Origin of the sequence: Streptomyces sp. NBC_00212, from assembly GCF_045206365.1 — a bacterium.
Lineage (GTDB): Bacteria > Actinomycetota > Actinomycetes > Streptomycetales > Streptomycetaceae > Streptomyces.
Genome location: NZ_CP108115.1, coordinates 6,996,663 through 7,051,989 on the forward strand (window position 1 = coordinate 6,996,663; position 55,327 = coordinate 7,051,989).

A 55,327-nucleotide genomic window follows, 5' to 3' on the forward strand; every position below is an offset into this window, starting at 1 on the left:
GTGGGCAGCAACACCAAGGCGACGGCCTGGGCGCGCTACTACGACCAGCAGCGCGACCTGATCCGTACGCTGAAGAAGTCGGGCTTCGACGTCTGGATCACCTCGGCCTCGCCCGAGCCCGTCGTGGATGTGTGGGCACGTGGCGCGGGCGTCGACCCCGACCACGCCATCGGCATCCGCTCGACCACCGACCACGGCCGCATTACTTCGCATCTCAAGGGCTGCGGTTCGGCCAAGGACGGCGACGACTCGGTGATCACCTACATCGACGGCAAGCGCTGCTGGATCAACCAGGAGATCTTCGGCGTGCGGGGCGCGGCGGCCGAGAAGGTACAGCCCGCCGCCAGGCGCCAGGTGTTCGCGGCCGGCGACTCCGACACCGACGTGTCGTTCCTGCGGGACGCGACCGGCCTGCGGCTCGTCCTGAACCGCAACAAGAACGAGCTGATGTGCCGGGCGTACGACGACAGCGACGGCCGCTGGATCGTGAACCCGATGTTCATCGAGCCCAAGGGGCAGAAGACGGCGGCCTACCCCTGCGCGACCACCGGCTACACCGACCACGACGGCACCCCGGCTCCCGTGCGACGTGCGGACGGCTCCGTGGTGCCGGATCAGCGGGACTCGGTGTACGGCGGCTGAGCCCCGGTTCTAGGGTGTGTGCATGACCATGACGACGCCGCCCGGCTGGTACCCGGATCCGGGCGTGCCCGGCACCGAGCGCTGGTGGGACGGCGCCGCCTGGACCGACCACACCAGAGCGCCGGGCGGGCAGGCGTTCGCGCCGCCCGAGCCCGTCACCGTGGTGGCCGCGCCCGCCGTCCGGCGGCGCGGCCCGCTGGTGGCCGTCGGCGCGACCGCCGTGGTGCTGGTGGCCGCGATCGCCGTCGGGGTCGCCGTCCTCGGCAAGGGGGACGACACCCCCCACACGACGAGCGCGAGCAAGAGCGCCACGGCTCCGGTGGCGGTCAACTCCCCTTCCAGCAAGCCGAGTTCGGGGGCATCGGGCGACCCGCACGCCCTCGTCGACCAGCTCAACGGCATCACGCTGCCGATCCCGGACGGCTGGGAGAAGACGGACGACGCGGTGACCGGTCTCGTCACGATGGCGACCAAGGACACCTACAACTGCCCCGGCGACTCCGGGTTCTGCCACCACGGCAAAGTCACCACCTCGACGGCCACCATGACCGACCTCAAGACCGCCGAGGCCGTCGCCAAGAACGACATCACCGACGCCGCCAACGACGCCTACGACCACGACCCGGTCGGCGCCCGCCTCTACAACGGCATCACCTCGCACCGGGAAGTGAAATCCGGCTCCGTGGTGGTCGACGGCCGCACCGGATACCTGGTGCGCTGGGAGGTCAAGACCGGTGCGGGGCCCGGCGGTTACGTCGAGTCGCTCGCCTTCCCCTCGACGGTGGGCAGCGAGGCGATGGTCATCGCGCGGTTCGCCTTCGACGCGGGCAAGGACGGCCCGCCGCTCGCCCTCATGGACACCATCACGCGGGGCATCGCGCCCATCGGCGGCAGCCAGAACGGCGGGGTCGGCAGCAGCCTGCCCCCGCCATCGCTGTGAGCCGCCCGTGAGCTAGGGCCTGTCCGGCGGATCTTGTCGGCACACGGGGGCCCTAGAGGAACGTGCAGCCCTCGCCCCGGTACGTCGGCACGGCCGCCGTCACCCGGTCGCCCTCGACGAGCTGCAACTCCTCGAAGCGCTCGCACAGTTCGCCCGCCTTGGCGTGCCGGAACCACACCTTGTCGCCGATCAAGAGATCGTCCGCGGCGGAGCCGAGCAGCGGCGTCTGCACCTCTCCCGCGCCTTCCTGCGGGTCGTAGCGCAGCCCCTCCGGCAGATACGGCACCGGCAGCCGGTCCGGTCCGGCCGCGCCCGAGGCCGGGTACCCGCCGCCGAGCACCGTGACGACGCCGACGCCCGGCCGGCGCACCACCGGCTGGGCGAACAGCGCCGCCGGACGGCCGCTGAACGACGTGTAGTTGTCGAAGAGCCGCGGCACATAGAGCCCCGAGCCCGCCGCGATCTCGGTCACCGCCGCCTCGGCCGCCGTGTGCTGCACACTGCCGGTGCCGCCGCCGTTGACGAACTCAAGATCCGGCACGACCGCGCGCACCGCGCGCACCACCTCGGCCCGCCGCGCGGCCAGCTCCTTGCGGGCCGCGGCCTGCATCAGCCGGATCGCGCGCGAGCGCAGCGGACTGCCCGCCACCGCGTCCCCGACCCCGGCCACATGACCCTCGTACGCCATGAGCCCGACAAGACGGAACCCGGGCCGCCGGGCCACCGACCGGGCGAGCTCCGCGAGTTGGGCGGGGGAGCGCAGCGGGGAGCGGCGGGCGCCGACGCGGACCCGGCCGCCGAACAACTGGAGCGAGGTGTCGAGCTCCAGACAGACCCGCACCTCCAGGCCGTCGCGCTCGCGAGCCCGGTCCACGAGGTCGAGCTGCGCCGGGTCGTCGACCATCACGGTGATCGCCCCGGCCAGCTTGGGATCCGAGGTCAGCTCGGCGAACCCCGCCCGGTCCGCGGACGGATAGGCGAGCAGAACGTCCTCGAACCCGGCCCGCGCGAGCCACACCGACTCCGCGAGCGTGAACGACATCAGACCGGCGAACCCCGGCCGGGCGAGCACCCGCTCAAGCAGAGCGCGGCACCGCAGCGACTTGCTGGCGACCCGGATCGGCTTGCCGGCCGCCCGGCGGACCAGATCGTCCGCGTTGGCGTCGAACGCCTCCAGATCGACGATCGCGACGGGCGCATCGAGATGAGCGGTCGCCCGGTCGTACCGGGCGCGGTCAGCGGCGCGGGGAGTCATGGCGGAAGCCTGCCAGAACCGGTTACCACAAGGTAGGGGAGGACCGGTGCGGATGTGGAAGCCGGACGGCCGGTCTGCGGCCGCACAGGATCAGCCCGTAGAGTGACGCCCGAGCGGCAACGGGCTGAGCTGGACGGCAAGAGGGGTTAGAGGGGGGCGGATGACCACCGACGCGCGACCCCCGGGCGCCCCTCAACTGCCGCCGCCCGCACCGCAATCCGAGCCGTCCGAGGCTTTTGCGCCGACCCCGGCCCCGCTGCCGCCCGCGCCCGAACCCGCGAGCCGGCTCCGCTCGGCGCTCGACCTGATCGATCCGGGACCAGTCCTGCCGAACACCCCCATACCGCCCAGGTTTTCGACGCCGCCGCCCCCCGAGATACCCCCGCTGCCGGCCGCCCCGCCGAAGCCGCTGCTCCCCCCGGAACCGCTGTCCGACGAGCCGGGCCCGCTGCGGCCGGTGCCGGCCCGCAGGCCCGGGCGCGTGGCGGCCGCCGCCGTCTGTGTGGTTCTGGGCGTCGGACTGATCGGCGGAGCCGCCGCGGGCACCTGGCTCGACGACGACTCCGACGGGCCCGCGGCCCGCAGCAACTACACCGCCGCCCGCGACCTGTGGCACAGCGTGCCCGTCGACACCCTCTTCCCGCGCACCATCCGGGGCACCGGCGCGGGCCCCGGCGGCGCCGACCGCGAATGGACCCGCATCGGGGTCGCCCCGGACGGCGACTGTGCGGGCGCGCTCGACCCGCTGCTCCTCAAGGTCCTTCAACCGGTCGGCTGCGCCCGCATGGTGCGCGCCACCTATGCGGACGCGACCGCCACCAGCGTGACCACCGTCGGCCTGGTCTTCACCCAGGCCGAGCCCGCCGCTATGACCGCCCTGGCGCACCGGTTCTCCACCGAGAAGCTGGGGGACCGCCCCGATCTGATGCCGCGCACCTACCCCGTCAAGGGCGGCGTGGCCGCGGCGTTCGGCGACAAGCAGCGCGCGAGCTGGACGGTGCGGGTCCTCACCGACGCCCCCGTGGTCGTCACCGCCGTCTCCGGCTTCGCCGACGGCCGCGCCGTCACCACCCCCCAGTCCGCCGAACAGGCCACGGCCGACGGCGCGAGCGGCCCCGCGGCCGAGGCGGGCCTGGGCCACGACGCCCAGAGCATCGCCGACAACGTCGAACGCGGCCTGCGCAAGAAGGCCGCCGCAAGCCCGGAGCCCGCACCGTGACCAAGCCATCCGTGACCGGGCCGTCCCGCCGGCCGCGCCGCACCGGCGCCCTCGCCTCGGCCGCCGCGCTCACCCTGCTGCTCAGCGCGGCCCCGGCCCACGCCGACGGCATCCGCGACCGCCAGTGGGAGCTCACCGCCATGCACACGCAGCAGGCGTGGCGTACGACCAAGGGCAAGGGCATGACGGTCGCCGTGCTCGACACCGGCGTCGACGGCAGCCACCCCGACCTCGCCGGGCAGGTGCTTCCCGGCAACGACCTCATCGGCTTCGGGGCGGGCCAGGGCAGCCGCGACTGGGCCCGGCACGGCACCGCCATGGCCGGCATCATCGCGGGCCACGGCCACGGCGCGGGCAACCAGTCCGGAGTGCTCGGCATCGCGCCCGAAGCCAAGATCCTGCCGGTCCGGGTCATCCTGGAATCCACCGACCCGGCCCGCAAACAGGCCCGCGAGACCAAGGGCGGCGCGCTCGCCGACGGCATCCGCTGGGCCGCCGACAACGGCGCCGACGTCATCAACCTCTCGCTCGGCGACGACAGCGCCTCCGCCCACCCCGAACCCGCCGAGGACGCCGCGATCCAGTACGCGCTCGGCAAGGGCGCCGTCGTCGTGGCATCGGCGGGCAACGGCGGAGACCAGGGCGACCACATCTCCTACCCGGCCGCCTACCCCGGCGTCATAGCGGTGGCCGCCGTCGACAAGAACGGCACCCACGCCTCCTTCTCCACCCGCCGCTGGTACGCCACCGTCAGCGCCCCCGGCGTGGACGTCGTCATAGCCGACCCGGACCGCAAGTACTACGAGGGCTGGGGCACCAGCGCCGCCTCCGCGTTCGTCTCCGGCGCGGTCGCCCTCATACGCTCCGCGTACCCCGGCCTCAGCCCGGCGCAGATCAAGAAGCTCCTTGAGGACACCGCCCGCAACGCCCCCGAGGGCGGCCGCGACGACGCCCGGGGCTACGGCATGATCGACCCGGCCGCGGCGCTGACCGCCGCCGCCAAGCTGAAGCCCGCCGGCCTGCGCTCCGAGTCCGCGGCGTACGGCACGACGTACTTCGGCGGCGGCCCCGACGCGCCCGTCGCCTCCGACGACCCGGCGAACTGGCTGGCCCCGGTCTCCGCGGGCGGCGGCCTCCTGCTGCTCGCGACCGGCGTGGTCCTGTGGCGCTCGACCCGGGTCAGGACCCCCCGCGAGTGGCTCTGAGCCGGGCCGTGGGCGGGCGCGCGAGAAGCCCCGGCTAGGCTCGTGACGTGGCGCTCAAGAACATCCCGGATTCCGGCTTCTCCGACGACGACGGCACTGCCGCCCCCGAACTGACCGAAGCGCTGGCCGCCTGGGCCAAGGACAGGGCGGCCGAACCACGCGTGCTCGGGGCCCTGCGCACGGCACGCCTGCTCGTCCCCGTCGTCGCGATGCTCGGCGAGAGCGAGATCGACGAAAACGGCCTCAAGCGCGAGAAGACCAGCGACATGGCCGTCCCCACCCTGAAGGCCGGCGACCGCACGGCGCTGCCCGCGTTCACCTCCATCGAGGCGCTGGCCCTGTGGGACCCCGAGGCCCGGCCGGTCGCCGTCCCGCTGCACCAGGCGCTCGCGGCAGCCGTGCACGAGAAGGCGGACACCGTGGTCATCGACCTCGCGGGCCCGGTCGCCTACGAGCTGAAGGGCGCGGCTCTGCTCGCCCTCGCGGAGGGCCGCAGCAGCGCGGACCCGCTCCAGGACCCGTCGGTGATCGAAGCGGTGCGCTCGGCGGTGGCCGCCGTTCCCGCGGTCCTTCGGGCCCACCTCGGCCCCGGCAGCGCGGACGGCACGATCGCCCTGGTCCTCGCCGACGGCGCGGCGCCCGCCGACACGGCCCGCCGAGTGGCCGAACTGATCGCTGCGGACGAGACCCTGCGGGCCCGGCTCGTACGCGGCCTCGACCTCGCGCTGCTGCCGACGGGGGCCCCACAGCCGAACGAGCCGCTCTTCACCCGCTGAGGGGGAGGAGCGGCCCGGTTCCGTTCGTAAAAGAAAAAGAAGAGGCTCAGCCGAAGACGGCGCCCGTGTACTTCTCGCCCGGACCCTGGCCCGGCGCGTCCGGCACGATCGACGCCTCGCGGAACGCGAGCTGCAGCGACTTGAGGCCGTCGCGCAGCGGGGCGGCGTGGAACGACGAGATCTCGGTGGCCCCTGCGTCAAGCAGACCGGCCAGGGCGTGCACCAGCTTGCGGGCCTCGTCGAGGTCCTTGTACTGGTCGCCCTCCTCGGTCAGACCGAGCTTCACGGCGGCGGCGCTCATCAGGTTCACGGCGACCGTCACGATCACCTCGACCGCCGGGACCTCCGCGATGTCGCGGGCCATGGTGTCGAAGTCTGCGGGCTCATTGGGGGGCGTCTCACTCATGCCCACACGATATGCGGTGCGCGCCGCTCCTCTTCCCGCGCACTCGATTAGCCCCTCTGTCCGGATCCTGCTAACCTTGTGTAACGACCGGCCAGGCACGTGTGCCCGGCCCACAAGTGGAGGCTCCGATCTCCCACCCGACCACCCTCAGGGGCGGCGGGTCATCCGGTCAGGTGGCCACCATCGTTCCGTACGGACGATGGAGCCGCCCGATGTGCGCCCCGCGGTAGACCGCGGCGGTGTTCCGGTTTTCTTGGAGCCCCGCCTGTGTCCGTCCGGGGCATTTTTTGTGCCTCGTGGCGGTTGGTCACGTCAATACAGACGTACGCGGCTGTCTGCCAGACAGTCGTGTGGTGCTACCGAGGAGGATCCATCAGCGCCGAGCCCCGCATCAACGACCGGATTCGCGTTCCCGAGGTGCGACTTGTCGGCCCCAGCGGCGAGCAGGTCGGAATTGTTCCGCTTGCCAAGGCCCTGGAGCTCGCCCAGGAGTATGACCTCGACCTGGTCGAGGTCGCGGCGACCGCCCGTCCGCCCGTGTGCAAGCTCATGGACTACGGGAAGTTCAAGTACGAGTCGGCCATGAAGGCCCGTGAGGCGCGCAAGAACCAGGCGCACACGGTCATCAAGGAGATGAAGCTCCGGCCGAAGATCGACCCGCACGACTACGACACCAAAAAGGGTCACGTCGTCCGGTTCCTCAAGCAGGGCGACAAGGTCAAGATCACGATCATGTTCCGTGGTCGCGAGCAGTCCCGGCCGGAACTCGGCTACCGACTGCTCCAGCGCCTCGCTTCGGACGTGGAGGACCTCGGCTTCGTCGAGTCCAGCCCGAAGCAGGACGGCCGAAACATGATCATGGTTCTCGGTCCGCACAAGAAGAAGACCGAGGCGATGGCCGAAGCCCGCGAGGCCCAGGCGGCCCGCAAGGCGGAGCGCCAGGGTCTGGCCCACCCGGAGGAGTCCGTCGAGGACGAGACCGTCGCCGAGGCGCCTGCCGCCGAGGCCGTGGCCGAGGAACACCCCGCCGAGGCCTGATTCCGGGACAGCCCGTTCCGGATATCAACCGATACATATGACGCTCCCGAGCGCCGGTCCCCGGACCGGCTGGGAGCGCCACTGACGAGGAGATAACGGCGCTATGCCGAAGAACAAGTCGCACAGCGGTGCCAGCAAGCGCTTCAAGATCACCGGCTCCGGCAAGGTGCTCCGTGAGCGCGCCGGCAAGCGCCACCTGCTCGAGCACAAGTCGTCCAAGAAGACCCGCTCGCTGACGGGCACGGTCGTCCTGGCTCCGGCCGACGCCAAGAAGGTCAAGAAGCTTCTCGGCAAGTGACGTTCCCCCGCCTCCGGATTTCCGGAGGCGGAACGTCGAGACCGGGACCTATTCGATTTCGGGTCGTGTGAGTCCAACCACGGCCCCGCTACAAGGAGTTAACAAGTGGCACGCGTCAAGCGGGCAGTAAACGCCCACAAGAAGCGCCGGGCAATCCTCGAGGCGGCCTCCGGCTACCGCGGTCAGCGTTCGCGCCTGTACCGCAAGGCCAAGGAGCAGGTCACCCACTCGCTGGTCTACAACTACAACGACCGCAAGAAGCGCAAGGGCGACTTCCGTCAGCTGTGGATCCAGCGCATCAACGCCGCTGCCCGCCAGAACGGCATGACGTACAACCGCCTCATCCAGGGTCTGAAGGCCGCCAACATCGAGGTGGACCGCAAGATCCTGGCCGAGCTCGCGGTCAACGACGCCAACGCGTTCGCCGCGCTCGTCGAGGTGGCCCAGAAGGCCCTCCCGAGCGACGTCAACGCCCCGAAGGCCGCGTAAGCGCCTGACGGCTTGTTGAGCCGGACCGGACCCGCAGGCCGCTGGCCTGCGGGTCCGGGTGCGTTGCGGGGGTCTTCCGGGGGCGAGGCCCTCGGCCCCCGCCCCCGGGCCCCACTTCCTTCGTAGAGAGACCGCGTGTACATGCCCACCCCCGAGCTGATCTCCCCGCGTTCCCCGCGCGTCGCCGCCGCCCGCCGGCTCGCCCGGCGCAACTTCCGGGGCAAGGAACGCCGGTTCATCGCCGAGGGGCCGCAGGCCGTGCGCGAGGCCGTCGAGCACCGCAGCGACGGCGAGCCCACCCTCATCGAGCTGTTCACCACCGTCGAGGCCGCCGAGCGGTACGCCGACATCGTGACCGCCGCCCTGGAAGCGGGCGCCCGCGTCCACTACGCCGACGACGAGGTGCTCGCCGAGGTCTCCCAGACCGTCACCCCGCAGGGCCTGGTCGGCGTCTGCCGGTTCCTGGACTCCCCGTTCGAGGAGATCCTCAGGGCCAGGCCGAAGCTGGTCGCCGTGCTCGCGCACGTCCGCGACCCCGGCAACGCCGGCACCGTACTGCGCTGCGCGGACGCCGCGGGCGCCGACGCGGTCGTCCTCACCGACGCCTCCGTCGACCTCTACAACCCCAAGTCCGTGCGCGCGTCGGTCGGTTCGCTCTTCCACCTGCCGGTCGCCGTGGGCGTCCCCGTCGAACAGGCCGTCCAGGGCCTGCGGGACGCGGGTGTACGGATCCTGGCGGCCGACGGCGCGGGCGAGGACGACCTCGATGCCGAGCTGGACGCCGGGACCATGGGCGGGCCCACCGCGTGGATCTTCGGCAACGAGGCCTGGGGCCTGCCCGAGGAGACCCGCGCACTCGCGGACGCCGTGGTGCGCGTGCCCATCCACGGCAAGGCCGAAAGCCTCAACCTCGCCACCGCCGCCGCCGTGTGCCTCTACGCCTCCGCTCGTGCGCAGCGTGCTGCCGGAGGGTGCCGCTCCGTCACCTCGTACTAGTAGTGTTGCGGGCTCCGGGGCCCACTCAGCGCTTCGGAGAGGTGGGATAGGGGGATGGCTGTCGGCATGAGCAGCATCGGCAACAGCACCGCGCTGTGCCCGTCCGGCCGTCCTGACGTCCTCGGCTTCGACCCCGACGACCTGCCCGACGGCATCGTGGTCGCCGACGACAAGGGGCAGGTGATCTGCTTCAACGCCGCCGCCGTCAGGATCACGGCGGTGGCGAAGCACGAGGCGCTCGGCTTCCCCCTTGAGCACGCGCTGCCCCTGGAGGACCTCAAGGGCCGCCGCTGGTGGCAGCTCACCGATCCCTACGGAGGCCTCGCCATCCGGGTCGGCCAGCCCGAACGCAATCTGCTGCTGCCCGGCGGCCGCGAAGTGCTGGTCTCCGCGCGCTACGTACGCGAGCACCCGACCGGGCCCGTGCGCCGGGTCGTGGTCAGCCTGCGCTCCACCGAGGCCCGGCGGCGCACCGAACGCTCGCACGCCGAGCTGATCGCCACCGTCGCCCACGAACTGCGCTCGCCGCTGACCTCCGTGAAGGGCTTCACCGCGACGCTGCTCGCCAAGTGGGAGCGCTTCACCGACGACCAGAAGCGGCTCATGCTGGAGACCGTCGACGCCGACGCCAACCGCGTCACCCGGCTCATCGCCGAGCTCCTCGACATCTCGCGCATCGACTCGGGCCGCCTCGAAGTGCGCCGCCAGCCGGTCGACATCCCGGCCGCCGTCGGCCGCCACCTCCAGGCCCACGTGGCCTCCGGACAGTCCCCGGACCGTTTCCTGGTCCGCATCCAGCGGCCGCTGCCCGATCTGTGGGCGGATCCGGACAAGATCGACCAGGTGCTCGGCAATCTGCTGGAAAACGCGGTGCGCCACGGCGAGGGAACCGTCACCATTGAGGTGGCACCAGCGCCCGTCCGTATCGACGAGCACGACGAGAAGGGAACGGCCGTCACCGTGAGCGACGAAGGCCCCGGCATCCCCGAGGAGTCGATGGGCCGTGTCTTCACCCGCTTCTGGCGGGGGAGCAAGCGTGGCGGGACCGGGCTCGGCCTGTACATCGTCAAGGGCATCGTCGAGGCGCACGGCGGCACCATCACGGTGGGCCGCGGCCCCGGCGGCGGCGCCCAGTTCCGATTTATCCTGCCCGTCGCGGCTCCGGCGTATCTCCAGTAGACCGCTCCCGAGCCGCCCACGGGCGCAACCGCATTCCCGCACCCCGTTAGACTCGACCTTTGGCGCGTTTGTGTCCGCGCGCTATCGCGGTATCGCTGTCGCGGTCGCGGGGACCCCCAGCCAAGCCAATCGGAAGCACGGGAAGAGATGTCGGCACCCAATAAGTCGTACGACCCTGTCGAGGTCGAGGCACTGAAACCGGAAGAGATCGAGCGCATGCGGGACGAGGCGCTCGCCGCCTTCGCGGCCGCCGGCGACCTCGACGCGCTCGCCCAGGCGAAGACCGCGCACGCCGGTGGCACCTCGCCCCTTTCGCTCGCCAACCGCGAGATCGGCGCGCTGCCGCCGCAGGCCAAGGCCGCGGCCGGCAAGCTCGTGGGCATGGCCCGCGGCGCCGTGAACAAGGCCCTGGCCGCGCGCCAGGCCGAGCTGGAGGCCGAGCGGGATGCCCGGGTCCTGGTCGAGGAGGCCGTGGACGTCACGCTGCCCCACGACCGCGTACCGGCCGGCGCCCGCCACCCGCTGACCACGCTCTGCGAGCGCATCGAGGACGTCTTCGTGGCCATGGGCTACGAGGTCGCCGAGGGCCCCCAGGCCGAGGCCGAGTGGTTCACCTTCGACGCGCTCAACATCGGCCCGGACCACCCGGCCCGCACCGAGCACGACACGTTCTTCGTGCAGGGCCCGGACGGCTCGGCCAACTCCGGTGTCGTGCTGCGCACCCACACCTCGCCCGTGCAGATCCGCTCGATGCTCGACCGCGAGCCTCCGGTGTACGTGATCTGCCCCGGCCGGGTGTACCGCACGGACGAGCTGGACGCCACGCACAGCCCGGTCTTCCACCAGGTCGAGCTGCTCGCCGTGGACGAGGGCCTCACCATGGCCGACCTCAAGGGCACCCTCGACCACATGGTCAAGGCGCTGTTCGGCGAGGACATGAAGACGCGGCTTCGGCCGAACTTCTTCCCGTTCACCGAGCCGTCCGCCGAGATGGACATGGTCTGCTACGTCTGCCGCGGCGAGTCCGTCGGCAACCCGGACCGGCCCTGCCGCACCTGCTCCAGCGAGGGCTGGATCGAGCTCGGCGGCTGCGGCATGGTCAACCCGAAGGTGCTCACCGCCTGCGGTGTGGACCCCGAGAAGTACAGCGGATTCGCCTTCGGCTTCGGCATCGAACGGATGCTGATGTTCCGCCACAACGTCGAAGACATGCGAGACATGGTCGAGGGTGACGTCCGGTTCACCCGGCCGTTCGGGATGGAGATCTGATGCGGGTCCCGCTTTCCTGGCTGCGGGAGTACGTCGACCTCCCCGCCACCGAGACCGGCCGCGATGTGCAGGCCAAGCTCGTCGACGGCGGCCTGGAGGTCGAGACCGTCGAGCAGCTCGGCGCCGGGCTCAAGGGCCCGCTCGTCGTCGGCAAGGTCCTCACCATCGAGGAGCTGGAGGGCTTCAAGAAGCCCATCCGCTTCTGCACCGTCGACGTCGGCCTGGCCAACGGCACCGGTGAGCCCCAGGAGATCGTCTGCGGCGCCCGCAACTTCGCGGTCGGCGACAAGGTCGTCGTGGTGCTGCCCGGCGCCGTGCTGCCCGGCGACTTCGCGATCGCCGCGCGCAAGACGTACGGCCGGACCTCGCACGGCATGATCTGCTCCAGCGACGAGCTCGGCATGGGCCCGGACACCGCGGGCGGCATCATCGTGCTGCCGCCGGAGCACGAGGTCGGCACCGACGCCATCGCGCTGCTCGAACTCGTCGACGAGGTCCTCGACATCGCGGTCACCGCCAACCGCGGCGACTGCCTGTCGATGCGCGGCGTCGCCCGCGAGACCGCCATCGCCTACGGCCTGCCGCTGCGCGACCCGGCGCTGCTCGACGTGCCCGCGCCCAACTCGTACGGCTACCAGGTGAAGGTCGCCGACCCGATCGGCTGCGACCGCTTCACCGCGCGCACCGTCACCGGCCTGGACCCCGAGGCCCGCTCCCCGATCTGGCTGCAGCGCAGGCTGCAGAAGGCCGGGATGCGCCCGATCTCGCTCGCCGTCGACATCACCAACTACGTGATGATCGAGCTCGGCCAGCCGCTGCACGCCTACGACCGCACCCTGGTCGACGGCCCCATCGGCGTGCGCCGCGCCGAGCCGGGCGAGCTCCTCACCACCCTCGACGGCACCAAGCGCAAGCTGGACGCCGCCGACCTCGTCATCACCGACAACCGGGGCCCCATCGGCCTCGCCGGGGTGATGGGCGGAGCCAACACCGAGATCGCCGACTCCGTCACGGACCCCGAGACCGGCGAGGTCAGGGGCACCACCGAGGTCGTCATCGAGGCCGCGCACTTCGACGCGGTCGCCATCGCCCGCACCGCGCGCCGCCACAGGCTGACCTCCGAGGCGTCCAAGCGCTTCGAGCGCGGCGTCGACCCGCAGGCGGCGTCCGCCGCCGCCCAGCGGACCGTCGACCTGCTGGTGCTGCTCGCGGGCGGCACGGCCGAGGCCGGCGTCACCGAGATCGTCTCGCCGTCCGCGCCGCGCACCATCTCCATGCGCGCGGACCACCCGGACCGCGTCGCGGGCATCGAGTACGGCCGCGAGACCGTCGTGCGCCGCCTCCAGGAGGTCGGCTGCGACGCGTACGGGCAGGACGAGCTCGTCGTCACCGTGCCGTCCTGGCGCCCCGACCTCACCGAGCCGAACGACCTGGCCGAAGAGGTCATCCGCCTGGAGGGCTACGCCAACCTGCCCTCCACGCTGCCCAAGCCGCCCGCCGGACGGGGTCTGACGGAGCGTCAGCGCCTGCACCGCAGGGTCGGCCGCGCCCTCGCCGGGGCCGGGTTCACCGAGGCGCCGAGCTACCCGTTCGTCGCCGAGTCGGTCTTCGACCAGCTGGGCCTCGACAAGGACGACGCGAACCGCGCCGTCGTCAAGCTGGTCAACCCGCTCAGCGACGAGGAGCCGGCGCTGCGCACCACGCTGCTCCCGGGCCTCCTCGCCACCCTGCGCCGCAACGACGGCCGGGGCAGCCACGACCTGGCGCTGTTCGAGACGGGCCTGGTCTTCCACCCGTCGGCGAACCCGGGCGTCGCCACCCGGCTGCCCGTCGACCGCCGTCCCACCGACGAGGAGATCGCCGCCCTCAACGCCGTGCTGCCCGTGCAGCCGCGCCACGTCGGCGCCGTCATCGCCGGTGCGCGCGAGCAGGCCGGCTGGTGGGGCAAGGGCCGCCCGGCCGACTGGGCCGACGCGATCGAGGCCGCCCGGACCGTGGCCCGCGAGGCAGGGCTCGAACTCGCCGTGGACCAGGGCCAGTACGGCCCCTGGCACCCGGGCCGCTGCGCCGAGCTGTACGTGTTCCCCGAGGGTGTGAAGACCCTCGTCGGGTACGCCGGTGAGCTGCACCCGCGCGTCGTCAAGGCGTTCGGTCTGCCCGCCCGCAGCTGCGCGATGGAGCTCGACCTCGACGTCCTGGAGCAGGCCGCCGAAGGTGCCGTCCAGGCGCCGTCGATCTCCACCTTCCCGGTGGCCACCCAGGACGTGGCGCTCGTCGTCGACGCCCGTGTCCCGGCCGCCGCCGTGGAGAACGCGCTGCGCATCGGCGCCGGTGAACTCCTCGAATCCATCCGGCTGTTCGACGTCTACAGCGGCGAGCAGGTCGGCGAGGGCAAGAAGTCGCTGGCCTACGCGCTGCGGTTCCGCGCGGCCGACCGCACCCTGACCGTCGAGGAGGCCTCGGCCGCCCGCGACGCGGCGGTGGCCCGTGCCACCGAGAACACGGGCGCGGTGCTGCGCGGGGCGTAGCCCGCGGGACCACGCAACGAGAGGGGCGCACCGGGATTCCCGGTGCGCCCCTCTCGCCGTCCAGGAACGAGCCGTTGCCGTCTCACTCGTTCGGGTGGAAGTCCGGTCGGTCTTCGCAAAAGGGCGCGGGCGATCGACAGAATCAATCCGGCCGTGCAGGCCGGTGCGGCTTCCGGCCCTTGCGGTCCGGTGCAATGAGCGCGCAGAGGCCAGGGGGGCCGACGGCATGATCCGTACACCGGGATGGACCTCGGCCTGCGCGGCCGCGCTCCGCTCCCGCCGGGCGCTCGGCGTCGCCCTCGTCCTGCCGTCCTGCTGGCTCGTCCTGGTCGTCGCCTGGCAGCTCGCCTGCCCGCTGGCCCGCGACGACCGCATGGGCCTGCGGATCGCGACGTGCGTGGCCTTCCTGATCGCCGTGGTGTGGCTGGCCAACGGCGTACGGGCCACCGCGGAACGGGAGTTGCGGCGGATCCGGCACATCGCCGAGGTCGCCCAGCGAGCGCTCCTGAGGCCACTGCCCTCGCGGCTCGACGGGATCGCGCTCGCCGCCGGCCAGCTCTCCGTGAGCCGCGGCGCGTCGATCGGCGGCGACCTCTACGAGGCGATGTCGACCCCGTACGGAGTGCGCGTGGTGATGGGCGACGTGCGAGGCCACGGGCTCGGTGCGATCGGCGCGGTCGCCGCCGTCCTCGGCAGCTTCCGCGAGGCCGCCTACGACGAGCCCCAACTGGCGGGCGTACTGCGGAGGTTGGACCGGGCGCTCGCCCGGCACCTGCGCGAGCGCTGCCGCGCCGAACACCCCGCGTCCGGCGGCTGCGAGCCGGACAGCCCGCTCGCCGAGGAGTTCGTCACCGTACTGCTCCTGGAGATCCGGCCGGGCGGCGACGTGTACGCCCTCAACTGCGGGCATCCCTGGCCCTATCGGCTCTGCCGCGGAGCCGAGCCGCTCACGCCCGGCGACCCGCTGCCGCCGCTCGGGCCGTTCCCGCTCCCGGCCGAACTGCCCCTGATGCGCTGCACCCGGCTGCTGCCCGGCGAGGCGCTGTGCCTGTACACCGACGGCGCCGAGGACGCGCGGGACGGAGCCGGACGGTTCTTCGCGCTGCGCGAGGCCCTCGCGGCCGCCGCTCGTACCCCGCCGGTGTCCCCGGCGGGCGTCGTCGAGCAGGTGCAGCGCGCGCTCCTGCGCCACACCCGCGGACGGCTCTCGGACGATGTGGCCCTCCTGGTGCTGCGCAACGACCGGGTCCGGGTGCCCGCCCAGCCAACCAGCAGCAAGGCGGCCGGTGTTCACCGCTGACGGTGGGGCGCCGCCACCCTGCCGGGAGTGCCGGGCAGCGCGGACAGGGCGGACGGCGCCGGGAGCGGGCCGCCGCACTGTACGAGGGGGAGCCGGCGGCCCGGTCGCCTCAAGGAGAGGCGTCTTAGAGTCAACCGACTGGGGACCGCCATGGGCAGAGAGCGCGGCGCATAAATGCGGGTACTCGCTTCACACCCCGTGTGAACCGGGCTCGTCTACGCTGACTTCACCGAGCCAACGGAGGGCCCCATGCAGCCCAATACCCTGCTCGACGCCCTGGTGGACGAGGCGGGGATCTCACATGCCGGGCTGGCCGCCCGCGTGAACCAGGCGGGCCGGGCCAGAGGCCTCGCACTCAGATACGAACACACCGCCGTGGCGCGGTGGTTGAAGGGCCAGCGGCCGCGCGGCCAGGTGCCCGACCTGATCTGCGAGGTGCTCGCGGGCCGGCTGCGCCGCCGGGTCACGCTCGACGACATCGGCCTCGGGGTGCCGGGCGAACCGGTCCCCGCGCACGGCTCGCCGCTCGCCGGATTCGTCGAGCGGGCCACCGCCCTGTGGCGCTCGGACGAACAGCAGCGCACGCACATACTCGACGCCCCGGCCGTCACCGGCACCCCGGCCGTCATGCCCGTATGGGAGTGGGAGAACCCGCCGGAGGACACCGATGTGTCCCGCAACGGGCAGACCGCGGTGGGCGAGTCGGACATCGAGATGCTGCGCTCGGCGCGCGAGCACTACGAGCTGATGTACCGCAAGGCGGGCGGCATCGCGACCCGCTCGCGCATCGTCGGGTTCCTCAACGCGGAGACCGCTCCGTTGTTGCGCGGTGGCTACACGGACGCCACCGGACGCCAACTGCACCGCGCCACCGGCGGGTTGGTGGCCATCGCCGGAATCTGCGCGTACGACTCCAATGCCCAGGGCCTCGCCCAGCGCTACTTCCACCAGGCGCTGCGGCTCGCGAAGGCCAGTGGGGACAGGGGGCTCGGCGCCTACGTCATCGCGCTGCTCGTCAACCAGTCGCTGTTCATGCGGGACTACCGCCAGTCGGTCGCCTTCGCGGAGGCGGCCCTGCGGGCGGCGGGCGGCCGGCTGAGCCCCGCGCTCGCGGCCGATCTGCACGCCATGCAGGCCAAGGCGTACGCGCATCTGGGGGACGGGCAGAGCGCGCTGTCCTCGATCATGAGCGCCGAGTCGGCGGCCGGGCGGATCAGGCCGGGCCAGGAGCCGGCCGAGACCGGCTACGTCCAGCCGGGTCTCGTCAATGTCCAGGTGGCCGAGGCCCTGCTCAGCCTCGGCGATCTGACGGCCGCGCGCGAACAGGCCGCCCTCGCGGCCGACGAGCCCTGCCACGACAGGGGCAGGGTGCACCGCCTTGCGATGCTCGCGCAGATCGAGCTGCGGCAGGGCGACGCTGACCGGGCCGTGGCTACCGCGGTCGAAATGGCGGAGCGGGCCCGGGGGATGGAGTCGCAGCGATTGCGTGACCGGCTGCGCATGGTGCGCGAGCACCTGGTCGAGAGCGGTTGCGCCGGCGCCGACGAAGCCGCCGAGCTGATCGACGGGGCACTTCGCGTTCCCCTGTGACCGTCAGCCTGCTGCGATATTGCCATCTACTTGTCGGAAGGTGGCAGAAACGTGCAGTGGACGAACCTGAGCGAACAAACTGTGTATGAGAATCGCTGGTTTCGGGTCAACCTCGCGGACGTAGAGCTTCCGGACGGGCGGCACCTGGACCACTTCCTGATCAGGCTGCGGCCGGTCGCCGTCGCGACCGTCGTCAACGCCGCCAACGAGGTGCTGCTGCTCTGGCGGCACCGCTTCATCACCGACAGCTGGGGCTGGGAACTGGCCGCCGGGGTCGTCGAGGACGGCGAGGACATCGAGGCCGCCGCCGCCCGTGAAATGGAGGAGGAGACCGGCTGGCGGCCCGGGCCGCTCAAACCCCTGCTCACCGTCGAGCCCGCCAACGGGCTGATCGACGCCCGGCACCATCTGTTCTGGTCCGAGTCGGCCGAGTACATCGGCCACCCCGAGGACGACTTCGAGTCGTCCCGCCGCGAGTGGATACCCCTCAAGCTGGTGCCCGACATGGTCGCCCGAGGGGAGGTCCCGGCCGCCAACATGGCGGCCGGACTCCTACTCCTGCACCATCTGCGGCTGGCCGACGGCTAGCCGCTGAACGGGGCTAGTGACCGAGGGCCTGCCACACGGCGAGCGAGAGTGCGCCGACGGCGGTCAGCACGGTGAGGGCGGGGAGCGGCCACCTCAGATGTTCGAGGGCCGCCACCCGTCCCACCGCGTCGGTCAGTTCGCGCTCTGTCTGCTCGCCCCGCTGGGCGAGCAGCGCGAGCTGACCGTCCAGACGGGTCATGCCGACGTCCAGGCGGAGGCGTAACTCCGCCAGTTCGTCGACGGTGGTCGAATGTCCCGGGTCGGTGGACACGGCGTGGCTCCTTAGTCCTGTTTCCGGACGTGCCATTGATGTGTTGGCTCAGAGTCAACTCGCCGTGTTCCAGGGACGGGAGCGTGTGCGATGGGCATATGCGGGCTCGTTCCGCACACCCGGTGTGCGCGCCACGAGCCCGGCCCACGCCTTTCAGACGTACACCCGCGTATACAGACGTACGCCGTTTTACTCAGGCGTACGAGTAGAAACCGGACCCGGTCTTGCGGCCGAGGCGTCCGGCGTCGACCATCCGCTGGAGCAGCGGGGGAGCGGCGTACAGCGGCTCCTTGAACTCGTCGTACATCGAGTCCGCGACCGAGGCGACGGTGTCCAGGCCGATCAGGTCGGAGAGCTTGAGCGGGCCCATCGGGTGGGCGCAGCCGAGCTCCATGCCGTTGTCGATGTCCTCACGGCTCGCGATGCCCGACTCGAACATCCGGATCGCCGAGAGCAGATACGGGATGAGCAGCGCGTTGACCACGAAGCCCGAGCGGTCCTGGGCGCGGATGGCGTGCTTGCCCAGCACCTTCTCGACCAGGGCCTGGGCCCGGCTGATGGTGCCCTCGGAGGTGGTGAGCGCGGGAATCAGCTCGACCAGCTTCTGCACCGGGGCCGGGTTGAAGAAGTGGATGCCGATGACCTGGTCGGGGCGCGAGGTGGCGACCGCGAGCTTGACCAGCGGGATGGAGGAGGTGTTGGAGGCCAAGATCGCGTCCGGGCGGGTCACCACCTGGTCGAGGACCTGGAAGATCTCGGTCTTGACCTGCTCGTTCTCCACGACGGCCTCGATCACCAGATCGCGGTCGGCGAACTCGCCGAGGTCGGTGGTGAAGCTGAGCCGGGCGAGCGTCGCGTCGCGCTCCTCCTCGGTGATCTTGCCGCGTTCGGCGGCCTTCGAGAGGGAGTTGTGCAGCCGGGTGCGGCCGATCTCCAGGGCCTCGCCGGTGGTCTCGGCGACCATGACGTCCAGGCCGCTGCGGGCGCACACCTCCGCGATGCCGGCGCCCATCTGGCCACAGCCCACAATTCCGACGCGTTCGATGTCGGTCACATCGTGCCTTTCGCTCTACTGCAGTCCCCGGCAGGTCCCCCGTGTGATTCCGGCGCCCGCCTTAAGCCCCTGACGTTACTCCGGACGCGCGCGTGCATGAGGGGCCGGGGCGGGCATGCTGTCCGGTACACCTGGGCCAAGGGACCGGAGTGAGGGGTGCGACGTGGGACGAATCACGCGGCGGGGCTTCGTGGCGGCGACGGCCGGAGCGCTGAGCGGGCTGGCCACGGCGGGCGGCGCGGCCGCCGCGGACCGGGCCGGGACGCTCCGGGAGGACGGGACGCTCGAACAGGCGGTGCGGACGGTGGCGGCCAGGGGCCGGGACTTCCGCGGGGTGTGGGTGGCGACGGTGGCCAACCGGGACTGGCCCTCCAGAGCGGGCCTGACCGCCGCCGCCCAGCGCGCCGAGCTCCTCGCCCACCTGGACAAGGCGGTCGAGCGGCGGCTGAACGCGGTGGTCTTCCAGGTCCGCCCGACCGCCGACGCGCTCTGGCCGTCTCCGTACGAGCCCTGGTCCGAGTGGCTCACCGGGGTGCAGGGCCGGGACCCGGGCTGGGATCCGCTGGGCACCGCCGTGCACGAGGCGCACCGGCGCGGCCTCGAACTGCACGCCTGGTTCAACCCGTACCGCATCGCCAACCACACCGACCTCTCGCGCCTGGTCCCGACGCATCCGGCACGCGTGCACCCGGACTGGGCCGTCCCGTACGGAGGGAAGCTCTACTACAACCCGGGCCTGCCCGAGGTCCGCCGGTTCGTCGAGGACGCCATGCTGGACGCGGTGCGCCGCTACGACATCGACGGCGTGCACTGGGACGACTACTTCTACCCGTACCCCGTGGCCGACCAGAGCTTCGACGACGACGAGGCCTATGAGCGGTACGGCGCCGGCTTCCCGGACCGGGATGCCTGGCGGCGGAACAACATCGACCTCCTGGTGCGCGAGACGGCCGCCCGGATCAAGAAGATCAACCCCCGACTGTCCTTCGGGATCAGTCCGTTCGCGGTGTGGCGCAACGCGGCGAGCGACGAGCGCGGGTCGGCGACCACGGCCGGCGTCCAGACCTACGACGACCTTCATGCCGACACCCGGGCGTGGGTGCGCGAGGGCCGGCTCGACTACATCTGCCCGCAGGTGTACTGGAACATCGGCTTCACCGCCGCCGACTACGCGGTCCTGGTGCCCTGGTGGGACGAGGTCGCCCGGGGCACCGGCGTCGACGTGTACATCGGCGAGGCCCTGTACAAGGCGGGCGACCCGGCGCAGCCCGCACCGTGGCAGGACCCGGCGGAACTGTCCCGCCATCTGACCCTGGCCCGGCGGTACGCCTCGGTGCGCGGCCACTGCTTCTTCGCCGCGAAGGAGGTCACCGAGGACCGCATCGGGGCCATGGCCCGCGTCGTCGCCGACCACTACCTGCGCCGGGCCCGCTGAAGGCCCTCGGCTACTCGTCCTCGGTGATGTGCCGCACCACCGTGTCGGGGCCCGGTGACATCAGGGTTTCGTGCCCGTCCTCGAAGCGCACCCGGAACGGGGGAGTGCCGTCGGGTCCCAGAATTTCGATGACCTCGGCCTGCCGGTCCTGCTGTCCGACGGTCCTGCCGTGTACGAGGAGTCGGTCGCCCACCATTGCTCGCATGCGGCCAGTCTAGGACGGCACCGGCAAGTTGGCAGTGCTCAGGACCGGGCCCGCTGGGTCAGCGCGATGCACACCAGGACCCCCACCGCGGCCAGCGGGGCGGCCGGGGACAGGTGCTCGCCGAGCAGCAGCACCGACCACACGAGGGTGAGCAGGGGCTGGGCCAACTGGAGCTGGCTGGCCTTGGGCACGCCGATCGCGGCCAGGCCCCGGTACCAGACGTAGAGCCCGAAGAAGTTGGACCCCGCGGCCAGCCACAGCAGCCCGGTCACGCCGTGCGCGGTGAGCCGCCAGGGTTCGTACGACAGCGCCACCGCCGCTCCCACCAGCGCGAACGGGAGACACAGCACCAGCGCCCAGCCGACCACGTGCCAGCCCGGCATGACCGAGGCGAGCCGTCCGCCCTCGACGTACGCGGCCGCGCAGACGAGCAGCGCCGCGAACAGGTACACGTCCCCGGCGGACAGCGCCCCGCCGCTCTGCTGCACGGTGAACGCGGCCACCACCGCGGCCCCGGCCAGCGCGGCCGCCCAGAACGCGCGCGAGGGCCGCCGCCCGGTGCGCACCGCGCCGAGGGCCGCCGTGGCCAGCGGCAGCAGCCCGATCACCACGGCGGCGTGCGAGGTCGTCGAGGTCTGCAGGGCGATCGTGGTGAGCAGCGGGAACCCGATCAGCGAGCCGCCAGCGACCACCGCGAGGCCCGGCCAGTGCGCCCGGTCGGGGAACGGCACCCGCTGCCCGAGCAGCAGCGCACCCGCGATCAGCGCGGACAGCGCGATCCGCAGCGACACGAGCGTCCAGGGCCCGAAGCTTTCCAGGCCCCAGGCGGTGCCGGGGAAGGTGAGCGAGAAGGAGACCACGCCGAGCGCGGCGAGCATCGCCCCGCGTGGCAGGACGGAGTCGGAGACGTAACCGGAACCGCTGTCCGGACCGGAATCGCCGTCCGGCAGGACGGATCCGGATCCGGAGCTGCCGTGCGCGCCGACCGCTATCGTCGTCGAGTGAGTAGCGCTATCCTGTGCTGTCATGCATGAGCGTAGCAGTGTGGCTGATCTGGCGAACTCCCTTCGTAAGGAGCTGAACCGCTACTCCGTGGGTGGAAAGCTGCCGTCGAGCCGGGCGCTGGTCGAGCGCTACCGGGTCTCCCCGGTCACGGTCTCCCGCGCCCTCGCCCAGCTCGTCGCCGAGGGCCTGGTCGTCACCCGCCCCGGCGCGGGCGCCTACCGCGCCGAGCCACGCACGGTCACCGCCCGCACCGGCGACACCTCCTGGCAGGAGGTCGCGCTCAGCGCCGACGGCGCCACCGAACCGGCCCCGCGCGCGGTCGACGCCACCGGCGTCCTGGCCACCCTCACCGTCCCGCCGACCGGCGTCATCGACCTCAGCGGCGGCTACCTCGACCCCGGCCTTCGGCCCGAGCGGGCCATGGCCGCCGCACTCGCCCGGGCCGGCCGCCGCCCCGGCGTCTGGAGCCGCCCGCCCGTCGACGGGCTCACCGAGCTGCGCGAATGGTTCGCCCGGGAGATCGGCGGCACCGTCACCGCCGCCGACGTCCTGGTCACCGCGGGCGGCCAGACCGCCCTGACCACCACCCTGCGCGCGCTCGCCGCACCCGGCGCACCCGTCCTCGTCGAATCACCCACCTATCCCGGCCTGCTGGCCATCGCCCGCGCCTGTGGCCTGCGCCCCGTCCCGGTCCCCGTCGACCCGGACGGCATCCGCCCCGAACTCCTCTCCAGCGCCTTCGCCGCCACCGGCGCCCGCGTCCTCGTCTGCCAGCCCCTCTTCCAGAACCCGACCGGCGCCCTCCTCTCCCCGGACCGCGGCCGCGAAGCGGTCCGCATCGCCCACTCCTTCGGCGCGTTCGTCGTCGAGGACGACTTCGCCCGCCGGCTCGCCCACCAGGACGCGGGCCCGCTGCCCGCCCCGCTCGCCGCCGACGACCCCGACGGCGTCGTCGTCCATGTCTCGTCGCTCACCAAGGCGACCTCGCCGAGCCTGCGGGTCGGTGCGCTCGCCGCCCGCGGGCCCGTACGGGAACGCCTGCGCGCCATCCAGGTCGTCGACTCCTTCTTCGTGCCGCGCCCCCTCCAGGAGACCGCACTCGAACTCGTCGGCTCCCCGGCCTGGAGCCGCCATCTGCGCGCCGTATCGGCCGAGTTGACCGCGCGCCGGGAAACCCTGGCCGCCGCCGTCCTGCACCATCTCCCCGAACTCGCCCTGCCCCACGTACCGTCCGGCGGCTACCACCTCTGGCTCCGCCTGCCCGACGGCGCCCCCGAGACCGCCGTCCTGTCCGCCGCCCTGCGCGCGGGCGTCGCCGTAGCCCCCGGCCGCCCCTACTTCAGCGCCGAACCCCCGGCAGGCCACATCCGCCTCGGCTTCGCGGGCGTGACGGGCCGCGCGGAGATCACCGAGGCGGTACGGCGGCTGCGCACGGCCCTGGACGACGTCCTGGGCTAGCGGGCGGTCAGCGCTCTGATCCCTCGTAGGTCCCTCGTATCTCTCTCATGGCAACCAGCGTGGCATCCGCCACTGACAATCGGCCCGCGGCCTGCGAGGCTCCCCGCATGAGTGACGTGATCTTCCGCGAGTACGCGATCTCCAGCGACCCGGCGCGCATCGATGCCGCCCGCGTCCACCACTGGCTCTCGACGGACGCGTACTGGGCCCTCGGCCGCAGCCGCGAGAAGCAGGACGCCGCCATCGCCGGATCCCTCAACTTCGGTGCGTACGACGGGAGTTCGGGCGAGCAGGTCGCCTATGCGCGGGTCGTCACCGACCACGCCACCTTCGCCTGGCTCTGCGACGTGTACGTCGATCCGGCCGCGCGCGGCAAGGGGCTCGGCACCGCGCTGGTGGCCGCCGTGCGGGACCACCTGGAGCCGCACGGCCTGCGCCGCATCCTGCTGGCCACGGAGGACGCCCACGGGGTCTACGAGAAGATCGGTTTCCGCACTCTGGAAACCCCGGGCAAGTGGATGGCGCTCGGCCTGCAATAGCCCCTCGTCGCCTCTTGACCTGCCGCCCTTCTGGCCTCACGATCGCGGCCATGAACCGGGTCACGCTGGTCGCCGCCGCACGCAGCTCCGCGCTCCTCGACGAGCGTTTCGACGACGACCGGCCGCTGGACGGGGCCGGCTGGCACGAGGTGGAGCTGGCCGCGCGCGCTCTGGTGCCGCTCGGCGCGGCCGAGCTGCGCTACTGCTCGCCGTCCCCGCGCAGCCGGGCGACCGGCACCGCACTCGGCTACGCGCCGATGGCCCAGCCCGCCCTGCGGGACTGCGACATGGGGCGCTGGCGCGGCCGCACGCTCGCCGAGGTCACGGCCCGCGAGCCGGCCGCCGTCGACGCCTGGCTCGCCGACCCGTGGGCGGCCCCGCACGGCGGCGAGTCGCTGCTCGCCTTCATCACCCGGATAGGGGGATGGCTGGACACCCGGCCCGCGGACGACGGCAGCTCCATCCTGGCGGTCGCCGAACCCGCCGTCGTCCGGGCCGCGTTGGTGTACGCCCTGAAGGCGCCGCCCGCCGCGTACTGGAACGTCGAGGTCCGCCCGCTGTCCACGGTCACCCTGACCGGGGCGGCCCGGCGCTGGCACCTGTGTCTGGAGGCCGGGGCCTGGAGCGCCCCGGCGGCCGCCTGACGCCGAGTTCGGCCCGGCTCAGGCCTCGTCAGGTCAGCTCGCGCACGACCCGGGCCGGGTTGCCGACTGCGAGCACGTTCGCCGGCAGGTCCTTGGTGACGACGGCGCCCGCGCCCACCACCGTGTTCGCGCCGATCGTCACCCCGGGGCACACGATCACGCCGCCGCCCAGCCACGCGTTGTCCCCGACGGTCACGGGCAGCGCCTTCTCCCAGCCCGCCCGCCGCCGCTCGGCGTCCAACTCGTGGCTGGGGGTGAGGAGTTGGACGTTCGGGCCGATCTGGACATCGGCGCCGACAGTGATCCGGCCGGTGTCGAGGAAGACGGCGCCGAAGTTCACGAACGTACCGGCGCCGATGCTGATGTTGTAGCCGAAGTCGCACTGGAACGGCGCCCTGATGCGCACGGACTCGCCGACCGAACCCAGCAGCTCCGCGAGGATCTTGTGCCGGTCGGCGTACGGGGCCGCGGCGGCCGCGTTGTAGGCGGCGCACCACTCGACGCGGCGCTCGGTGTCGGCGCGGAGTTCGGGATCGTCGGGGATGTACCACTCGCCGGCCAGCATCAGCCGCTTGTTCTCACCCACGGGATGTCCTCCCAGCTCGGTTGCCCGGAACCGGAACCGTACGACATCCGCCGGGCGGTCGGCCGGGATGGTTGCGGTGCTGCCCGGCAGGGCGTGCGCACGCCGGGAGGCGATCGGTGGCCGGCCCGCGGATCGGGTTCCCGGAAAAACATCGCCGAGCGTCCGTGTTCCGTGTCGATCCGGCCGGTCCCCGTTCGTATAGATGATGAAGGCCGCCCCGCCGGGGGCGCCACCGTCCGAGGAGAACGTGATGACGAACGCGCGGTACTACCTGCTCAGCGTGGTCCAGCCGGCCGAGGGGACGCCGCCCACGACCGACGGGATGGCGCGGATCACGGCCAACCTCGACACCTTCCACCAGGAGCTGAAGGACGCCGGTGCCTGGGTCTTCGCCGGAGGCCTCGCCGCTCCCGGCACCGCCACGGTGCTCCGCGCGAAGGGCAGCGACGTGCTCACCACCGACGGCCCGTACATCGAGAGCAAGGAGTACCTCGGCGGGCTGTGCATCGTGAAGGCGCCCGACCTCGACGCCGCCCTGGAATGGGGCCGCAAGGCGCTGCACGCCACGACGCTGCCCATCGAGGTGCGGCCGTTCCACGGGCAGCCCGAAGAGTGATGGGTGCCGAGTCCGGCGGTCCGGGGGACGCCGCGATCGAGCGGATCTTCCGGGCGGAGTACGGCCGCGCGGTGGCCGTGCTGGTCCGGGCCCTCGGGGACATCGACCTCGCCGAGGAGGCGGTGCAGGACGCGTTCGCGACGGCGGTGGCCCGGTGGCCGAAGGACGGGCTGCCGCGGAGCCCGGCCGGCTGGATCATCACCACCGCCCGCAACCGCGCCGTGGACCGCCTGCGCAGGGAGGCGACCCGCGCGGACCGGCAGGCCGAGGCCGTGCGGCGGGCCGAGTCGTACGCCGCCGACGAACCCGCCGAGGAGGGCCCCGTGCGCGACGACCGGCTCCGCCTGATCTTCACCTGCTGTCACCCCTCGCTCGCCCCCGCCGCCCAAGTCGCCCTGACGCTGAGACTGTTGGGCGGGCTCGGCACGGCGGAGATCGCCCGCGCCTTCCTGGTGCCCGAAGCGACGATGGCCCAGCGTCTGGTGCGGGCCAAGGGCAAGATCCGCGACGCCCGCATCCCGTACCGGATCCCGCACGAGGCGGACCTCCCGGACCGGCTCGCGGCGGTGCTGGCCGTCGTCTACCTGATCTTCAACGAGGGATACGCGGCGAGCTCGGGCGAGCGGCTCGTACGGGACGACCTGTGCGCGGAGGCCGTGCGCCTGGGCCGGCTGCTCGTCGAGCTCATGCCCGACGAGCCGGAGGCCCTCGGGCTGCTCGCGCTCATGCTGCTCACCGAGTCCCGCCGGGCCGCCAGGTCCGGCCCGAACGGCGAACTCGTCCTCCTCGCCGACCAGGACCGCACCCGCTGGGGCCCTCAACTCATCGCGGAGGGGCAGGAGTTGGTGCGCCGGTGCCTGCGCCGCAACCAGCCGGGCCCCTACCAGATCCTGGCCGCGATCAACGCCGTACACAGCGACGCCCCGACGCCCCGGGCGACGGACTGGCACCAGATCCGGCGGCTGTACGACCAACTGCTCGCCCTCGCCCCGACACCGGTGGTGGCCCTCAACCGGGCCGTCGCGGTGGCCGAGACTAAGGGCCCCGCCGAAGCCCTCGCGCTGGTCGACGCCCTCGCCCTGGACTCCTACCACCTCTTCCACGCCACCCGCGCGGACCTGCTCCGCCGCCTGGGCCGCGGCGAGGAGGCGGCGAAGGCGTACGAGAAGGCGCTCGACCGCACGGGCAACGCGGCGGAACGGGCGTTCCTGGAAAGGAGGTTGGCGGAACCGGAGCCGGGTGAGGGGTGGCCCTGAGCCGTGCGCGGCGAGCGGCTGCCGGTGCGGGGCCCGTCCCGCCGGAAGTCCGCCCGCCCGGGAAGGCGACCGCCACCCGTGTCACATTCACCCGGCACGCGGTGTCAGAGCAGCAGATCCACCCGACCGGGCGGAACGCGGCGGGGGCCGGGCTCCCGCACCGGACAAGCTGGAGCAGCCATGACATCGACGTCCCCCCTCCTCGTCACCGGCGGCACGGGCACCCTGGGCGGCCACGTCGTCCCCCTGCTGCGCGCGGCGGGCCGCGACGTGCGGGTCCTCACCCGACAGGAGCGCCCGTCCGCGGACGGCATCGAGTACGTGACCGCCGACCTGCTCAAGGACGAGGGCATCGGCGCGGCGCTCGACGGGGTCGAGACGGTCCTGCACCTCGCGGGCGGTGCCAAGGGCGACGACGAGGCGACCCGCAACCTCGTCCGCGCGGCCAAGCGGGCCGGGGTGCGGTACCTGGTCTACATCTCCGTCATCGGTACGGACACGATGCCGCTGGCCTACTTCAGGTCCAAGCTCGGCGCCGAGCGGGCCATCGCCGAATCGGGCATCCCGTACACCACGCTGCGCGCCGCCCAGTTCCACGACCTCACCCTGACCGTCGTGTCGAAGATGGCGAAGCTTCCGGTGGTGCCCTGCCCGGGCGGCCTCCGCTTCCAGCCGGTCGACTCGCGCGAAGTGGCAAGCAGACTGGTGGAGTTGACGCTGGGCGACCCGGCCGGCCCGGTGCCCGACCTGACAGGGCCGAAGGTGTACGCGATGGCCGACCTCGCGCGCGGCTACCTGGAGGCACGCGGCAGCCGCCGCCCGATGCTGCCGGTCCGCCTCCCGGGAAGGACGGGCCGCGCGTACCGGGCGGGCGAGAACCTGTCCCTGGACCGGGCGACGGTGGGCACCCGCACCTGGGAGGCGTTCCTGTCGGAGCGGGTCGGCCAGGACGGGGACGTGCCGGTCAGGCCGGCGCCTTGACCGCCCGGTCCGCCCCGACCGGCTCGCGCACGACGACGCGGCGGCGCCGGGCCGGCATCCCGAGCAGCGGGTTGGCGACGCCCCAGGCCGCGCCCTTGCAGACCAGCTCCTTGTAGAGCGCGGCGATCCGCCCCGTCAGGGCCGCCCGTACGGCGCGGTCGTCGGCGGTGACGTACTGGATCAGGCCCTCCTTGCGGCCCAGCGAGATGCACTGGTTGAAGTAGCGCAGCGGCACGTTCGGGAGCCTTCCGCCGGTCAGGCGCGCCGCGATGGCGTCGGCGGCCTGCCACGCCATGGGGGTGCCCGAGGCGCACGACATCCGCAGCGGCTTGTCGCCGGGCCCCATCGCCATGGCCGCGTCGCCGATGGCGTACACGTCCGGGTGCGAGAGCGACCGCATGGTCTCGTCGACCACGATCCGGCCGGTGTCCGTGACCTCCAGGGCGGTGGCCCGCGCGATCGGGTGGACGGCGAAGCCGGTGGTCCACACGGTGACCGCGGCCGGGATGAACGCGCCGTCGGCGGTGGCGACTTGGCCGTCCTCGACGCCGGTGACGTCGACGTTCTCGTACGCGGTGATGCCGAGCCTGCCGAAGACGTCCCGCAGGTGCCGACGGCCCTTGGGCGAGAGCCAGTCGCCGAGGCCGCCGCGGGCGGCGAGGGCGACATCGAGGTCCGGGCGGGCCTCGGCGATCTCGGTCGCGGCCTCCAATCCTGTGAGGCCGCCGCCGACCACGACCACGGACTGACCGGCGTCCAGCCGGGCCAGGCGCTCGCGCAGCCGCAGCGCTCCGGGCCGGCTCGCGATCTCGTGGGCGTGCTCGGCGCTGCCGGGGACGCCCTGGTCGCTCCAGCCGCTGCCGAGGGCGTACACGAGGGTGTCGTACGCCAGCTCCTCGGCGCCGTCGGCACCGGTGACGGCGACGGCGACGGTCCTGCGGTCGACATCGACCGCGGTGACCCGGGCGAGCTTCAGCTCGACGCCGGTGCCCGCGAACATTTCGGCGAAGGGCCGGGGCCTGAGGTCCTGGCCGACCGCGAGCTGGTGCAGCCGGACGCGCTCGACGAAGTCGGGCTCGGCGTTGACGAGGGTGATGGCGACGTCTTCGCGCCGCAGCCGCTTGGCGAGCCGCCCGGCCGCGATGGCTCCGCTGTATCCGGCTCCGAGGACGATGATGCGGTGCTGCATATCCCTGCTCCTGTCTCGCGCGGTTTCGCCCCTTGAACCGGGCAGCCCGCCGTTTCCTGACAGGAACGCGATGTGAACCAGATCACATCCGCGTCAGAAGGCGTTGAACAGCGGCTCCCCGTGCTCGGCCGCCGCCCACCGCTCGGTGGCGCGTTCGAGCTTGTCGGGGTTGACCTGGTTGCGGACGGCGGCGATGCCCTCGGCGGTGACCTCCAGGCACATGACGCCGACGACCCGGCCGTCGACGACCGCCACGACGGCGGGGCCTTGGTTGGCCGTCGCGGCGTAGACCTCGGCCGAGCCGCCGATCAGGGCACGCTTGGCCTTGCCGGGCTTGAACAGGCCCCGCAGGAACTTCGCGACCGCGAGAGCCCCCTCGAACGCCTTCGCGCGGGCCGGGACCTTCCCACCGCCGTCGCCGACCGAGATGGCGTCCTGGGTGAGCAGCCGTACGAGCGGCTCGGTCCGGCCGCTGGTGGCGGCCGCGAGGAACTCGTCCACGATCCGCCGTGCGGCGGCCTCGTCGATCTCGGTACGGGCCTTGCCCTCGGCGATGTGCTTCTTGGCCCGGTGGTAGATCTGCTGGCCGGCGGCCTCGCTGATGTCGAGGATCGCGGCGATCTCCCGGTGCGAGTACGCGAACGCCTCCCGCAGCACGTACACCGCCCGCTCGTTGGGGGAGAGGCGCTCAAGCAGGGCGAGGACCGCGTACGAGACCGACTCGCGCTGCTCGGCGGTGTCGGCGGGCCCGAGCATCGGGTCCCCTTCGAGCAACGGCTCGGGAAGCCACTGCCCCACGTAGGTCTCGCGCCGCGCGCGGGCCGAGGTGAGCTGGTTGAGACACAGATGGGTGAGGACCTTCGTCAGCCAGGCCTCGGGCACCTCGATGCGCTCGACGTCACCGGCCTGCCACCGCAGAAACGTCTCCTGCACGGCGTCCTCGGCCTCACTCGCGGAGCCGAGCAGCCGGTAGGCGATGGCTTCCAGGCGCGGCCTGGAGGCCTCGAACAGATCGACGTCCTTCATGGTCAGGGCCATGGCCGGGATCCTAGCGCTCGCATCGTCCCCGTCCCTGTCCCCGTTCCCAGCCCACGTCAGCCGCTCGGTTCGATCCCCCACACCACCGCCCGCGCCGCGGCCGCCGCGCGGTTGGGGAGGTCGAGCTTGGCCAGGATGTGTTCGATGTGGGTGCCCACCGTGCGTGGTGTGACGTACAGGCGCTCGGCTATCTCCCGGTTGGTGCGGCCTGTGGTCAGTTCGGCCAGCACCTGGAGTTCCCTGGGCGAGAGCCCGCCGGGCGGCCCCGGCTCCTCGCGGACGGCGACCGTCGCCGCGAGGGATTCCGTGAGCAGGGTGACCACCGCGCGGGCCGGATCGGGGGTGCGCCGGGGGCGGCGGGTGCTGACGTTCAGCATGCCGACGTACCGGCCGTCCACGGCGAACAGGCACTGGGCCACGCCGTCCTCGATGCCCAGGGGGGACAGGACGTCCTGGAAACCCGGCGATGCCGCCAGGAGCCGCGGGGGCACGTCCCCGAGCCAGAGACCGCCCTGGGCCGGGGTGCGGAGCACGGGGAACACCGGGTCGTGGTGGAGGCGGGTCTCGATGTAGGCCGTGGCGTCCTCCGGGTAGCTCCCCGCCAGGGTGGTGTGGCGCCGGCGCAGCGGATCCCACCGGGTCAGGGAGGCGTGGTCGTACTCAAGGACCTCCGACAGCGCCTCCAGGACCGTGTCGACGCCGGCCGCGCCGCTCGTGGCGTTCCTGGCGGCCTCCCTGACGTGGACGGCCGCGTCCAGGATGTCCGCCGTGCTCCGGTGCGCTGTCATCCGCCAAGGATGATCATGAGACCGGAATGCGTCAATCGCGCAGTGCGTCGTGCACGACTCGGCCGTCCATGACGGTGAGCACGACGCGCATCGACGGGATGTCGTGCGGGTCGGCGGCGAGCAGGTCCCCGTCGAGCACGCAGAGGTCGGCGGCCTTGCCCGGCTCCAGGGAGCCCTTCCAGTCGTCGGCGAAGTCCTGCCAGGCCGCGTCGATCGTGTACGTACGGAGCGCCTCGGCCAGGCCGATGCGCTGCTCGGGGCCGCTGACCCGGCCGCCGGCCTTCGACTCGCGCAGCACCATGGTGGCGACGCCCTGGCGCCAGTCCGGGTATGTGACGGGGGCGTCCGACCCGCTGGCGACCCGTACGCCCGCGTCGAGGGCATCGCGGTAGGGCCAGGCGTACGCGGCTCGTCCGGCGCCGACGAACTCCTCCTCCATGTCGGCGACGGTCCACTTGATGGTGGGGTTCATGTTGACGCCGAAGCCGTGCGCGGCCAGCACCTTCATGCTGTGCGCGGTGAGGAAGTCGCCGTGGATGACGTAGTGGCGGGCGTCGGGCCGCGGGTGTTCGGCCATGGCGGCGGCGAAGGCGTCCGCGACGGTGTCGCAGGCCCGGTCGCCCGTGACGTGGACGCCCAGCTGGTGCCCGGCCGCGTGGGCCTGCCGGATCATGGCCTCGATCGCGGTGATCCGCTCCGCGTCGTTCTCGCCGCCGACGCACAGCGAGCCGCAGCCGCCGCCGACGTACGGCTCGTGCATCCACGCGGTCTTGTTGGGGACGATCCCGTCGGCGAAGATCTTGACCCCGTGGATCGCGAGGCGGCGCGGATCGGCGTCGCCGCACGCGCCGAGCCCGGTGAGCGTACGGGCGAACTCTTCGGCGGTGCTCGCCATTCCGGTGGGCAGCAGCAACACGCCCACGCGGGCGGTCAGTTCGCCGTCCGCGAGCAGGCGGCGGTAGACGTCGAGGGTCTCCGCGCCGAGGGCGCCCCGCATGATCCCGTCGCCGCCGGGGCCGAGCCCGGGCTCGGTGTAGCTGGTCACGCCGAGCCGGGCGAGCGTGGCGAGGGTCGACCTGACCGCATCGGTCCGCTCCTGCCGGCTGAGCGGCGGCAGCGCGTTCTGGACGAGGGCCTGGGCGCCTTCGCGGAGGAGCCCGGTCGGCTCTCCGGCCGCGTCCGCGACGATGGCCCCGCCGGGCGGCGCGACGGTGTGCCGGTCGATCCCCATGAGCCGGAGCGCCTTGGAGTTGACCCAAGTGGCATGCCCGGAGAAGGAGTACAGGACGACGGGGTGGTCGGCGCTCACCGCGTCGAGGTCGCGCCGCGAGGGCAGCCGCGACGGATCGGACACGCACTCGTCGAGGTAGCCGGGGTCCCAGCCGTGCCCGGTGATCCACTGCCCGCCGGGCGCCCGCCGGACGGCGTCCGCGACCGTCGCGGCCACGTCGGCCAGCGACGAGACGGCGGGGTGGCCGACGTCGAGGGAGAGCGGCGGCGTAGCCATGCCGAAGGCGCATCCGTGCAGATGGGAATCGTTGATCCCGGGCAGCAGCGTCGCCCCGCGAAGGTCGAAGACGCGGGTGCCGGGCCCGACGAGCGGCGCGACGTCGTCCCGCCCGCCGACGGCCGTGATGACCCCGCCGGTCACCGCCAGCGCCGAGGCGACGGAGAACTCCGCGTCGACCGTGACCACTTGCCCGCCGACGAACACCAGATCCGCATACGCGTCCACAGAGGATCCCTTCCAGAACCGGGCGCCCCCATGGCGACCCGTGAACGATCTCCGTGGACTATGGCCGGGCCGCCGCCCGCCGCACATCGGTCATTCCACCGATACGCGAGCCCCGGGTGTCCTCGGGGCTACGCCTTGGCCGGGCGCAGGACGCAGAACTCGTGCCCCTCCGGCGTCGACATGCACTTCCAGGAGGCGTCGCCCTGGCCGAGGTCGAGGTCGGTGGCGCCGAGCGCCCGCAGCCGGGCCACCTCCGCCTCCTGATCGTCGCCGGGGTACGGCAGCAGGTCGAGATGGACGCGGTCCGCCGCGGTGTGCACGTCGGACGTGCGGAGGAACTCCAGATACGGGCCGACACCCTTGGCGGAGCGCAGCACCGCTCGTTCGTCGGTCACCTCGTGCAGGGTCCAGTCGATCGCCTCGTCCCAGAACCGGGCCATGGCCCGCGGATCCGCGCAGTCGACCACCACCGCGGCGATCGGCCCGGTGTCCCGGTAGATCTCCCGGGGTTCGAGCACGCAGAATTCGTTGCCCTCCGGGTCGGCGAGGACCGTCCACGGCACGTCGCCCTGGCCCACGTCGGCGGGCGTCGCGCCCATTGCCTTCAGGCGCGTGACCAGCTCCGTCTGATGGGCCGCGGACGTGGTGGCCAGGTCGAGGTGGACACGGTTCTTCGTCGCCGTCTTGGGCTCCGGGACGGTCACGACGTCGATGCATACGGCGACCGGGTCCGGCCAGACGAAGCCGCCGGTGGGTTCGACGTTGGTCACGCCGGGGGCCTCGCTGGAAACACCCCAGCCGAGCGCTCGTGCCCAGAACCGGCCGACCGCCGAGTCATCGAGAGCCTTGATGTTCACCTGAACAGGTCGCAGTGCCATGCCGGTGACCCTATGCACTCGGCAACGAGATCTGTAGGCCCGCCACCGGAGAGCCTTTGCATAAAACTGCATAGCTGCGTATAGTCATGCCATCACCGAGGAGGAACGATGGCGGCGGTACGTGCGGCAGTGGCAGGGGCCAGTGGGTATGCGGGCGGGGAGCTTCTGCGCCTGCTGCTCGGGCATCCCGGGGTCGAGATCGGGGCGCTGACCGCGAACTCCAACGCCGGGCAGCTGCTCGGTTCGCTTCAGCCGCATCTCGTTCCGCTGGCCGGGCGCACGCTTGAGCCGACCACCGCCGAGGTGCTCGCCGGGCACGACGTCGTCTTTCTGGCGCTGCCGCACGGCCAGTCGGCGGCGGTGGCCGAGCGGCTGGGGCCGGACGTCCTCGTCGTCGACATGGGGGCCGACTTCCGGCTCCGGGACGCCGCCGACTGGGAGAAGTTCTACGGTTCGGCGCACGCCGGGTCCTGGCCGTACGGGCTGCCCGAACTGCCGGGCGCGCGGGACGCGTTGGGGTCGACGCGGCGGATCGCCGTGCCGGGCTGCTACCCGACGGCCGTCTCCCTCGCGCTCTTCCCGGCGTACCAGGGCGGCCTCGTGGAGAGCGACGCCGTGATCGTCGCCGCCACCGGCACTTCCGGCGCGGGCAAGGCGCTCAAGCCGCACCTGCTCGGCAGCGAGGTCATGGGCTCGATGTCCCCGTACGGCGTGGGCGGCGGGCACCGGCACACCCCCGAGATGATCCAGAACCTCAGCGCCGTGGCGGGCGAGGACGTCACCGTGTCCTTCACGCCCACCCTCGCGCCGATGTCCCGCGGCATCCTCGCCACCTGTTCCGCGAAGGCGAAGGACGGCGTCACCGCCGAGAGCGTACGGGCCGCGTACGAGAAGGCCTTCGCGGACGAGCCGTTCGTGCACCTGCTCCCCGCCGGGCAGTGGCCGGCCACCGCTTCGGTGTACGGGTCCAACTCCGTTCAGGTGCAGGTGGCGCACGACGAGAGCGCGGGGCGCGTCATCGCCGTCAGCGCCATCGACAACCTCACGAAGGGCACCGCCGGCGGCGCGGTGCAGAGCATGAACATCGCCCTCGGACTCGACGAGTCCACCGGCCTTTCCACGATTGGAGTTGCGCCGTGAGCGTGACCGCAGCGCAGGGATTCACGGCGGCGGGCATCGCCGCCGGGATCAAGCAGAACGGCAACCCGGACCTGGCCCTCGTGGTCAACACCGGGCCCCGCCGAGCGGCCGCGGGCGTCTTCACCTCCAACCGCGTCAAGGCAGCCCCGGTCCTGTGGTCCGAGCAGGTCCTCAAGGGCGGCGAGGTGAGCGCCGTCATCCTCAACTCCGGTGGCGCCAACGCCTGTACGGGTCCCAAGGGCTTCCAGGACACCCACGCCACGGCCGAGAAGGTCGCCGAGGTGCTCGACGGACACAGTGCGGGCGAGGTCGCCGTCGCGTCCACCGGGCTCATCGGCGTGCTGCTCCCGATGGACAAGCTCCTGCCCGGCATCGAGCAGGCGGCGGCCGAACTCTCCCCGCACGGCGGTGAGAAGGCCGCCATCGCCATCAAGACCACCGACACCGTGCACAAGACGAGTGTCGTCACGAAGGACGGCTGGACCGTCGGCGGCATGGCCAAGGGCGCGGGCATGCTCGCCCCCGGGCTCGCCACCATGCTGGTCGTGCTCACCACCGACGCCGACCTCGACGCCGCCACGCTCGACAAGGCGCTGCGCGACGCCACGCGCCAGACCTTCGACCGGGTCGACTCCGACGGCTGCATGTCCACCAACGACACCGTGCTGCTCCTCGCCTCCGGCGCTTCCGAACTCGTCCCGGAATACGGGGAGTTCGCCGAGTCCGTGCGGACCGTCTGCGACGATCTCGCGCGGCAGCTCATCGGGGACGCCGAGGGCGCCTCCAAGGACATCCGCATCGAGGTCATCAACGCCGCGAGCGAGGACGACGCCGTCGAGGTCGGGCGGTCCATCGCCCGGAACAACCTGCTCAAGTGCGCGATCCACGGCGAGGACCCCAACTGGGGCCGTGTCCTGTCCGCCATCGGCACCACGAAGGCCGCCTTCGACCCCGACCGGCTGAACGTCGCCATCAACGGCGTCTGGGTCTGCAAGAACGGCTCGGTCGGCGAGGACCGCGACCTCGTCGACATGCGCTACCGGGAGGTCAAGATCACCGCCGACCTCGCGGCCGGCGGCAGCGAGCCCGTCGTCATCTGGGCCAACGACCTCACCGCCGACTACGTCCACGAGAACAGCGCGTACAGCTCATGAGCGCCCGCCCGTCTCCCACCACCACCCTTCCAAGGAATGGGCTGCGCCCATGAGTACCCGTAAACACACCGCGCTGCCCAAGGCGCAGACCCTCATCGAGGCGCTGCCCTGGCTGACCCGGCACCACGGCAAGACCGTCGTCATCAAGTTCGGCGGCAACGCCATGGTCGACGAGGAGCTGAAGGCCGCCTTCGCCCAGGACGTCGTGTTCCTGCGGCAGTCCGGCCTCAAGCCCGTCGTCGTGCACGGCGGCGGACCGCAGATCAGCGCCCAGCTCGACAAGCAGGGCCTGGTCAGCGAGTTCAAGGCGGGCCTCAGGGTCACCACGCCCGAGGCCATGGACGTGGTCCGGATGGTGCTCGCCGGGCAGGTGCAGCGCGAGCTCGTCGGGCTGCTCAACCAGCACGGGCCGCTCGCCGTCGGCATGACCGGCGAGGACGCCCACACCATCACCGCCACCCAGCACCGCCCCGAGATCGACGGCGAGCTGGTCGACATCGGCCGGGTCGGCCAGATCACCGCGATCGACCCGGGCGCCATCCAGGCGCTCCTGGACGACGGCCGGATCCCGGTCATCTCCTCGATCGCCCGCTCCCAGGACGACGGACATGTCTACAACGTCAATGCTGATACGGCGGCTGCGGCACTCGCTGCGGCGCTGGGCGCCGAGACCCTGATGGTCCTCACCGACGTCGAAGGTCTCTACGAGGACTGGCCCAACAGCGACGACGTCATCAGCAAACTGACGGCCAGTCAGCTGGAGAAGCTGCTGCCCGAGCTCTCCAGCGGCATGGTCCCCAAGATGGAGGGCTGCCTGTTCGCGGTGCGCAACGGGGTCAACACCGCGCGCGTCATCGACGGACGGGTCCAGCACTCGATCCTCCTTGAGATCTTCACCGACGAGGGCATCGGCACGATGGTCGTGCCCGACGGACAAGGCGCAACGGACGGACAAGGGGGAGTGCGGTGACCAACCAGGAGCTCGCACAGCGCTGGCAGCACGTCATGACGGACAACTACGGCACGCCGAAGCTCTCGCTCGTACGCGGCGCGGGCGCAACGGTCTGGGACGCGGACGGCACCGCGTACGCCGACTTCGTGGGCGGCATCGCGGTCAACGCGCTCGGCCACGCCCACCCGGCCGTCGTGCAGGCCGTGACCCAGCAGATCGGCTCGCTCGGCCACGTCTCGAACCTGTTCGTCGCGGAGCCGCCGGTGGCGCTCGCCGAACGCCTCCTCCAGCTCTTCGACCGGCCCGGACGCGTTTACTTCTGCAACTCCGGCGCCGAGGCCAACGAAGCCGCGTTCAAGATCGGCCGACTGACCGGGCGCACCCACATGGTCGCCACCGACGGCGGCTTCCACGGCCGCACGATGGGCGCGCTCGCGCTCACCGGCCAGGAGGGCAAGCGGACGCCGTTCCTGCCGCTGCCCGGCGATGTCACCCACGTACCGTTCGGCGACGTCGAGGCGCTGCGGGCGGCCGTCACCGAAGAGACGGCCTTCGTCATCATCGAGCCCATCCAGGGCGAGATCGGCGTGGTCGTCCCGCCGGCCGGCTACCTCAAGGCCGCCCGGGAGATCACCCGCGCCACCGGAACGCTGCTCGTCCTGGACGAGGTGCAGACCGGCATCGGGCGGACCGGCGCCTGGTTCGAGCACCAGCGGCACGAGGGTGTCGACCCGGACGTCGTGACGCTGGCCAAGGGCCTCGGCGGCGGTCTTCCGATCGGCGCGACGGTCGCCTTCGGCGCCGCGGCCGAGCTGCTCAAGCCCGGCATGCACGGCACCACCTTCGGCGGGAACCCCATCGCCTGCGCCGCCGGACTCGCCGTCATCGACACGCTGTCCGCCGACGGAGCGCTCGACCAGGTCAAGCGGACCGGCGAGAAGCTGCGCGACGGAATCGAGGCGCTGGGGCACCCGTTGGTCTCCCATGTCCGTGGTGTGGGGCTGCTGCTGGGTATCGTGCTCAACGAGCCCCTCGCGCCTCAGGTGCAGCTGGCGGCTCAGGATGCCGGCTTCCTGGTCAACGCGCCCGCCCCCGATGTCGTACGGCTCATGCCGCCGCTCATCATCGGTGACGCGGAGGTGGACGCGTTCCTCCAGGCCCTGCCCGGCGTTCTCGACACAGTCAACGGGGACGGACGATCCGGAGAATGAGACGACGATGACCGACGAGGCGCAGGACTTCGAGCCGGGCGGCCCCGCCGTACCGCAGACCCGCACCGCCCGCCACCGCCGGATCGTGGACATCCTCAACCGGCAGCCGGTGCGGTCCCAGAGCCAGCTCGCCAAGCTCCTCGCGGACGACGGGCTGAGCGTCACCCAGGCGACGCTCTCCCGCGACCTCGACGAGCTGGGCGCGGTGAAGATCCGCAACACCGGCGGCGAGCTGATCTACGCGGTGCCCAGTGAGGGCGGCTTCCGCACGCCGAAGGCGCCCCTCGGCGAGTCGGCGAAGGAGGAGCGGATGCGCAGGCTGTCCGCGGAACTCCTCATCTCCGCCGAGGCCTCCGCCAACCTGGTGGTCCTGCGCACGCCGCCCGGCGCCGCCCAGTTCCTCGCCTCGGCCATCGACCAGGCCGAACTGCACGACATCCTCGGCACGATCGCGGGCGACGACACGCTCATGCTGATCAGCCGCGACCCGTCGGGCGGCCAGGCGCTGGCCGACCATCTGCTGCGCCTCGCCCAGAACGACCACCGCTGACGGGAGTCGGGGGCTCGGGCCCCCAACTCCCGCCTGTGGTGAGCGAGTTCAGTAGCGGGTGATCGCGGTCGGCCCGCTCGTCGTGCCGATCGCGATGTGCGGGCGCCGCAGCGGATGCATCCACATCAGCACCCGGGTCATCGCCTCGGCGGACACCGACACACAACCGGCCGTCGCGCCGCGCCCGTTGACGTGCAGGAAGATCCCGGCGCCCCGGCCGCGCACCGGCCGCCGGTAGTTGAAGCCGATGACGAGCGCGCGGGCGTACTGGCTCGCGTACGCGGTCAGATGCTCCGACTCGCTCGCCCGGCAGTCCCGGGGCAGCCCCTCCACCCAGCGGTTGTACCTGCGGGACTCGTTGTCCTGGCACCACCAGGACCCGTCCGTCGCGCGCCGGTAGGGATAGCGGGTGCCGTGCGGCGCGGGCGCGACCCCGAAGGCGTACGGCAGCGTGAACAGGCCGGTGGGCGTGGTGTCGGTGCCCTGGACGCGCGAGTCGCCCTCGACCAGGCCCTTCGCGCCGAACCTGGCGGGCGCCGAGCCCGCCGCCACCCAGCGCCCGCCCCGCCGGTCCCACCAGGTGAGCGTGCCCGTGGTGGCCCCGAGGGAGGGCGCCTCCGCGGTGATCAGCTGACTGCCGCCACCGGCGTACGCCATCCGCTCCGGCAGCGGCCCGGGGTGCGCGGGCACGGCGAGCGGGACGAGCAGGGACGCCAGGAGCAGAGCAGCGATGCGCATGTTCCGGACCGTATGCTCAGCCGCCGCGCCCGGCCGCCCGAACCGGCGCGCGTTGCTCCGTCCGCGCGACCCGCGCGAGGGTCAGGCCACGCGCTTGGGCAGCGGAAGCGGCAGCCCCGGCAGGCCGTCGATGCTGGTCGCGATGTGGTCCTTCTTCTCGAAGTACGCGCTCAGGCTGTCGTCGTCCTCGCGCGCGAACCGCCTGGCGTGCAGGTCGCGGTCCTCGTCGTACGACATGGTGGGCACCGCGTAACCGCAGGTGTCGCGGACGAGGTCGGCGGTGACCACCACGACGGCGCGCAGTCCGTGCTGGGTGGGGTCGATGGCGGGGAAGTGGCCGAGCAGGTCCTCGAAGCGCGGGTCGTCGCGGAAGACCGGCTCGCCCCGGCCGTGCACGCGCACGATGTTCGGCGGCCCCTGGAAGGCGCACCACATCAGGGTGATCCGGCCGTTCTCGCGGAGGTGGGCGATGGTCTCGGCGTTGGAGCCGGCGAAGTCGAGGTAGGCCACGGTCTGCTCGTCGAGCACCGCGAACGATCCCGTCAGGCCCTTGGGGGAGAGGTTGATGGTCCCCTCGCCGTCGAGCGGAGCGGTGGCGGTGAAGAAGATGTGCTGCTCTTCGATGAAGGCCCTGAGGCGTCCGTCTATGCGTTCGTAGGTCTTTCCCATGGGCCGGATTATCCGCTCCCGAGGGCCGGGGCGGCAGGGGGTTTCAGCCCGCGGGATGCGGGCGGGCTCGGCGTCCGGCATCGAGCTCATTGACAGAACATACGGAGCACTGCATAGTTATGCCTATCACCGAGATCGCCGCCAGGCGCGACTTCACGTGAGCGTGACCCGTTATACGGCCGCCTCCCCGTTCCTCCGCGGCGGGGAGGCGGTGGCACATCCATCCCTTCTGAGGAGCTTGAGCTGTGAGCAGCAACAACGGTGACGTCCGGCTCTGGGGCGCCCGGTTCGCCGACGGTCCCGCCGAGGCGCTGGCGAACCTGTCCGCGTCGGTCCACTTCGACTGGCGGCTCGCCCCGTACGACCTGGCGGGCTCCCGTGCGCACGCCCGCGTGCTCCACAAGGCGGGCCTGCTCACCGCCGACGAGCTCCAGCGGATGATCGCCGGCCTGGACCAGCTCGAAGCCGACGTCGCCGACGGCTCCTTCGTCGGGACCATCGCCGACGAGGACTGCCACACCGCCCTGGAGCGCGGCCTCCTGGAGCGCCTCGGCGCCGACCTCGGCGGCAAGCTGCGGGCCGGCCGGTCCCGCAACGACCAGATCGCCACGCTCTTCCGGATGTACCTGCGCGACCGCGCCCGCACCATCGGCGGCCTGATCGCCGAGCTCCAGGACGCCCTGGTCGGCCTCGCCGAGGCGCACGCGGACGTCGCCATGCCCGGCCGTACGCACCTCCAGCACGCCCAGCCCGTCCTCTTCGCCCACCACATGCTCGCCCACGTCCAGTCGCTGTCCCGGGACGCCGAGCGGCTGCGGCAGTGGGACACCCGCACGGCCGTATCGCCTTACGGATCGGGCGCGTTGGCGGGCTCCTCGCTCGGGCTCGACCCGGAGGCCGTCGCCGCCGAACTCGGCTTCGAGCACGGCTCGGTCGGCAACTCCATCGACGGCACGGCCTCGCGGGACTTCGTCGCCGAGTTCGCCTTCATCACCGCGATGATCGGCGTGAACCTGTCGCGGATCGCGGAGGAGATCATCATCTGGAACACGAAGGAGTTCTCCTTCGTGACCCTGCACGACGCCTTCTCGACCGGCTCGTCGATCATGCCGCAGAAGAAGAACCCGGACATCGCCGAGCTGGCGCGGGGCAAGTCCGGCCGCCTCATCGGCAACCTCACCGGCCTGATGGCCACGCTGAAGGCGCTGCCGCTCGCGTACAACCGGGACCTCCAGGAGGACAAGGAGCCGGTCTTCGACTCCTGCGACCAGCTGGAGGTGCTGCTGCCCGCCTTCACCGGGATGATGGCCACGCTCACCGTCAACCGGGAGCGGATGGAGGAGCTCGCCCCGGCCGGTTTCTCGCTCGCCACCGACATCGCCGAGTGGCTGGTCAAGCAGGGCGTGCCGTTCCGGGTCGCGCACGAGGTCGCGGGTGGGTGCGTCAAGGAGTGCGAGGCGCACGGCATCGAGCTGGACCAGCTCACCGACGAGCAGTTCGCCAAGATCTCCGAGCACCTGACCCCCGAGGTCCGTTCGGTCCTCGACGTCAAGGGCGCGCTCGCCTCCCGCAGCGGCCGCGGCGGCACGGCCCCCTCGGCGGTGGCCGTCCAACTCGCCGAGATCAAGGCCGACTTGACGGTCCAGCACGCCTGGGCGACCGCGAAGAAGTAGGTCCGCCGGGGGTGTCTGCATCGATAGCCCGAGTGAGACGTATATGTCTCACTCGGGCTATGGTTGTCTCATGACCGTGGATCGAGACCAGGTGCTCCGCACCGCCGCCGCTCTCCTCACCCGTAAAGCCACCGCCACCATGGACGAGGTCGCCCGCGCCGCCGGAATCGGCCGGGCCACCCTGCACCGGCACTTCGCCGGGCGGGAAGCCCTCGTCAGAGCGCTGGAGGAGCTCGGCATCCGGGAGCTGGAGGGCGCCCTGGACACGGCCCGGCTCGACGAGGGCGACGCCTCGGACGCGCTGCGCCGCATGGTCGCCGAGGTCGAGCCCGTGGCGGGCCTCCTCGCCTTCCTCGTCACCGAGAACCAGCTCTTCGAGGGCGAGCAGATGAACGCGGGCTGGGCCCGCATCGACGCCCGCGTCTCCGTGCTCTTCCGGCGCGGCCAGGAGCAGGGCGAGTTCCGCATCGACCTCACCCCCGCCTGGCTCACCGAGGCCCTGTACGGGCTGATCGGCGCGGGTGCCTGGGCGGTGCAGGACGGCCGGGTCGCCGCCAAGGACTTCCAGTACATGATCGCCGAGTTGCTGCTCGGCGGCGTACGGCGGAGCGTGGAGAAGTGACCGCAACCGAACCGCGGGAGCACCACGCCGTCGGCCGGATGGGCCGCTGGCTCGCGCTCGCGGTCCTCGTCCTCGCCGTGCTGCTCGTGGCCGTCGACGCCACCGTGCTCGGCCTCGCCACGCCCTTCCTCAGCGAGGACCTCAAGCCGTCCGGCACCCAGCTGCTGTGGATCGGCGACGTCTACTCGTTCGTCATCGCCGGACTCCTGGTCTCCATGGGCAGCCTCGGCGACCGCATCGGCCGCAAGAAACTGCTGCTCCTGGGCGCCGTGGCGTTCGGCGCGGTGTCCGTGCTCAACGCCTACGCGTCGAGTCCGGAGATGATGATCCTGGCGCGCGCACTGCTCGGCGTCGCGGGCGCGACCCTGATGCCGTCCACGCTCGCCCTGATCCGCAACATCTTCCACGACCCCCGGGAGCGCAGCCTCGCCGTGGGCATCTGGGGCGCCGCCGCGTCCGCGGGCGCCGCGGTCGGCCCGGTCGTCGGCGGGTTCCTCCTGGAGAACTTCTGGTGGGGCTCGGTCTTCCTGATCAACCTGCCGGTGATGGCCGTCCTGGTCCTGGTCGGCATCAAGCTGCTCCCCGAGTCGCGCGACCCGAACCCCGGTCCCTGGGACCTCATCAGTGTCGGGCTCTCGCTGGTCGGCATGGTCGCCGTGGTGTACGCGGTGAAGGAGGCCGCGGTCAATGGGTTCCGCTGGGACATCGCGGTGTCGGCCGTGCTCGGCATCGCGGCCCTCGTCTGGTTCGTACGCCGCCAGCGGACCCTGGATTCGCCGCTCCTGGACATCCGGCTCTTCCACCACCGGGGCTTCTCCGGCGCGGTCCTGGCCGACCTGCTGACCATCCTCGGCCTGTCGGGGCTGGTGTTCTTCCTCTCCCAGTTCCTCCAACTGGTCCAGGGCCGCTCGCCGCTGGAGGCCGGGCTCATCGAACTGCCCGCCGCGGTCGGCGCGGTGGGCGCGGGCCTCGCGGCCGGCACGATCGCCCGCCGGGCCTCCGTACGCAGCGCGGTCTCCGGCGGCCTCGCGGCGGTCGCCCTGGCCCTCGCCGCCTGCGTGGCGCTCGGCGCGGACACCAGGGTGGTGTCCCTGGGCATCGCCCTGTTCGTGGGCGGGCTCGGCGCGGGCCTCGCCTTCACGGTGACGGCCGACGTCATCCTCTCCAGCGTCCCCAAGGAGCAGGCGGGCGCGGCATCGGCGGTCTCCGAGACGGCGTACGAACTGGGCGCGGCCCTCGGGATCGCCCTGCTCGGCTCGGTGGTGACCGGCATCTACCGGGGGTTCGAGACCCCGGTGGGCGTCCCGGCGGACATCGCCACCGAGGCCCACGACTCGCTCGGCGGCGCGGTGGAGGCGGCGGTGCACCTGCCTCCGGCCCAGGCGCAGGCGATGCTGTCCGCGGCGCGGGACGCGTTCACGTCCGGCTTCCAGACGGCGGCGGCGGTGGGTGCGGCGGTGCTTTTCGCCACGGCGATCGCAGCGTGGTTTCTGCTGCGGGGTCAGAAACTGGCCGACGGGATCGAGCACTGAGCCACTCGGTGCTGCTGGGGGCGCCGCCCCACACTCCTCAACCCGCAGAGGGTTGGGAGTCGCCCACCTAGGGGCGCGGGGAACTGCGCGACCAGCCCCCACGGTCCGCAGCCGAAAGCGTTATGGGCTGCGCCCTGGGGGCTGGTCGTTCGGGTGCGGACGCGTCCGTGGTTGCTCGCGCAGTTCCCCGCGCCCCTGGCAGGGCTGATGCAAGCACCCCTGAGGCGAAGGCGGCTACGCCGCCTTCGCCTTCGTGGCGTACATGTCCACGTACTCCTGCCCGGACAGCCGCATGACCTCCGCCATCACCGAGTCCGTGACGGCCCGCAGCACGTACCGGTCCCGGTCCATGCCCTCGTAGCGCGAGAACTCCATCGGCTCGCCGAAGCGGACCGTCACCTTGCCGGGGCGCGGCATGCCCGCGCCGCCCGGCTGGAGCTTGTCCGTGCCGACCATCGCGAACGGCACGACCGGCGCGCCCGTCATCAGGGTGAGCCGCGCGACGCCGGTGCGGCCCCGGTACAGGCGGCCGTCGGGGGAGCGGGTGCCCTCCGGGTAGATGCCGAACATCCGGCCGTCCTCCAGGACGCGGCGGCCCGTCATCAGCGCGGCCACACCGCCGTTGGCGCCGTCCCGGTCGACCGGGATCATGCCGACCCCGGTGAAGAACCAGGCCATCAGACGGCCCTTGAGCCCCTTGCCCGTGACGTACTCGTCCTTGCCGATGAAGGACACCTGCCGGTCGCACACGATGGGCAGCACGATCGAGTCGATGAACGTCACGTGGTTGCCGGCGAGGATCACTGGACCGGTGCCCGGGATGTTCTCGGCGCCTTCCACCTGTGGGCGGAACATCAGGCGCATGATCGGTCCGAGCACTGCCTTGATGAGCGCGAAGCGGGACAACGGGCCCTCCGGAGTCGTCTGGGTGGGGGTGGGATGTCTGTGCAGGTGAGGACGATACTCGCGGGTCAGCTCTGATCGCACATCGGGTTCACGAAGTGGATACGCACTGTTGACATGTGTTTGCGCCAGGTTCGGCCCGCCTTCGTCCCCGTGTACCCACAAAGCATCCCGCTCTTCAGCTCGGTCCGCCTACGCTCGTCTCCTCGCTTTGACAGGTGCGGGACACATGGGGGAAACGCCAGTGGGAACAGACGACCGAGGAGTGTTCATGACTGACGGCGAGCGGATGAGACCCGGACGGCGCACTGTCCTTGGGGCGGCGGGCGCGGCCGTCCTCGGCACCGCGGCCACCGGGCTCGCGGGGGCGCCGGCTTCGGCCGCGCAGCGCCACGGCGGGGGCCCGGCCGCCTACCGCGACCTGCCCGTTCCGTACGTCATCGGACACCGCGGCACCGCCGGTTACCGGCCCGAGCACACCCTCGGCTCCTACCAGCACGCCCTCGACCTCGGTGCCCATGTCATCGAGCAGGACCTGGTGCCCACCAAGGACGGGCACCTGGTGTGCCGCCACGAGAACGACATCTCGGCCACGACGAACGTCTCCGACCACCCCGAGTTCGCGTCCCGCAAGACGACCAAGACCGTCGACGGGGTCGCGATAACGGGCTGGTTCACCGAGGACTTCACGCTCGCCGAGCTGAAGACGCTGCGCGCCAAGGAGCGCATACCGGGCAACCGGCAGCACAACACGCTGTACGACGGCCGCTGGGACGTGCCCACCTTCGAGGAGGTGCTGCGCTGGGCGCAGGAGCAGGGCCGCCGCCTCGGCCGCCGGATCTGGCTGCACTCCGAGACCAAGCACCCCACCTACTTCCGCGGCATCGGGCTGCCCCTGGAGGACCGGGTCGCGGCCCTGCTGCGCCGCTACGGGCGCCACCGCGCGGACTCCCCGCAGTTCCTCGAATCCTTCGAGCCCAGCAGCATCCAGCGGCTGGCGAAGCTGGTCGACACGCCCTCGGTGGTGCTGCTCTCCAACGCGGGCACCAAGCCCTGGGACTTCGTGGTGAGCGGCGATCCGCGCACCGTCGACGACCTGGTCAAGCCGGCCGGCCTGAAGTGGATCGCCTCGTACGCGCAGGGCATCGGCCCCACCCTCGACCTGATCATCCCCAAGGACGCGTCGGGCAGGCTCACCAAGCCCACCACCCTCGTCCGCGACGCGCACGCGCAGGGGCTGATCCTGCACCCGTACACGATGCGCAACGAGAACACCTTCCTGCCCGCCGACTTCCAGCGCGGCACCGACCCCAACGCCTACGGGGACGCCTTCGGCGCGTTCAAGACGTACTTCGCGACCGGTATTGACGCGGTGTTCTCCGACAACGCGGACACCGCGCTGCTCGCCGCGGCCGACTTCCGCAAGCACTGACGTCCAACCCCTTTCACCCACGTACGAGTGAGAAGTGCCCGTCGCGGAAACCGGCTTCCGCGACGGGCGCGTCCCGCCCGGCATGGATCTCGTCACAGAGCTCAGCCCGCTCGTCGCCGCCGAGGCCGCGGCCGAGGCACCCGGCACCGGGATGGATGCCGCCGACCTCGAACAGGCCGTCTGGCTAAGGCTGTTGGAGCAGCACCCGGCGGACCCGGTGCACTGGGTCCGCACCGCCGTGCGGGCCGAGGCGCGCCGCGCCCGCCGGCTGCGGCGCCAGGAGCGGCCGTACGGCAGCGCCCCCGCCGCCGACCCGGATCCCGGGCCCGAACTCGCCGCCATCACCGCCGAGCGGCGCCGCATCCTGCACGCGGCGATCGGCCGCACTCCGGGCAACTGCCCCCGTCTGCTTGCCGCGCTGCTCTCGCCCAAGGACCCCACCTACCGGGAAATCGCAGGGGAGTTGGATATCTCACAGGGCAGCCTGGGGCCGATGCGTTCCCGTTGCCTGGGATGCCTGCGCAGAATGCTGGCGGCGGAGGTTGCCGCTCCTGAACTCGGGGGAAAGGAGCGGTAGACAATCGGGGACCAGTTGAGCGAGAGGCATGCACACATGGGCATGAGCGTGACCATCTCTGCGGCCGGCGCACAGGATGCCGAGCAGATACTGAAGCTGCAGTACCTCTGCTACCAGAGCGAGGCCGAGCTCTACGGCGACTACTCGATCGAGCCCCTGACGCAGACCCTTGAGGGCCTTCGGGCCGAACTCTCCACGGGATACGCCCTGGTGGCCCGGCTCGGCGACGAGATCGTCGCCTCGGTGCGGGGCAGCGTGGACGCGTCGGGCACCGGCCGCATCGGCAAACTGATCGTCCATCCCCGGATGCAGGGGCACGGCCTGGGCGGCCGCCTCCTGACCGCCATCGAGGCCCACTGCGCGGCCGAGCTCGCCGCCAAACGCTTCCAGCTCTTCACCGGTCACCGCAGCGAGTCGAACCTGCGGCTGTACCTCCGGCACGGATACGCGGCCGTGGGCAGGGAGCAGGTGAGCACGCGCCTCTCGCTGATCACCCTGGAAAAGGACGCGTCGGCCCAGGAGTTCGCGGCGAGTGCCTAGCGCTTGGCTCGCCTCAGCCACATCATCCCGAGGATCGGCAGGATCACCGGGATGAAGAGGTAGCCCATTCCGTAGTCCGACCACACCGTCGCGTCCGGGAAGGCGGAGGCGTCCGCCAGGGTCCAGGTGCCGACGATCAGGACGAAGAGGAGCTCCGCCGCGCAGCACACCAGCGCTGCCCGGCGGGCCTTCTCGCCGCCGCGCACCAGCGAGTACGTGATGAAGCCGTACACGCAGGCCGCGATCGCGGACAGTACGTACGCCAGCGGCGCCTTGCCGAAGTCCAGGACGGTCTGGACGATCGAGCGGGACGCGGCGGCCACGGTGAACACCCCGTAGAACCAGACGAGCACCCGGCCGGGCCCGGAGCCGAGCTTGTGGTCGGGCGTGGTGTCAGCGGCGGACTCGGTCACGGTCAGCCTCCCCAGATGTCGTAGAGGCGCACTTCGAGCACCGCGAGGACCACCGCGCCGGCCGAGACCGTCACCGAGCCCCACTTGGTGCGCTCGGAGAGCGAGAGGAATCCGGCGGCCGGAACGGCCGCGAACGCGCCCGCCAGATAGGCGAGGAAGATCGCGACGCCCTGCTCGGGCTTCTCGCCGCGGCCGAGCTGCACGAGTCCGACCACGAGCTGCGCCAGCGCGAGGACGGTGACCACGGCCATGCCGATGAAGTGCCAGTCCTTGGTGGGCTGGTCCCGGTATGCGGCGAATCCGCACCAGGCTGCGAGGGCGAGGGCCGCGGCGGCGACCGCGACCGTCAGGGCGTCGAGCATGGGGTCGAGGGTATTACGGGCCGAAAGGCCCGATGCGCTCACCCCCACCCCCACCCGTAGGGTCGGGAGACATGAAGATCCATGCCGAAGCCCTCCTGTTCGACAACGACGGAACGCTCGTCTCCTCCATGGAGTCCGTCACCCGCTGCTGGACCTCCTGGGCCCAGGAGTACGGGATCACCGCCGAGGACTTCGCGCGCGTGGAGCTGCACGGCCGCCCGGCCGTCGAGATCGTGGCCGACCTGCTGCCCGCCGATGCCGTGCCCGAGGCACTGGCCCGCATCGAGCAGCTGGAGGTCGAGGACGTCGCCGGGGGAGTGGTGCTGCTGCCCGGCACCGCCGCGCTGCTCGCCGCGCTCCCCGCGGACCGCTGGGCCGTGGTCACCTCGGCCACCCGCAGGCTGGGCGAGGCCCGGCTCACCGAGGCCGGCATCCACCCCAAGAACCTGGTGTCCGCCGACGACATAACCCGGGGCAAGACCGACCCCGAGCCGTTCCTGCTCGCGGCGGCCCGGCTCGGCGTGGATCCGGCGCGCTGCGTGGTGTTCGAGGACGCCCCGGCGGGGCTCGCGGCCGGCCGCGCGGCCGGCATGACGACCGTGGCCTTGACCACAACGCACCGGGCCGAGGAACTCGTCGCCGACGTCGTCGTGAAGGACCTCTCGGCCGTGTCCGCGCAGGCCACGGCCGGTGGAGTGGAGATCACCACGGCGGAGTGAGGTCGTCCGCATGGCGGTCCAGGGATGTCCGGTATTCGGACATCCCTGATCTGTTTCTGATCGCTTCTGCTTTACTTGCCCACATGACCACGACGAGCAGCCGCACCCTTGCGACCGAGGCGATGATGACGCCCGGTGCTCGTTGTATGTGTCGAATGTGCGCCTTCTGAGGGCCCCCGCCTGAGCCTCGCGCCCCGAAGCGAGACCCTGACGGCTGCGCCCGAACCCGTACCACGACGTACGGATTCGGCCCGCCCCGCGCACACCGTGCCCCCGGTATCCACCGATGAGGCCGAGCCGCGCCCCGAACACGTTTGCCCCGTGCCGGCATACCCCGCGCCGCGCACTCGACAGTGACGGAACTCCCTGTGATCACCACAACGGGCCTGACCAAGGTCTACCAGTCGCGCGGACGAGATATCACCGCGCTCGACGGCGTCGACCTGCACGTCCGCGAGGGCGAGGTGTACGGCGTCATCGGCCAGAGCGGCGCCGGCAAGTCCTCCCTCATCCGCTGCGTCAACCTCCTGGAGCGCCCCACCTCCGGCACGGTGACCGTCGACGGTGTCGACCTCACCGCGCTCGCCGGTCGCGGCCGCCGGGCCGGCAAGGACCTGCGCCGGGCCCGCTCCCGCATCGGCATGGTCTTCCAGCACTTCAACCTGCTGTCCTCGCGCACCGTTCAGGACAACATCGAGCTGCCCCTGGAGATCCTCGGCGTCTCCGGCAAGGAGCGCTCCCGCAAGGCCCTCGAACTGCTCGACCTGGTCGGCCTCGCCGACAAGGCCAAGGCCTACCCCGCCCAGCTCTCCGGCGGCCAGAAGCAGCGCGTCGGCATCGCCCGGGCGCTGGCCGGCGACCCCAAGGTGCTGCTCTCCGACGAGGCCACCAGCGCGCTCGACCCCGAGACGACGCGCTCCATCCTCCAGCTCCTGCGCGACCTCAACCAGCAGCTCGGCCTCACCGTCCTGCTCATCACGCACGAGATGGACGTCGTCAAGACGATCTGCGACTCGGCCGCGCTGATGAAGAAGGGACGCATCATCGAGTCCGGCACCGTCAGCGAACTGCTCGCGACGCCCGGCTCCGAGCTCGCCGCCGAACTGTTCCCGGTGACCGGCGAGGCCACCGGCCCCGAACGCACCGTCATCGACGTCACCTTCCACGGCGAGGCCGCCACCCAGCCGGTCATCTCCCAGCTGGCGCGGACCTACAACATCGACATCTCGATCCTCGGCGCAGCCATGGACACCGTCGCCGGCAAGCAGATCGGCCGGATGCGGATCGAACTGCCCGGCGCGTACGAGGAGAACGTCGTCCCGGTCGGCTTCCTGCGCGAGCAGGGCCTCCAGGTGGACGTGGTGGACGACGACAGCCAGGTGCTCGACCTGGTCGAGGAAGGTGCCAAGTGAGCTGGTCGGAAATGCAGCCGCTGCTGTCGCAGGGAACGTACGACAGCTTCTACATGGTGCTGTGGGCGACCGTCGTCACCATCGGGCTCGGGCTGCCGCTCGGTGTGCTGCTCGTCCTCACCGACAAGGGCGGGCTGCTGCAGAACCGCCCGGTGAACAAGGTCATCGGCGTGATCGTGAACATCGGCCGCTCGCTGCCCTTCATCATCCTGCTGATCGCCCTGATCCCCTTCACCACCTGGGCCGTCGGCACCTTCATCGGCCCCAGCGCCATGATCGTGCCGCTCTCCATCGGCGCCATCCCGTTCTTCGCGCGGCTCGTGGAGACCTCCGTCCGCGAGGTCGACCACGGGCTCGTCGAGGCCGTCCAGTCCATGGGCGGCGGCATCCCCACCATCGTGTGGAAGGTGCTGCTCCCGCAGGCGCTGCCCTCCCTGGTCTCCGCGATCACCACCACCGTGATCACCCTGGTCAGCTACTCCGCGCTGGCCGGCGCGGTCGGCGGCGGCGGCCTCGGCTCGGTCGCCATCACCTACGGCTACCAGCGCTTCGAGACCAACTTCATGCTCATCACGGTGGCCGTCCTGATCGCCATCGTCACCGTGATCCAGCTGCTCGGCGACGGCGTCGTCCGCCTGCTCGCCCGCCGCGGCCGGACCTCCTGAACTTCTCTCACAACGGCCCGAACTCCTTGTCCGGGCGTCACACCGCACCACCGGAAAGAGGCACTTTTCGTGCGTAAGAACACCAAGATCACCGCTGCCGCCCTCGCCACCGCCGCGCTCGCCGTCGGCCTCACCGCCTGCGGCTCCTCCTCCGACCCGAAGCCCGCGGGCGCCAAGGCGGACGAATCCAAGGCGCTGGTCGTCGCCGCGTCCCCGACGCCGCACGCCGACATCCTCAAGTTCGTCAAGGACAACCTGGCGGCCAAGGCCGGACTCAAGCTGGAGGTGAAGGAGTTCACGGACTACGTCCTGCCGAACACCGCCACCGAGCAGGGCCAGGTCGACGCCAACTTCTTCCAGCACAAGCCCTACCTGGACGACTTCAACAAGAAGAACGGCACCCACATCGTGCCCGTCGTCAACGTGGAGCTGGAGCCGCTCGGCCTCTACTCCCACAAGGTCAAGTCGCTGAAGGACATCGCCTCCGGCCAGACGATCGCCGTCCCCAACGACACCACGAACGAGGGCCGCGCCCTCCAACTGCTCGCCGCCAACGGCCTGATCACGCTGAAGGACGGCGCCGGCTCCGGTGCCAAGCTCTCCGACATCAAGGACAGCAAGGGCCTGAAGTTCAAGGAGCTGGAGGCGGCCACGCTGCCCCGCGCCCTGAACGACGTGGACGCCGCGGTCATCAACGGCAACTACGCGATCGAGGCGAACCTGAAGCCCGCCAAGGACGCCCTCGCCCTGGAGAAGGCGGACGGCAACCCGTACGCCAACTTCCTTGCCGTCAAGCAGGGCAACGAGAGCGACCCGCGCGTCCAGAAGCTCGCCAAGCTCCTGAACTCCGACGAGGTCAAGAAGTTCATTGACGACAAGTACGCGGGCTCTGTCATCCCCGCGTTCGGCCCCGCCAAGTAGCGCTCCCCGTACGGCAGGACGAAGGTCCCGGACACCCCGCCAGGTGTCCGGGACCTTCGTCGCAAACGCCCACCCGGCCATGCACGCCGAGGGCCCGATGCTGCATGCTGTGCCTTTACGGTCCCTATAGGTTGACGGGCCACGAAAGTTCCAGGGCCTTCGCGGCCTCCACGGCGGTCAACGGCATGGAGCGGCACATGACTACCCCCTTTCCGGTGTTCCCGGACATCTCCATCAGCACGGACCGCCTGGTGCTGCGCCCCTTCGAGGATGCCGACAGCCCCGCGCTCATAGAGATGATGAACGACGAGCAGGTCGTCGCCTGGACCGCCGTGCCCCACCCCTACACGGCCCGCGACGCCGAGGACTGGGTCCGCCACCTCGCCCCGCGCGAGCGCACCGAGGGCCGAGGAATCGTTCTGGCGGTCACCGAATTCCTCACCCAGCGCCTCGTCGGCATCGTCCACCTCCAGAACACCAACTGGCGCACCCTGGCCACCGAGGTCGGCTATGTCGTGGCGCCCTGGGCGCGCGGCGAGGGCTACGCCACCGAGGCCGTGCTCGCCGCCGCCCAATGGCTGTTCAGGGACCAGCGGTTCGAGCGCCTGGAACTGCGTACCGCCGCCGACAACACCGCCTCCCAGCAGGTCGCCCAGAAGATCGGCTGCATCAGCGAGGGCGTGCTGCGCAACGCCTGGATAGCGCGGACACAGACGGAGGACGGCGGCTGGACGGACATCCGCACCGACCTCATCGTGTGGAGCCTGCTCCCCGAGGACCTCGACGGCGTCGCCGACCAGCTCGCGGACGCCGGATACGCCTCCTTCACCGACTGGAACTGATCCCCGGCCACCGGCCGGAACGAAATTCCGGGGCTACCCTCACTGGTACCGGCCTTCGCCGGACCGCCCCGAGCTGCGACAACACCTGGAGACTGACGAAGATGGCCGACCGGGTCACGGTGATCGGCTGGGACGGCTCGCCCCTCACCCCCGCGGCCACCTCCGCCCTCTCCGCGGCCACCCTGGTGGCCGGTGCCGCCCACCACCTCGCACTCCCCGAAGTGCCGGCCGGCGCCGAGCGCATCCGGCTCGGCAGCGTGAGCCTGGCCGCCCGCCGCATCGCCGGCCACCGCGGCAGCGCGGTCGTCCTCGCCGACGGCGACCCCGGCTTCTTCGGCGTCGTACGCACCCTCAGGGCCCCCGAGCACGGCCTGGAGGTCGAGGTCGTGCCCGCCGTCTCCGCCGTCGCCGCCGCCTTCGCGCAGGCCGGGATGCCCTGGGACGACGCCCGGATCGTCGTCGCCCACCCGCGCACCCTGCGCCGCGCCGTCAACGTCTGCCGCGCCCACCCCAAGGTCGCAGTGCTCACCTCGCCCGGCGCCGGACCCGCCGAACTCGCGCTGCTCCTCGAAGGCGTCCACCGCACCTTCGTCATCTGCGAGGAGCTCGGCAGCGACCGCGAGCGGGTCACCGTCCTCACCTCCGAGAACGCCGCCGACCACGCCTGGCGCGACCCCAACGTCGTCATAGTCCTCGGCGGCGGCCCCGCGACCGAGGGCGACGGCTGGCTCGCCGGACCCCCGCCCGGCTACCCGTCCGCACCGCGCGGCTGGGCGCTGCCCGCCCGGGAGTACGGCGCCGGGCTCGGCCCCGGCGAATCCACCGAACTGCGCGCCGCCCAACTCGCCCGGCTCGGCCCGCGCATCGGCGACCTCGTCTGGGACATCGGCTGCGGCAGCGGCGCCCTCTCCGCGGAGGCGGCCCGGTTCGGCGCCGCCGTGATCGCCGTCGACGACAGCGCGGAAGCCTGCTCGCGCACCGAATCCACCGCCCGCCGCTTCGGAGTCCAGGTCCAGGTCGTCCGCGGCCGGGCCCCGCACGTCCTGGAGTCGCTGCCCGAACCCGATGTCGTACGCATCGGAGGCGGCGGCGCGGCGGTCGTGGAGGCGTGCGCCGATCGCAGGCCGGAGCGCATCGTGACGCACGCGGCCACCCGGGACGAGGCGGAGGCCGTGGGCGCCGCGCTGAGCGCCGGCGGATACGACGTCGAATGCGCGCTCATCCAATCGGTCGACCTCGACACGAGCGCCTGGTCGGAGCGCGAACGCTCGGTCGCCTTCCTGCTCTCCGGAAGGCGGAAAGAGAGATCCCTGTGACCCCTTGGGCGCGTCGCGGGGGTAGGCTGGCCGATCGTTGTACCGCACCCGGCCGTTCGGCGTTCCGCTCGCCAAGGGCCGGAAAACGGGACCTTTTTGGGACCCGTTCGCGGTACGGCACATCCGGGGGACGCGCAACGTGGCGCAGCCCACACGGTCCGTGGCCGAGACTGACCGCCACGGCGGCGAAGGCCCGCGACAATGCATGGTGTCGTTGATGCCTGCGGGCCGTTCGCAACCGCGCGGCGCACACGTTCTGAGCGACGGTGCCTCACGCGTCCAGCGTGTGCGGCCCCGGGCGCAGGCCGAAGGAGCACTACAGATGGGCGAGGGGTACGCATGACTGACACCGGCCAGGTCCCGGGCGAGGGACTGCCGGAGAACGCAGGCATGGTGGAACAGCCGGGCGCCCCCGCTCCCGGTGCCTACACCTTCCTCGACCCCTCCGAGAACGGTGCGGACGACGACGATCTGCTCCTGATGCCGGGCGCCCAGGGCGCCTGGATCGATCCGCAGTCCGCGCCCGCGCCAGCCCCCGTCCTGGCCCAGGTGCCACCCGGCCAGGCCGAGCCCGGCGCGCACGAGACCGGCGGCCGCGACACCGGCTCCGTCGAGCTCGGCGGCGTACGCGCGGCGCAGGCGCCCACGGCGTCGACCCCGCCGCCGCGCCGCCCGCTCCACCTCGGCCCGCAGGTGCCGGACGCCTCCGCCGGAGTCGTACGCTCCCTCGCCGACCGGGGCCCGGCCGGCGCCCCCGTGAACCCGGTGCCGCTGCGCGCCCAGGGTCCGCCGACCGCCGGTCCCGAGTATCTGGACATCCCGCGCGAGGAGCCCGCGGCGCAGCTGTCGGGACCGCAGCTCGGGGAGCTCCCGCCGCAGCCCGGTATGGCATGGACGCCTCAGCAGCGAACGGCGCCCCACGAGTCACTCAACACGCCCATGCCCCCTGCAGAAACGGTCGTCCCGGAGGAGTTCGCGGCCCAGGCCGCGGTTCCGGCCGTTCAGCCGCAGGCCGCCGAACACGCGGCGCAGCCCGTGGCACAGCCGGTCGCGCAGCCCGCCCTGCTCGTGGACCAGCCCGTTGCCCAGCAAGCCGTTCCGCAGGCGGCCCCGCAGGTTCAGCAGCAGCCCGGAGTGCCACAGCCGGTGGGCCAGTTCGTGCCCGTCGAGGGCTCGGTCCCTACCGGCCCGCACCTCGCGCCCGCACCGGTGCAGGCTCAGCCCGTACAGGAAGCGTCCGTTCCGCAAGCGCCCCGCGCACAGGACGTGCCGCAGCCGGCACCGGAGCCCGTCGCCCCGGTCGCACAGCCCGTCGCTCCGGTCGCCGCCGAGCCGGAGCCGGTCGCGCCCGCCGAGCCCGCTGCCCCGATCGCCGTCGGGCCCGTGGCCGCCGAAGCCCCGACAGCCGAGCCGGTCGCGGCGGGGCAGGCCCCGGCCGCTCCGGTCGCCGTCGAGCCCGTGGCGGCCGAGCCCATCGCCGTCGAGCCCATCGCGGTCGAGCCCGTGCCCGCCGAGCCGGTGGCCGTGGCCGAGCCGGTCGCCGTGGCCCCGCAGCCCGTGGCCGTAGAGCCCGCCGTGCCCGCTCCGG

57 protein-coding genes (2 of these 57 only partly in view) are annotated in these 55,327 nt (G+C 72.0%); 40 read left to right on the top strand and 17 right to left on the bottom strand.

Annotation, left to right across the window (positions count from 1 at the left end; genetic code table 11):
* Together OHA17_RS31860 and OHA17_RS31865 are read left to right on the top strand one after the other, a co-directional pair.
* Positions 1-642 carry the 3' end of a haloacid dehalogenase-like hydrolase gene (locus OHA17_RS31860; RefSeq protein ID WP_406509393.1) on the top strand. The gene continues 642 nt to the left of window position 1, outside the view, so only the last 642 of its 1,284 coding nucleotides appear in the window; its start codon lies beyond the left edge, outside the window; its stop codon occupies positions 640-642.
* Positions 643-664: 22 nt separating this feature from the next.
* Positions 665-1,582 carry a DUF2510 domain-containing protein gene (locus tag OHA17_RS31865; RefSeq protein ID WP_406509394.1) on the top strand — a complete coding sequence of 306 codons (918 nt, stop codon included), beginning with the start codon at positions 665-667 and terminating at the stop codon, positions 1,580-1,582.
* A 52-nt stretch (positions 1,583-1,634) separates the two neighbouring features.
* Here OHA17_RS31865 and OHA17_RS31870 read toward each other — a convergent pair whose 3' ends face one another.
* On the bottom strand, positions 1,635-2,837 hold the full coding sequence (locus OHA17_RS31870; RefSeq protein ID WP_406509395.1) for an amino acid deaminase/aldolase: 1,203 nt from the start codon (positions 2,835-2,837) through the stop codon (positions 1,635-1,637).
* 160 nt (positions 2,838-2,997) lie between these two features.
* On the opposite strand from OHA17_RS31870, the gene OHA17_RS31875 reads away from it, so the two are divergent.
* The 3 genes from OHA17_RS31875 to OHA17_RS31885 are packed head-to-tail and all read left to right on the top strand — an operon-like array spanning position 2,998 to position 6,037.
* Positions 2,998-4,056, top strand: coding sequence for a hypothetical protein (locus OHA17_RS31875; protein ID WP_406509396.1), 1,059 nt, complete (start codon positions 2,998-3,000; stop codon positions 4,054-4,056).
* A complete protein-coding gene (mycP, locus tag OHA17_RS31880; RefSeq protein ID WP_406509397.1) occupies positions 4,053-5,261 on the top strand; it encodes a type VII secretion-associated serine protease mycosin in 1,209 nt (402 codons plus the stop codon). Before OHA17_RS31875 ends, mycP begins: the two co-directional genes overlap by 4 nt.
* A 47-nt stretch (positions 5,262-5,308) precedes the next feature.
* The gene (locus OHA17_RS31885; protein WP_406509398.1) at positions 5,309-6,037 is read left to right on the top strand and encodes an SseB family protein; all 729 of its coding nucleotides are present in this window, start codon (positions 5,309-5,311) and stop codon (positions 6,035-6,037) included.
* A gap of 46 nt (positions 6,038-6,083) precedes the next feature.
* On the opposite strand, the gene OHA17_RS31890 is transcribed toward OHA17_RS31885, so the two are convergent.
* A complete protein-coding gene (locus tag OHA17_RS31890) occupies positions 6,084-6,443 on the bottom strand; it encodes a DUF1844 domain-containing protein (protein WP_053723556.1) in 360 nt (119 codons plus the stop codon).
* A 348-nt stretch (positions 6,444-6,791) separates the two neighbouring features.
* Here OHA17_RS31890 and infC point away from each other — a divergent pair, with 348 nt between their 5' ends.
* The 10 genes from infC to OHA17_RS31940 all read left to right on the top strand — a co-directional run bounded on the left by infC (position 6,792) and on the right by OHA17_RS31940 (position 17,718).
* Positions 6,792-7,481, top strand: a complete 690-nt coding sequence (gene infC, locus OHA17_RS31895) for a translation initiation factor IF-3 (protein WP_406510867.1) — start codon at positions 6,792-6,794, stop codon at positions 7,479-7,481.
* A 103-nt stretch (positions 7,482-7,584) separates the two neighbouring features.
* Positions 7,585-7,779 carry a 50S ribosomal protein L35 gene (gene rpmI / locus OHA17_RS31900; RefSeq protein ID WP_053723558.1) on the top strand — a complete coding sequence of 65 codons (195 nt, stop codon included), beginning with the start codon at positions 7,585-7,587 and terminating at the stop codon, positions 7,777-7,779.
* A gap of 105 nt (positions 7,780-7,884) precedes the next feature.
* Positions 7,885-8,268 (top strand): 50S ribosomal protein L20, encoded by a 384-nt coding sequence (rplT, locus tag OHA17_RS31905; RefSeq protein ID WP_003970214.1) that lies wholly within the window; start codon positions 7,885-7,887, stop codon positions 8,266-8,268.
* 141 nt (positions 8,269-8,409) lie between these two features.
* The gene (locus OHA17_RS31910; protein ID WP_053723663.1) at positions 8,410-9,264 is read left to right on the top strand and encodes an RNA methyltransferase; all 855 of its coding nucleotides are present in this window, start codon (positions 8,410-8,412) and stop codon (positions 9,262-9,264) included.
* Positions 9,265-9,330: 66 nt separating this feature from the next.
* On the top strand, positions 9,331-10,443 hold the full coding sequence (locus tag OHA17_RS31915; RefSeq protein ID WP_053723664.1) for an ATP-binding protein: 1,113 nt from the start codon (positions 9,331-9,333) through the stop codon (positions 10,441-10,443).
* Between the two features lie 147 nt (positions 10,444-10,590).
* On the top strand, positions 10,591-11,712 hold the full coding sequence (gene pheS, locus OHA17_RS31920) for a phenylalanine--tRNA ligase subunit alpha (protein ID WP_406509399.1): 1,122 nt from the start codon (positions 10,591-10,593) through the stop codon (positions 11,710-11,712).
* Positions 11,712-14,240 (top strand): phenylalanine--tRNA ligase subunit beta, encoded by a 2,529-nt coding sequence (gene pheT, locus OHA17_RS31925; RefSeq protein ID WP_406509400.1) that lies wholly within the window; start codon positions 11,712-11,714, stop codon positions 14,238-14,240. Before pheS ends, pheT begins: the two co-directional genes overlap by 1 nt.
* A 226-nt stretch (positions 14,241-14,466) precedes the next feature.
* On the top strand, positions 14,467-15,540 hold the full coding sequence (locus OHA17_RS31930; RefSeq protein WP_406509401.1) for a PP2C family protein-serine/threonine phosphatase: 1,074 nt from the start codon (positions 14,467-14,469) through the stop codon (positions 15,538-15,540).
* A 249-nt stretch (positions 15,541-15,789) separates the two neighbouring features.
* Positions 15,790-17,130: a hypothetical protein gene (locus tag OHA17_RS31935; RefSeq protein ID WP_053723562.1), complete on the top strand. Its 1,341-nt coding sequence runs from the start codon at positions 15,790-15,792 to the stop codon at positions 17,128-17,130.
* A gap of 51 nt (positions 17,131-17,181) precedes the next feature.
* Entirely contained in the window at positions 17,182-17,718 is a 537-nt protein-coding gene (locus OHA17_RS31940; RefSeq protein ID WP_078966054.1) for an NUDIX domain-containing protein, read from the top strand.
* 13 nt (positions 17,719-17,731) lie between these two features.
* Here OHA17_RS31940 and OHA17_RS31945 read toward each other — a convergent pair whose 3' ends face one another.
* Both OHA17_RS31945 and OHA17_RS31950 read right to left on the bottom strand, forming a co-directional pair.
* Positions 17,732-17,989 (bottom strand): hypothetical protein, encoded by a 258-nt coding sequence (locus OHA17_RS31945; protein ID WP_053723564.1) that lies wholly within the window; start codon positions 17,987-17,989, stop codon positions 17,732-17,734.
* A 193-nt stretch (positions 17,990-18,182) separates the two neighbouring features.
* Entirely contained in the window at positions 18,183-19,043 is an 861-nt protein-coding gene (locus OHA17_RS31950; RefSeq protein WP_053723565.1) for a 3-hydroxybutyryl-CoA dehydrogenase, read from the bottom strand.
* A gap of 163 nt (positions 19,044-19,206) precedes the next feature.
* On the opposite strand from OHA17_RS31950, the gene OHA17_RS31955 reads away from it, so the two are divergent.
* Complete coding sequence (locus tag OHA17_RS31955) at positions 19,207-20,478, top strand: glycoside hydrolase family 10 protein (RefSeq protein ID WP_406509402.1); 1,272 nt, start codon at positions 19,207-19,209, stop codon at positions 20,476-20,478.
* 10 nt (positions 20,479-20,488) lie between these two features.
* On the opposite strand, the gene OHA17_RS31960 is transcribed toward OHA17_RS31955, so the two are convergent.
* Together OHA17_RS31960 and OHA17_RS31965 are read right to left on the bottom strand one after the other, a co-directional pair.
* Complete coding sequence (locus OHA17_RS31960) at positions 20,489-20,683, bottom strand: DUF1918 domain-containing protein (RefSeq protein WP_344375937.1); 195 nt, start codon at positions 20,681-20,683, stop codon at positions 20,489-20,491.
* 38 nt (positions 20,684-20,721) lie between these two features.
* Positions 20,722-21,711 carry a DMT family transporter gene (locus tag OHA17_RS31965; RefSeq protein WP_406509403.1) on the bottom strand — a complete coding sequence of 330 codons (990 nt, stop codon included), beginning with the start codon at positions 21,709-21,711 and terminating at the stop codon, positions 20,722-20,724.
* Between OHA17_RS31965 and OHA17_RS31970 the strand changes: the two genes are divergently transcribed.
* The 3 genes from OHA17_RS31970 to OHA17_RS31980 all read left to right on the top strand — a co-directional run bounded on the left by OHA17_RS31970 (position 21,710) and on the right by OHA17_RS31980 (position 24,329).
* Positions 21,710-23,146 (top strand): PLP-dependent aminotransferase family protein, encoded by a 1,437-nt coding sequence (locus tag OHA17_RS31970; protein WP_406509404.1) that lies wholly within the window; start codon positions 21,710-21,712, stop codon positions 23,144-23,146. The two genes, OHA17_RS31965 and OHA17_RS31970, sit on opposite strands and share 2 nt — an antisense overlap.
* A 107-nt stretch (positions 23,147-23,253) precedes the next feature.
* Positions 23,254-23,685, top strand: coding sequence for a GNAT family N-acetyltransferase (locus OHA17_RS31975; protein WP_398877517.1), 432 nt, complete (start codon positions 23,254-23,256; stop codon positions 23,683-23,685).
* A gap of 50 nt (positions 23,686-23,735) precedes the next feature.
* A complete protein-coding gene (locus tag OHA17_RS31980) occupies positions 23,736-24,329 on the top strand; it encodes a histidine phosphatase family protein (protein WP_406509405.1) in 594 nt (197 codons plus the stop codon).
* Positions 24,330-24,357: 28 nt separating this feature from the next.
* On the opposite strand, the gene OHA17_RS31985 is transcribed toward OHA17_RS31980, so the two are convergent.
* Entirely contained in the window at positions 24,358-24,915 is a 558-nt protein-coding gene (locus OHA17_RS31985; RefSeq protein ID WP_406509406.1) for a sugar O-acetyltransferase, read from the bottom strand.
* 250 nt (positions 24,916-25,165) lie between these two features.
* Here OHA17_RS31985 and OHA17_RS31990 point away from each other — a divergent pair, with 250 nt between their 5' ends.
* From OHA17_RS31990 to OHA17_RS32000, 3 genes are all read left to right on the top strand, one after another.
* Complete coding sequence (locus OHA17_RS31990) at positions 25,166-25,531, top strand: YciI family protein (RefSeq protein ID WP_406509407.1); 366 nt, start codon at positions 25,166-25,168, stop codon at positions 25,529-25,531.
* Entirely contained in the window at positions 25,531-26,787 is a 1,257-nt protein-coding gene (locus OHA17_RS31995) for an RNA polymerase sigma factor (protein WP_406509408.1), read from the top strand. The genes OHA17_RS31990 and OHA17_RS31995 overlap by 1 nt, the downstream gene beginning before the upstream one ends.
* Positions 26,788-26,967: 180 nt before the next feature.
* Positions 26,968-27,768 carry an SDR family oxidoreductase gene (locus OHA17_RS32000; RefSeq protein WP_406509409.1) on the top strand — a complete coding sequence of 267 codons (801 nt, stop codon included), beginning with the start codon at positions 26,968-26,970 and terminating at the stop codon, positions 27,766-27,768.
* Here the strand turns inward: OHA17_RS32000 and OHA17_RS32005 are convergent.
* The 5 genes from OHA17_RS32005 to OHA17_RS32025 all read right to left on the bottom strand — a co-directional run bounded on the left by OHA17_RS32005 (position 27,752) and on the right by OHA17_RS32025 (position 33,396).
* Positions 27,752-28,957, bottom strand: coding sequence for an NAD(P)/FAD-dependent oxidoreductase (locus tag OHA17_RS32005; RefSeq protein WP_406509410.1), 1,206 nt, complete (start codon positions 28,955-28,957; stop codon positions 27,752-27,754). The genes OHA17_RS32000 and OHA17_RS32005 overlap by 17 nt on opposite strands.
* A gap of 93 nt (positions 28,958-29,050) precedes the next feature.
* Complete coding sequence (sigJ, locus tag OHA17_RS32010) at positions 29,051-29,995, bottom strand: RNA polymerase sigma factor SigJ (RefSeq protein ID WP_406509411.1); 945 nt, start codon at positions 29,993-29,995, stop codon at positions 29,051-29,053.
* A gap of 56 nt (positions 29,996-30,051) precedes the next feature.
* The gene (locus tag OHA17_RS32015) at positions 30,052-30,783 is read right to left on the bottom strand and encodes a LuxR C-terminal-related transcriptional regulator (RefSeq protein ID WP_406509412.1); all 732 of its coding nucleotides are present in this window, start codon (positions 30,781-30,783) and stop codon (positions 30,052-30,054) included.
* Positions 30,784-30,814: 31 nt separating this feature from the next.
* The gene (locus OHA17_RS32020) at positions 30,815-32,518 is read right to left on the bottom strand and encodes an amidohydrolase (RefSeq protein ID WP_406509413.1); all 1,704 of its coding nucleotides are present in this window, start codon (positions 32,516-32,518) and stop codon (positions 30,815-30,817) included.
* Between the two features lie 128 nt (positions 32,519-32,646).
* On the bottom strand, positions 32,647-33,396 hold the full coding sequence (locus OHA17_RS32025) for a VOC family protein (protein ID WP_406509414.1): 750 nt from the start codon (positions 33,394-33,396) through the stop codon (positions 32,647-32,649).
* 108 nt (positions 33,397-33,504) lie between these two features.
* Here OHA17_RS32025 and argC point away from each other — a divergent pair, with 108 nt between their 5' ends.
* From argC to OHA17_RS32050, 5 genes are read left to right on the top strand one after another with little or no spacing between them, the layout of a single operon-like run.
* Positions 33,505-34,536 (top strand): N-acetyl-gamma-glutamyl-phosphate reductase, encoded by a 1,032-nt coding sequence (gene argC / locus OHA17_RS32030; RefSeq protein ID WP_406509415.1) that lies wholly within the window; start codon positions 33,505-33,507, stop codon positions 34,534-34,536.
* Positions 34,533-35,690, top strand: coding sequence for a bifunctional glutamate N-acetyltransferase/amino-acid acetyltransferase ArgJ (gene argJ, locus OHA17_RS32035; protein WP_406509416.1), 1,158 nt, complete (start codon positions 34,533-34,535; stop codon positions 35,688-35,690). The genes argC and argJ overlap by 4 nt, the downstream gene beginning before the upstream one ends.
* A gap of 49 nt (positions 35,691-35,739) precedes the next feature.
* On the top strand, positions 35,740-36,660 hold the full coding sequence (gene argB, locus OHA17_RS32040; protein WP_399489482.1) for an acetylglutamate kinase: 921 nt from the start codon (positions 35,740-35,742) through the stop codon (positions 36,658-36,660).
* Between the two features lie 35 nt (positions 36,661-36,695).
* On the top strand, positions 36,696-37,853 hold the full coding sequence (locus tag OHA17_RS32045; RefSeq protein WP_406510868.1) for an acetylornithine transaminase: 1,158 nt from the start codon (positions 36,696-36,698) through the stop codon (positions 37,851-37,853).
* Between the two features lie 7 nt (positions 37,854-37,860).
* The gene (locus OHA17_RS32050; protein ID WP_053723584.1) at positions 37,861-38,403 is read left to right on the top strand and encodes an arginine repressor; all 543 of its coding nucleotides are present in this window, start codon (positions 37,861-37,863) and stop codon (positions 38,401-38,403) included.
* A 48-nt stretch (positions 38,404-38,451) separates the two neighbouring features.
* Here OHA17_RS32050 and OHA17_RS32055 read toward each other — a convergent pair whose 3' ends face one another.
* Both OHA17_RS32055 and OHA17_RS32060 read right to left on the bottom strand, forming a co-directional pair.
* Positions 38,452-39,141 carry a L,D-transpeptidase gene (locus tag OHA17_RS32055; RefSeq protein WP_406509417.1) on the bottom strand — a complete coding sequence of 230 codons (690 nt, stop codon included), beginning with the start codon at positions 39,139-39,141 and terminating at the stop codon, positions 38,452-38,454.
* A gap of 81 nt (positions 39,142-39,222) precedes the next feature.
* Entirely contained in the window at positions 39,223-39,810 is a 588-nt protein-coding gene (locus OHA17_RS32060; RefSeq protein ID WP_398877547.1) for a pyridoxamine 5'-phosphate oxidase family protein, read from the bottom strand.
* A 245-nt stretch (positions 39,811-40,055) separates the two neighbouring features.
* Between OHA17_RS32060 and argH the strand changes: the two genes are divergently transcribed.
* The 3 genes from argH (at position 40,056) to OHA17_RS32075 (ending at position 43,637) form a co-directional block, all read left to right on the top strand.
* Entirely contained in the window at positions 40,056-41,483 is a 1,428-nt protein-coding gene (gene argH / locus OHA17_RS32065) for an argininosuccinate lyase (protein ID WP_406509418.1), read from the top strand.
* Between the two features lie 70 nt (positions 41,484-41,553).
* Positions 41,554-42,105, top strand: coding sequence for a TetR/AcrR family transcriptional regulator (locus OHA17_RS32070; protein ID WP_406509419.1), 552 nt, complete (start codon positions 41,554-41,556; stop codon positions 42,103-42,105).
* Positions 42,106-42,143: 38 nt separating this feature from the next.
* On the top strand, positions 42,144-43,637 hold the full coding sequence (locus tag OHA17_RS32075; protein ID WP_406510869.1) for an MFS transporter: 1,494 nt from the start codon (positions 42,144-42,146) through the stop codon (positions 43,635-43,637).
* Positions 43,638-43,871: 234 nt separating this feature from the next.
* Here OHA17_RS32075 and OHA17_RS32080 read toward each other — a convergent pair whose 3' ends face one another.
* Positions 43,872-44,492 carry a lysophospholipid acyltransferase family protein gene (locus tag OHA17_RS32080; RefSeq protein WP_234391872.1) on the bottom strand — a complete coding sequence of 207 codons (621 nt, stop codon included), beginning with the start codon at positions 44,490-44,492 and terminating at the stop codon, positions 43,872-43,874.
* Between the two features lie 319 nt (positions 44,493-44,811).
* Here OHA17_RS32080 and OHA17_RS32085 point away from each other — a divergent pair, with 319 nt between their 5' ends.
* From OHA17_RS32085 to OHA17_RS32095, 3 genes are all read left to right on the top strand, one after another.
* On the top strand, positions 44,812-45,972 hold the full coding sequence (locus OHA17_RS32085; RefSeq protein WP_406509420.1) for a glycerophosphodiester phosphodiesterase: 1,161 nt from the start codon (positions 44,812-44,814) through the stop codon (positions 45,970-45,972).
* A gap of 82 nt (positions 45,973-46,054) precedes the next feature.
* The gene (locus OHA17_RS32090) at positions 46,055-46,549 is read left to right on the top strand and encodes a sigma-70 family RNA polymerase sigma factor (RefSeq protein ID WP_053723592.1); all 495 of its coding nucleotides are present in this window, start codon (positions 46,055-46,057) and stop codon (positions 46,547-46,549) included.
* 36 nt (positions 46,550-46,585) lie between these two features.
* Positions 46,586-47,089 carry a GNAT family N-acetyltransferase gene (locus OHA17_RS32095; protein WP_406509421.1) on the top strand — a complete coding sequence of 168 codons (504 nt, stop codon included), beginning with the start codon at positions 46,586-46,588 and terminating at the stop codon, positions 47,087-47,089.
* Here the strand turns inward: OHA17_RS32095 and OHA17_RS32100 are convergent.
* Together OHA17_RS32100 and OHA17_RS32105 are read right to left on the bottom strand one after the other, a co-directional pair.
* On the bottom strand, positions 47,086-47,502 hold the full coding sequence (locus OHA17_RS32100) for a hypothetical protein (RefSeq protein ID WP_406509422.1): 417 nt from the start codon (positions 47,500-47,502) through the stop codon (positions 47,086-47,088). The genes OHA17_RS32095 and OHA17_RS32100 overlap by 4 nt on opposite strands.
* Before the next feature lie 2 nt (positions 47,503-47,504).
* Complete coding sequence (locus OHA17_RS32105; protein WP_344375995.1) at positions 47,505-47,864, bottom strand: hypothetical protein; 360 nt, start codon at positions 47,862-47,864, stop codon at positions 47,505-47,507.
* 71 nt (positions 47,865-47,935) lie between these two features.
* Between OHA17_RS32105 and OHA17_RS32110 the strand changes: the two genes are divergently transcribed.
* From OHA17_RS32110 to cobT, 7 genes are all read left to right on the top strand, one after another.
* Complete coding sequence (locus OHA17_RS32110; RefSeq protein WP_406509423.1) at positions 47,936-48,583, top strand: HAD-IA family hydrolase; 648 nt, start codon at positions 47,936-47,938, stop codon at positions 48,581-48,583.
* Between the two features lie 368 nt (positions 48,584-48,951).
* Entirely contained in the window at positions 48,952-49,995 is a 1,044-nt protein-coding gene (locus OHA17_RS32115) for a methionine ABC transporter ATP-binding protein (RefSeq protein WP_406509424.1), read from the top strand.
* Positions 49,992-50,660, top strand: a complete 669-nt coding sequence (locus tag OHA17_RS32120; protein ID WP_053723597.1) for a methionine ABC transporter permease — start codon at positions 49,992-49,994, stop codon at positions 50,658-50,660. Before OHA17_RS32115 ends, OHA17_RS32120 begins: the two co-directional genes overlap by 4 nt.
* Before the next feature lie 69 nt (positions 50,661-50,729).
* Entirely contained in the window at positions 50,730-51,581 is an 852-nt protein-coding gene (locus OHA17_RS32125) for a MetQ/NlpA family ABC transporter substrate-binding protein (protein ID WP_398877561.1), read from the top strand.
* A 185-nt stretch (positions 51,582-51,766) separates the two neighbouring features.
* Positions 51,767-52,423: a GNAT family N-acetyltransferase gene (locus OHA17_RS32130; RefSeq protein ID WP_053723599.1), complete on the top strand. Its 657-nt coding sequence runs from the start codon at positions 51,767-51,769 to the stop codon at positions 52,421-52,423.
* Positions 52,424-52,524: 101 nt separating this feature from the next.
* Entirely contained in the window at positions 52,525-53,739 is a 1,215-nt protein-coding gene (cbiE, locus tag OHA17_RS32135) for a precorrin-6y C5,15-methyltransferase (decarboxylating) subunit CbiE (RefSeq protein ID WP_406509425.1), read from the top strand.
* A 339-nt stretch (positions 53,740-54,078) separates the two neighbouring features.
* Positions 54,079-55,327 carry the 5' portion of a nicotinate-nucleotide--dimethylbenzimidazole phosphoribosyltransferase gene (cobT, locus tag OHA17_RS32140; protein ID WP_406509426.1) on the top strand. It continues 2,150 nt past the right edge of the window, so only the first 1,249 of its 3,399 coding nucleotides appear in the window; its start codon is at positions 54,079-54,081; the stop codon falls past the right edge of the window.

What these genes read in the sequence shown, in the direction of transcription:
- OHA17_RS31865 (WP_406509394.1), top strand. Translation starts at nt 665, where the DNA reads ATGACCATGACGACGCCGCCCGGCTGGTACCCGGATCCGGGCGTGCCC.
- pheT (WP_406509400.1), top strand. Translation starts at nt 11,712, where the DNA reads ATGCGGGTCCCGCTTTCCTGGCTGCGGGAGTACGTCGACCTCCCCGCC.
- OHA17_RS32085 (WP_406509420.1), top strand. Translation starts at nt 44,812, where the DNA reads ATGACTGACGGCGAGCGGATGAGACCCGGACGGCGCACTGTCCTTGGG.
- OHA17_RS32075 (WP_406510869.1), top strand. Translation starts at nt 42,144, where the DNA reads ATGGGCCGCTGGCTCGCGCTCGCGGTCCTCGTCCTCGCCGTGCTGCTC.
- OHA17_RS32005 (WP_406509410.1), bottom strand. Translation starts at nt 28,957, where the DNA reads ATGCAGCACCGCATCATCGTCCTCGGAGCCGGATACAGCGGAGCCATC.
- argC (WP_406509415.1), top strand. Translation starts at nt 33,505, where the DNA reads ATGGCGGCGGTACGTGCGGCAGTGGCAGGGGCCAGTGGGTATGCGGGC.
- OHA17_RS31915 (WP_053723664.1), top strand. Translation starts at nt 9,331, where the DNA reads ATGAGCAGCATCGGCAACAGCACCGCGCTGTGCCCGTCCGGCCGTCCT.
- OHA17_RS32130 (WP_053723599.1), top strand. Translation starts at nt 51,767, where the DNA reads ATGGAGCGGCACATGACTACCCCCTTTCCGGTGTTCCCGGACATCTCC.
- pheS (WP_406509399.1), top strand. Translation starts at nt 10,591, where the DNA reads ATGTCGGCACCCAATAAGTCGTACGACCCTGTCGAGGTCGAGGCACTG.
- OHA17_RS32050 (WP_053723584.1), top strand. Translation starts at nt 37,861, where the DNA reads ATGACCGACGAGGCGCAGGACTTCGAGCCGGGCGGCCCCGCCGTACCG.
- OHA17_RS32025 (WP_406509414.1), bottom strand. Translation starts at nt 33,396, where the DNA reads ATGGCACTGCGACCTGTTCAGGTGAACATCAAGGCTCTCGATGACTCG.
- OHA17_RS31975 (WP_398877517.1), top strand. Translation starts at nt 23,254, where the DNA reads ATGAGTGACGTGATCTTCCGCGAGTACGCGATCTCCAGCGACCCGGCG.
- OHA17_RS32095 (WP_406509421.1), top strand. Translation starts at nt 46,586, where the DNA reads ATGGGCATGAGCGTGACCATCTCTGCGGCCGGCGCACAGGATGCCGAG.
- OHA17_RS31995 (WP_406509408.1), top strand. Translation starts at nt 25,531, where the DNA reads ATGGGTGCCGAGTCCGGCGGTCCGGGGGACGCCGCGATCGAGCGGATC.
- OHA17_RS31935 (WP_053723562.1), top strand. Translation starts at nt 15,790, where the DNA reads ATGCAGCCCAATACCCTGCTCGACGCCCTGGTGGACGAGGCGGGGATC.
- OHA17_RS31960 (WP_344375937.1), bottom strand. Translation starts at nt 20,683, where the DNA reads ATGCGAGCAATGGTGGGCGACCGACTCCTCGTACACGGCAGGACCGTC.
- OHA17_RS32060 (WP_398877547.1), bottom strand. Translation starts at nt 39,810, where the DNA reads ATGGGAAAGACCTACGAACGCATAGACGGACGCCTCAGGGCCTTCATC.
- cbiE (WP_406509425.1), top strand. Translation starts at nt 52,525, where the DNA reads ATGGCCGACCGGGTCACGGTGATCGGCTGGGACGGCTCGCCCCTCACC.
- OHA17_RS32110 (WP_406509423.1), top strand. Translation starts at nt 47,936, where the DNA reads ATGAAGATCCATGCCGAAGCCCTCCTGTTCGACAACGACGGAACGCTC.
- OHA17_RS32080 (WP_234391872.1), bottom strand. Translation starts at nt 44,492, where the DNA reads ATGTTCCGCCCACAGGTGGAAGGCGCCGAGAACATCCCGGGCACCGGT.
- OHA17_RS32090 (WP_053723592.1), top strand. Translation starts at nt 46,055, where the DNA reads ATGGATCTCGTCACAGAGCTCAGCCCGCTCGTCGCCGCCGAGGCCGCG.
- OHA17_RS32055 (WP_406509417.1), bottom strand. Translation starts at nt 39,141, where the DNA reads ATGCGCATCGCTGCTCTGCTCCTGGCGTCCCTGCTCGTCCCGCTCGCC.
- rpmI (WP_053723558.1), top strand. Translation starts at nt 7,585, where the DNA reads ATGCCGAAGAACAAGTCGCACAGCGGTGCCAGCAAGCGCTTCAAGATC.
- OHA17_RS32000 (WP_406509409.1), top strand. Translation starts at nt 26,968, where the DNA reads ATGACATCGACGTCCCCCCTCCTCGTCACCGGCGGCACGGGCACCCTG.
- OHA17_RS31980 (WP_406509405.1), top strand. Translation starts at nt 23,736, where the DNA reads ATGAACCGGGTCACGCTGGTCGCCGCCGCACGCAGCTCCGCGCTCCTC.
- OHA17_RS31965 (WP_406509403.1), bottom strand. Translation starts at nt 21,711, where the DNA reads ATGACAGCACAGGATAGCGCTACTCACTCGACGACGATAGCGGTCGGC.
- OHA17_RS31990 (WP_406509407.1), top strand. Translation starts at nt 25,166, where the DNA reads ATGACGAACGCGCGGTACTACCTGCTCAGCGTGGTCCAGCCGGCCGAG.
- OHA17_RS31970 (WP_406509404.1), top strand. Translation starts at nt 21,710, where the DNA reads ATGCATGAGCGTAGCAGTGTGGCTGATCTGGCGAACTCCCTTCGTAAG.
- OHA17_RS31910 (WP_053723663.1), top strand. Translation starts at nt 8,410, where the DNA reads ATGCCCACCCCCGAGCTGATCTCCCCGCGTTCCCCGCGCGTCGCCGCC.
- OHA17_RS31930 (WP_406509401.1), top strand. Translation starts at nt 14,467, where the DNA reads ATGATCCGTACACCGGGATGGACCTCGGCCTGCGCGGCCGCGCTCCGC.
- OHA17_RS31870 (WP_406509395.1), bottom strand. Translation starts at nt 2,837, where the DNA reads ATGACTCCCCGCGCCGCTGACCGCGCCCGGTACGACCGGGCGACCGCT.
- OHA17_RS32045 (WP_406510868.1), top strand. Translation starts at nt 36,696, where the DNA reads ATGACGGACAACTACGGCACGCCGAAGCTCTCGCTCGTACGCGGCGCG.
- OHA17_RS31890 (WP_053723556.1), bottom strand. Translation starts at nt 6,443, where the DNA reads ATGAGTGAGACGCCCCCCAATGAGCCCGCAGACTTCGACACCATGGCC.
- OHA17_RS31875 (WP_406509396.1), top strand. Translation starts at nt 2,998, where the DNA reads ATGACCACCGACGCGCGACCCCCGGGCGCCCCTCAACTGCCGCCGCCC.
- OHA17_RS32015 (WP_406509412.1), bottom strand. Translation starts at nt 30,783, where the DNA reads ATGACAGCGCACCGGAGCACGGCGGACATCCTGGACGCGGCCGTCCAC.
- sigJ (WP_406509411.1), bottom strand. Translation starts at nt 29,995, where the DNA reads ATGGCCCTGACCATGAAGGACGTCGATCTGTTCGAGGCCTCCAGGCCG.
- OHA17_RS32105 (WP_344375995.1), bottom strand. Translation starts at nt 47,864, where the DNA reads ATGCTCGACGCCCTGACGGTCGCGGTCGCCGCCGCGGCCCTCGCCCTC.
- OHA17_RS32070 (WP_406509419.1), top strand. Translation starts at nt 41,554, where the DNA reads ATGACCGTGGATCGAGACCAGGTGCTCCGCACCGCCGCCGCTCTCCTC.
- argB (WP_399489482.1), top strand. Translation starts at nt 35,740, where the DNA reads ATGAGTACCCGTAAACACACCGCGCTGCCCAAGGCGCAGACCCTCATC.